This is a genomic window from Wolbachia endosymbiont (group A) of Pogonocherus hispidulus, from assembly GCF_964028195.1.
GTDB lineage: Bacteria > Pseudomonadota > Alphaproteobacteria > Rickettsiales > Anaplasmataceae > Wolbachia.
Map to the genome: position 1 here is coordinate 1 of NZ_OZ034750.1, position 57,671 is coordinate 57,671.

Below are 57,671 nucleotides of genomic sequence, written 5' to 3' on the forward strand. Positions count from 1 at the left end.
TGGAAAGCGGCAAAACAACAATAGTAGAAGTTATCAAACAAAATGAGCCAGGTGAAAGAGTGCCTATTTGGCTAATGCGTCAGGCTGGCAGGTCTCTTCCTGAGTACCGCAAAGCAGTGGAAAATATGAATAATTTTATGGAGATATGCTACAACACAGATTTAGTGACAGAATTGACGTTACAGCCGGTGACAAGATTTGACGTGGATGCGGCGATAATTTTTTCAGACATTTTAATAATAGCTGATGTTTTGGGTTGTGACGTGAATTTCCTGCGCAATGTGGGCCCGAGAATAAAACCTATAAAGAATCCTAAAGAATTGAGAAGTCCACAAGACATTGAAGCTAAAATTTTACCAATTCTAAACGCTATAAAGAAAGTCAGAAGTCAGCTATCAAAAAAAAAGCCTCTTATAGGATTTGCTGGTGGCCCATGGACAGTAGCTTCATATATCATAGAAGGTGGAAGCAGCAAAACTTTTTCCAAAGTATTAAATTTTTACCCTTCGTATTTGAAGGAAGTAATTGAACGAATAACGGAAGCAACGATTATTTATCTAATTAAACAGATAGAATTTGGAGCAGATGTTATTCAGCTATTTGACAGTAATGCTGGTGCATTATCGGAACCATTGTTTAAAGAATATGTTATCGAACCAACAAAGAGAATTACCTTGGCAATAAAGGATAGATTTTCTGATTTTCCAATAATAGGATTTCCAAGGTCTGCTGGAAATCTTTATAAGGATTACTGCGAACAAACAGGTGTATCTGCAGTAAGTATAGATTATAATGTTCCAATAGAATGGGCGAAAGCGAATCTAAAAATCCCTCTACAAGGAAATCTTGATCCTAATCTTTTAGCCTATAATAAAACGGAAGCAATAAAAGAAGCAAAACGTATAATAGATTGCTTTAGAGATTCACCCTTCATATTTAATCTCGGACATGGAGTACTCCCTGATACTCCAGTTGAAAATATCACTGCGTTGGTGAATTTGGTAAAAAGCTACTAATACAATACACAAAATTCCTAGCTTTTTTGCTGTACAGGGTTTATCATTTGAATTTAGCTTCAGTAAGATATGTCAGACCTTGCAAAAAGAATGTCCCTAATAAAACCATCACCTACGATTGCTGTAACTGATAAGGCAAATAAGTTGAAAAATGAAGGAAAAAAAATCTGTGTTTTAGCTGCAGGAGAACCGGATTTTGATACTCCAGATCATATAAAAAAAGCAGCTATTCAAGCAATAAGTGAAGGTAAAACTAAGTATACTGCTGTTGATGGAACGCGTGAGCTGAAAGAAGCAATAATTAATAAGTTAAGAGGGGATAATAACCTCGAGTACACGTTTAACCAAATCTGTGCTGGTACTGGCGCTAAGCAGGTGTTATTCAATTTGTTTATGGCAACAATTAACTCTGGAGATGAAGTTATTATTCCAGCTCCTTATTGGGTTTCATATGTTGATATGGTAAATCTTTTTGGGGGCTTACCAGTTGTAGTGGAATGCAAACAAAATTTTAAACTGACAGCGGAATTATTGAAAAGCAGGATAACTAAAAAAACTAAATGGTTAATTCTTAACTCACCGAACAATCCTGCAGGAGTTGTGTACACATATGATGAATTGAAAGACATAGCACAAATATTGCTTGAATATCCACATGTGAATGTCGTTACAGATGATATTTATGAGCATATAATATACGACGAAAAGTTTTTTACTATCGCTCAGGTTGAGCCAAAGCTTTACAACAGAGTTTTTGTAGTCAATGGAGTGTCAAAAGCCTATGCAATGACAGGCTGGAGAATAGGGTATATTGCAGGTAGAAGTGATGTAGTAAAAGCTATCTCTACGCTGCAGTCTCAGAGCACTTCTAACCCAAATTCGATAGCGCAAGCAGCAGCAGCAGCAGCATTAAACGGTGACCATAGTTTTTTGAAAGAAAGAACAAGGATTTTTAAGAGTCGTAGAGATTTTATGGTGAAAAAGCTAAATTCTGCTCCGGGATTATCAGCATCCATTCCGCAAGGCGCATTTTATTTATTTGTCTCGTGTGAAGGATTGCTCAGTAAGAGTACAAAAAGTGGTAAAGTAATAAATAATGATCTTGATTTCACTGAATACCTGCTAGAGGATCATTTAGTTGCTGTGGTTCCAGGAATTGCGTTTGGTCTAGAGAATTTTATCAGAATTTCTTATGCAACCTCTCAGGAACAATTAGAAATTGGATGTGATAGTATTACTAAAGCGTGCCAGGAGTTAAAATGAAATAGACTATCCATAAATTACCCATTTCACCGCGTCAAAAATATTCACTAAGGTTATCTTGAATGTTCTAACTTGTATTTTTCTATGGAAGGCGTTTTTATTGAGTGAGCAAGTGTCTTTCTAATATTGAATTCCTCATTTTTTTCATTTCGTTGCAGTAAGTTAATGTTATTTATTTTATTTACTAAATCTTTCCCTTTCTCCAGAGTCTTTAAATCACTTTCGTTAATGTGATGTTCATTGTAAAATTCTGCAACAATTTCTTTTCTTTTCGGGTGAGTATTTAAAAATTCCGACACCTGATGTTTAGCAACAGCTTGAATAAATTTCTTATTAAATCTTGAATCGTTATATAGATTTTCCAAACTTTTGTCATAATGTTTTGCTTCGTTTATAGTGAGTTTTATTATCTCTTCTATGCCACTTAGAAGTTCCCTATACAATTTGTCATATCTATTGCCTGACACATGTGTAGCGAATGTTTGTTCAATGTATTTTGTTATGTAATTTTGCAATGTATTATCTATTGTGCTTATGTTCATCAACCTACCTCAATGTTATATTAACTATTTTACATGTAGAAAGGTTAATATTGAGTTAATAGGGTACTTCTGAAGTCAAATTTTACTGAAAATTATGATATTTAAGATATAATTGTCAACATGAAATAAAAACATAAACAAAATGGATCTTGTAAAAAAAGTGAAGCTCAAGATAAAGATGAATAAGGGCAAAATCATAAATGTACTTATCATTTGTGGTGTAATTTTTTTCATATACCTTATTCATGAGCCAGTTGTAGATATGGTAGAAAAAATTGTAAGTAAAATAAAAAGTCTCTTTTAAAAATTGCAAAAGTAAAATAGACTTTTTACATTACCCTCTGCCATACCAATCTGGAATCTAGAAGATTTAGTTAATATGTATAGTTGCTTACGCTAGTTATCTATATTAAATTTCAATAGATCGAAATAAATATTTATAAAATTTTGATAAATATTTATTTTGTTTTTTATAACTAAAGTATCTATAATCCTAAATTTTAGCTGAGATTCATGTTGCAGAGGAATTTTTTAATCTGGTTGTTGGCGTCACTGTTTTATGCGTACCAATATATATTACGCGTAATTCCAAACATAATTGCGCCTGGATTGATAACAAAATTTAACATAAGTATTGCAGATGTTGGCCAGTTTGGCGGGTTATACTATATAGGCTATACGCTAGCTCATATACCTATTGGTCTTTTCCTCGATAGATTTGGACCAAAGTTTGTTTTGCCTATTTGTATTATCTTAACATTTACCGGAACATTACCACTTATATGCTTTGATGAGTGGTATTATTCAATACTTGGCAGAATAGTAGTTGGAATTGGGTCATCCGCTTCAGCAATTGGGCTTTTTAAAGTTGCAAGCATGTATTTTGCGCAAGAAAAATCAGCAAGAATGGCTAGTTTATCCATAATTATAGGAACTTTGGGGGGGATATGTGGCGGATTACCGTTAGACTTCTTACTCAATAAATTTGGCTGGAATTATGTTATCTATACCTTCTCAGCATTCGGATGTTTACTTGCTCTGTTACTGTTCTTAGTAACGCCTGAAAGCAATGCTCAGCAGGAAAAAGTTAGCATTAGAGACTTAAAAAACATACTTCTCAACAAGCATATTATTCTAATTAGCTTTTTTGGTGGACTCATGGTCGGTCCAATGCAAGGTTTTGCCGATGGTTGGGCGAAAGCATTCTTTTTTGAAGTATATGAAATGAATGAAGACTTGGCGTCTTCTCTCTCTTCCGTAATATTGATAGGAATGTTAACAGGATCATTCTTTTTGGCTTATTTATTGGAAAAGTATAAAAATAAGCATTATGAAGTAATAATTTCATGCTCATTTGCAATGATTGCCGGTTTTCTATTACTTTTTACTCAGATTGGTGGCTTGTATGTTGTATTACCTACGCTTTTTATTATCGGCTTTGCATCTGGATATCAGATAGTTACCATTTACAAAGCGATAAGTTATGTAAATAATAACTTAGTAGGCTTAGCTACATCTGTGTCAAACATGATAGTCATGGGTTTTGGCTATTTTTTTCACACTGGGATCGCAAAAATAATAGATTTGTGTTGGGATAAAACAGTAATACAAGGAAATCCTGTGTATGGTGCTGAATTGCTGATAAAAGCAACATCTATTATTCCTGTATGTTTGCTAATAGCTGTTTTTGGGCTCTTATGGTTAAAAAAGCAGGACAAGCAGTCTTAAAATTGCTTGTGCATCTTAAAATTAAAGCGAGGTTTGATCTATGATAAGTGTTTTAAAAAAAATCTGTGGCTCTAAAAATAATTTAAAGTCTTTTGATAACGAGGTTTATCAATCTATAGAAAAAGAATTACAACGCCAAAAATCACAATTGCAATTAATTGCATCAGAGAATTTTGCAAGCAAAGCGGTAATGGAGGCACAAGGCTCTTTTCTGACTAATAAATATGCAGAAGGTTATCCAGGCAAAAGGTATTACTGTGGTTGTGAGCATGTGGACAAAGTTGAAAGTCTGGCTATAGAAAGACTTTGTAAGTTATTTGGTGTAAAATTTGCAAACGTTCAACCTCACTCTGGTTCTCAGGCAAATCAAGCAGTGTTTGCTTCACTACTTGCTCCAGGCGATACAATACTTGGATTATCGCTTAATTGCGGTGGACATCTAACTCATGGTGCGGCACCAAGCCTTTCTGGTAAATGGTTTAAGTCAATTCAATATGCAGTTAACAAAGACACTTATCTGCTCAATATGGATGAGATAGAAAAGCTGGCGCTGGAGCATAAACCAAAATTGATCATAGCTGGTGCTTCTGCTTATCCAAGAAAAATGGACTTCAAACGTTTTCGCGAAATTGCAGATAAAGTTGGTGCTTATTTGCTTGCAGACATTGCCCACTATGCAGGGCTTATTGCAGCGGGCGAATATCCATCCCCTGCTGAATATGCACATGTTATGACTTCCACAACTCACAAAACTTTGCGTGGTCCTCGCGGTGGAGTAATAATGACGAACGATGAAGCATTGCATAAAAAAATTCAATCTGCAGTTTTTCCAGGATTGCAGGGCGGGCCACTTATGCATGTGATAGCTGCAAAAGCTGTTGCATTTAAAGAAGCATTAGCGCCAGAGTTTAAAACTTATAGCAAGAAAGTCGTGGAAAATGCGAAAGTGCTGGCTCAAGAATTGCAAAAGCATGGACTTGACATTATAACCGGTGGCACTGACTCTCATATAGTGCTAGTTGACTTAAGATCGCAGAAATTAACTGGAAAAGACGTTGTAGATAGCCTTGAGAGGGCTGGCATTACCTGCAATAAAAACTCTGTACCATTTGATACAGAGAAGCCGACCATCACTTCAGGGCTCCGTTTTGGCACCGCTGCTGAGACAACACGCGGACTTGAGGCAGAAAATTTTAAAGAGATAGCCAGCCTAGTAAATGAAGTGGTTCAGAGCGGAAATAGCTCAAGTGTCGAAAAAGCAGTAAAAACTAAAGTTGAAAGGATTTGTAGTAATTTTCCTATTTATTAATTTATGTGGCGTTATCCAAGTAGCTGGTAGAAACAAAAAAACTTCCTTGACAAGCTTCGCCAGCCCCCTTATCATGAGACTGAAGCTATTTATTTATCTTCTCTGTACAGATTAAATGACAAAAAAACTCACGTATCTGGCGTATCATGTTTAATTTTTTGCACTATGTGCACCTTATGTCTTTATAAAATTTCTACCTACATAAGCTGAAACGCGCTTATAAAGCGTTTAAAACATAAAAAAACGCCAACTTAAAAAATGGATAGTGAATAACTAGCTACCCTAGGGTTTCTTTTGCCTTTTTTTCTGTTTAGTAAATTTCTTAACGTTTATAATTTAGGTTAGTTGCATTTAAAAGCAGCTGAATCGCGGTTATTAAGTGTTTAGAATAAAAAAACGCCATACTTGAAAGTATAATGTAAGTAATTAGCCAACCACGGGGCTTCTTTTGCCTTTTTTTTCGTTTGGTAAATTTCTTAAATATTTATGGCTAAAAGAGAGGTGTCATTCCAGTACTCCTTTTTTTGTCATCCCAGTGCCCAGACACTGGGATCCAGGAATTTTATTAAGTTGGTAAGCATAAAAGTAGCCGTTTTATGTTAAAATACAACATTTTGATGATTATGAAAAGGCTGGATTCCAGCGTCACGCGCTGGAATGACATTGTAGGGTGTTATCCCAGTCCTTTTTTCCGTCATCCGAGGACCGTATGACGTCATCCAAGTAGCGTGACTACTTGCTGTATTACCAAGTCCAATTAAGTGCAGCATCATCACTTGGTGGAATTTCAAAGGATGGTTGTGATATTTCCTTTTGTACAAGTTCTTTAACCTGTTCCTTTGTTACATTAATTGTAAAACTTGGGTCAGCAATTATTTCAGCAGCTGTTGGTGTCATCCCTTTTGCGGCTAAGAAAGCCTTTGCTGTTTGATTGCTTTGAGCACCATACTTATTGTCAGTAGAGTTATCAAGGAATCCTCCTAATTTTTCCACTAAAATTGATTTGGTGCCATCTTGTGCATTAAATATAGCTTCGGCAACATCTTTCGCTGTAGCTTTTGCTGAAAGTTCTGAAGTTTTAACAACTTTGTCTGTGAGTTTGCCTAACATAGCATTTACACCAGCTTCGGTTACATTAGAACCATCAATTTTAGCGACTTGGTTAGCTGGTGCAAGTTTGCCTAGCATAGCAATTACGCCAGCTTCCTCTACATTAGAACCATCAATTTTAGCAACTTGGTCATTTCCTTTGAGTTGGCTTAAGATAGCTTTAGCACCAGCTTCGGTTACATTAGAACCATCAATTTTAGCGACTTGGTTAGCTGGTGCAAGTTTGCCTAGCATAGCAATTACGCCAGCTTCCTCTACATTAGAACCATCAATTTTAGCAACTTGGTCATTTCCTTTGAGTTGGCTTAAGATAGCTTTAGCACCAGCTTCGGTTACATTAGAACCATCAATTTTAGCGACTTGGTTAGCTGGTGCAAGTTTGCCTAGCATAGCAATTACGCCAGCTTCCTCTACATTAGAACCATCAATTTTAGCAACTTGGTTAGCTGGTGCAAGTTTGCCTAGCATAGCAATTACGCCAGCTTCCTCTACATTAGAACCATCAATTTTAGCAACTTGGTCATTTCCTTTGAGTTGGCTTAAGATAGCTTTAGCACCAGCTTCGGTTACATTAGAACCATCAACATCAGCTTTTTTTGCCAATTCATCATCTACATTTTTTTGAGTGTAAACGTCTGCAGTATTAGCTTTCTTTTTCAGCTCATCATCCACACCTTTTTTAGTATATATACCAGTAGAACCATTATCTTTTGCTAATTCTGGTACTAAAACATCCACAACAGCTTTTTCTGCAACTTTTGTTCCAAGATCTGCAGTTTTAAGAAACGCAGTATCTGCTGCTGTTTTAGTATAAACTTTCTTAGTATCATCAGTACCAACTGTTGCAAGAGCAGGAACTAAAACATCCACGACAGCTTTTTCTGCAACTTTTGTTCCAAGATCTGCAGTTTTAAGAAACGTACTCCCTGCTTCAGTTTTAGTGTAAACTTTCTTAGTATCATCAGTACCAACTGTTGCAAGAGCAGGAACTAAAACATCCACAACAGCTTTTTCTGCAACTTTTGTTCCAAGATCTACAGTTTTAACAAATGCAGTATCTGCAGCAGTTTTAGTGTAAACTTTCTTAGTATCATCAGTACCAACTGTTGCAAGAGCAGGAACTAAAACATCCACGACAGCTTTTTCTGCAACTTTTGTTCCAAGATCTGCAGTTTTAAGAAACGTACTCCCTGCTTCAGTTTTAGTGTAAACTTTCTTAGTATCATCAGTACCAACTGTTGCAAGAGCAGGAACTAAAACATCCACGACAGGTTTTTTTGCTACTTCTTCTCCAAGTTTTGAAGTTTTCAAAACTTTGTCTGTAAGTTTACCTAACATAGCATTCACGCCAGCATCAGTTGCATTGTCACCAGCAACATTAACTTTGGTAGTGAGATCAGAAACTTTAGCAACTTTCTCGTTTGCTGAGAGCTTATCTAACATAGCTTTCACACCAGCATCAGTTGCGTTGTTACCATCAGTTTTAACAAAAGCAGTATCTGCAGCAGTTTTAGTATAAACTTCATCAGTTGGAGCAGCTTTAATATATACCTTATTTGTAAAATCAGAAGAAGCAGTTATAGCATCCACAACAGGCTGTTTTACTACTTCTTCTGCAAGAACTGATTTACCAGGCGTACTACCCTCTATGGTAAGTAATTTTCCTAAAGCTGTTGCTAAACCGTTTACTGTGTACTCTACTTCAGATTTACCATTTGGTTTATATGCTACTTTAAGATCACCTGTGGTTATATCCAAAGTATATTTATTACCCGTATTATCTTCTAAAGCTATAATTTTGACCTTACTTAAATCTGTTGTTGTTGTTCCTGCAGCACTTTCAAATTTTAAACTAGCCGGCATATCACCCTCCGTTAATTACAAAAACCATGGTATGCATGAAAATGGTATAATTTTCGTTAATGCTAGATTTTACATAAGATTTATTTGAGGTTTTTACTTTAGAATTCTTCTCTTGCCATCCCAGTTCCCTCTCCTGTCATCCGAGTACTTGGATCTCATTTCGTAACTTTATAGTATAAATTATTTCAAATTGTATCTATTTGCAAGTATATAAATATAATAATTTTGCATAAAAAATTAGATCCCAGTGTCACGCACTGGGATGACAAGGGAGGGAGGCACTGGGATGACACCGAAGGGGCTACTCGCATGACAGCTAGCCTGACAACCGTCATCCCGCTACTTGTTAGCGGGATCTATGCTAAGAGATACCGCGGCGGTATGACGTAGGACTGCTGTCATTCCGCTACTTGTTAGCGGCTGAGATACCGCGAATGAATCGCGGTATGACGGTTAAGTATTCCGCTGCTTGTTAGCGGCTGAGATACCGCGAATGAATCGCGGTATGACGTAGGGAAACCTTTCTTGGGTTAGCTATAGATATAGGCCGAGTTGTGGTCGTGATAAATGTGGTCGCTTGTGTAATCAAACATTTTCACAAAGCCATTCTCTAGATAAAGATTATATTCGTGATGTTGATCTGATAATACAATATTATCTTGCTCCCCTAAATTGAAATGACTTGAATCTGACAGCAATTCGTAATTTGGATTATCTATTTTACTAATGCTGCTTATTACTTTGCCATTACCACTTGATATAGCTAAACTATAACTATCACCATCCTTCATTATCTTGATGGACACCTTATCCTCAGGTAACACTATAAGCTTCTTTGTGCCACTATCGTGGATTACGAATTTGCCTTTTTCAAAATAGTATTTGTCTTCCGGCAAAGCACCAACCTTGTATTCTGATGTGTGCAGTTTGTTCCAAAAATCTAACACAGATTGCTTTTCTGCTCCTTCCGCTCTATCATACAAGGCTTTCACATCATTATAATCTATGGTTACATTTGCCTTGTGCTTCCCTTCTGAGTCCTGCTCGCGACTCTTTTCTATTTTGAGAATTGTGTCTTTTAATACTACCTGTTCTTGCTCTTTCTCCTCCACTGAAGCTGTTCTTTTCGTTCTTGTTAAACTTTGTGATGGAATTGGCTGATCAGACTGCATTTCACTATTGTCGTTTGATACAGTTTTCTCTTCAGCAACTTGTGCAACAACATTAGTAGTACTATGAACTTCTGTCTTAGTTTCACTTACCTGCCCTTTTGGACTTTCGGTTTGTTTCTCTTTTGTGAATATTCTCTGATAGTCCGTGTAGCCTCTATTAGTATCACCGATATCGCCATCACCTTGATCGAAAGTTATTTTTTTACTTCCATTCCCCATGTCCTCAATTTCAACTTGAGGAGAAACAGATGCTAGGAAATCGTTATAACTGTAGTTGTAGTCAGCAGAAAAGAATATTTTCTCTTTGAAGTTATGGAAGTTATTAGATAACATTCCAATTTCTTCATCACCATCAAACAATTTTACTTTAGTGAAATATGTTTGATCTTTTATTCTAACTATTTCACCACTGGAGTTTCTTTGTATGTGGTAATCATTTGGGTCGTACTTTATAGCAAAAAGTTTGCCAGAGCCATATTTCTCTAAGTTTATAGGGCCCACATTTACATGTTTATGGGAATGATCTCCCTTCTCATATTCATGTGCAAATACTGGGTCAATATATTTGTATTCGTCTGGTATGCCACTGTATTCTCTTCCTTTAGAATCAGACGGTGCTAATTTATATTGTCCATCCTTTTGCACTAACTTTAGATGAGTAATACTGCTCGGTAATTGAAACCTTACGTTTGCTCCGTGGTCATGAATGAACAAGTTACTTTCATTTATAACTTCACCTCTTTCATTTTTCACCTCTTCAGTAATATAGAAGCCCATATTTTTGAATGCATGTAGATTTTCGCCTCCTTGCTTTACAACCGCTTCGTATACATCGTCGTCTGTCCTATCTGTTCCCTTATTATCCAGTAATTTTCCTTTTTCCACGATTACTCCATTTGCCTTTTGCTCATCAGAATATTGTGCATGCTTTGAATCCTGATGATTCAAAATTTTGGTACCTCTAAGGAGTAGAGAATCTAAATCTTTTTGGATGTGTCCAGTGCTAGGATGCAACAATTCATTTTCATGTAAATGCGCTTCATCAAAGTATTCATCGCGTTCAACTGTTCTGCCGTCTATTAAAGAAGCTTTGTAATGACCGTTTTCTTTTGTAACTGCCATATAAGCACCACCATCATATTGAGTATTTAAGTTGTGCAATATATCCTCAAAAACAAAAGTTTCTTTAGTTTGGCCTTCAACTTGCTTAAAAAATCCTGATTCGCTCGATAATTCTCCAAGCTTTGTATTTCCGTCATATATGGACAGCGCACCCTTATTTCCATGACCAAGAGCTTTGATAGAGAAAATCTTACCTTCTTGTAGGTCAATATGATTTGTACCTCTTATCAAGTTTAAATCGATATTGATCATTTCTTCTAACATCTTTTCTACGTCGATGTTCTGAGTTGACTTTAACTGTTTTGAACCAGTGCTTATCATCTCATCGAGCAAGGATTTTTTCAATTCTTCATATCGAGAGGAAGAATTAATGAAATTATGTTGTTCCAAAAGTTTTTCACGAGAAATCTCTTGTCTATGGTATTTTTCACCTACTTCATTGGATTCCTTGAGAATCTGCTCATCCAGGGCTTTTAATGCATTATCATAAACTTTCTTTAAATTCTCATCATAATTTGACAATGTCCTTAAAGCCTGATTTTTATACTCTAAGCTGTTTTGATATTCATTACCTTGTTGATCAGAGTAAGTTAGTTTATCCTGTCCATCAGAAGTTTTGATTACCTTTAAGAAATGATATTCCTTTGATATATCGAGGTTATCATTTGTTGCCCTATTAACAGCACGAGCATAATCATAAAACGACACATGTTCTACAGAAGAAAAACTTCCAACGTTTTCTCCATCCATTTTTTCTATATTTGCTTTATAGTAGGATACGTTTTTAATTTCTCCACCCAATATTTCCTGACCAGTTGCTATAAAATCTCCTTTTGTAACTTGCAAAGCGTTGAGATGTTCCATTGCAGTTTCTGTATCATTCTCAGCAAGCCAACTTTTGAAGTCAGCATCATGTCCTTTTATGTCTTTCAAGAAACTTTTTGACTCATCTGAGTTACCTTGACGTAAAGCATCTAGGTAGTCTCTTAATAAACTAGGATCTTTTTCCTGTAAGTACATTATCAACGCATGACCTGTTTTATAAACCAGGCTATTTGCTTCGCTGTCCTTTGAATATTCTAAACTTAAAATTTTATCTAAATCCAAATTTGCAGCTTCAGTTTTGTCGATACTTGATCCTTGAGAATTGAATTTATGATCTGAATGATGCTCAAAGTAATCTGCAATTCCTTCCATTAATACTGTAGGTAGGTGCTTACCTCCTGTAGCCAAGTAAGTTAAACCATGTGCAAATTCATGCTGAAGGTTATGAACGCCACCTTGCTGATAGACATACATTTCAGCAAAAACATCAGCTTCCCCTTTGTAGTAACATTTACCACCCTCATCTCCAAGGTAAGAACCGAAACGCTCGCTTCCGCCAAGGTGAGTGTAATCATCCTTGTCATCAAACATATAAATTTTAAATGTTTGTTCTGAGTTGCTGTGTTCTAACTTGAATGTATCTTTAAAACTAGTAGCTGTTTCTTTTATCTCACTTTCAATTGTTGCAATTTTACTTGCTCTTAAATTATGAGAATAAACTTCTACTTTAATATTTAAATCTTTAACTTCTACAACATGTGGCGAATTAAACCCTTTGCCGTTATTGTTAAAGTATTCTTCTTTAGTTATATTTTTATTTATTTGTTGATTGATTGTCATAATTCTAACCTCTAATTTATTAACTCTTCAAATATGAGGTGATCTCTACTAAAAAAGTATGAATTTTCATATTGGCATAATCTATATCTTAGTGAAGAAATATAAGTAATTAATTTAATATGAACAATATAAGATATAGCTTGACTACAAAAAAATCTAGATTCTAATGTCACATTGAATAGGGTAAGAATTTAAAAGCAAATTGACTTTCATTCCACCAAAGCACTATACTAAAACCACGATGGGTAATTAGCTCAGTTGGTAGAGCACTTGCTTGACGTGCAAGCGGTCGCTGGTTCGAACCCAGTGTTACCCACGTTTTTGTTTATGAAAAGATTTTATATGACAGCAGTGCATAACGGTAAACACTCAGCAGCACAGTCCAAGCGCTTAATCTATTCCATAATAATAGTTGCGATAACAATGTTTATGGAAATAGTAGGTGGAATAATTTCACATTCGCTTGCTCTACTATCAGATGCAGGGCATATGCTCACTGACCTCTTTGCCTTAGTTTTAAGCTGGTTAGCACACAAATTTTCAGCTAAGAAATCTGATTTGCAGAGATCATACGGGTATCATCGGTTGCAAATAATTGCAGCATTTGTTAATGGTTTAACTTTATTCTTCATTGCAGTAATTATTATAATTGAATCAATAAAGAGGTTTATTTTTCCAGTCAATGTTGAGTGGAAAGTAATGTTAATAATTGCTACACTCGGTCTTGTCTCTAACATAATAGTCTTTTTTATATTACATAGTAAATGCGAGAGCAATATAAACATAAAAAGTGCTGTACTACACGTTATAGGAGATATTTTAGGTTCTGTAGCTGCTATACTTGCATCCATAATTATCATGCTTACCGGGTGGCAAATGGTGGATCCGATTTTATCGGTATTTGTCAGTGTAATCATTTTGAATAGTGGCTACAAAATTCTAAAGAATTCTTGCCACATACTTCTTGAAGGTACACCTGAAGGGATATCTACTGAGGAAATAAAAAGTAAGATCACATCAGAATTACCTGAAGTGATAGATGTGCACCACATACATGCATGGTCACTGTCTGATAATTATTTTATAATTACCATGCATGCCAAAGTAAAGCAAGATGCACAACACACTGATATTTTGTATGAGATAAAAAAAATACTACTAAATAGGTTCGAGATAGCACACTCTACAGTCGAGATCGAATACGATGAGTGTGCGGATAATAAAATACTTAAACATTGACGTTTTAAATTATTATGCTATTACTAGAGTGTAATGATGTCAAAGGTAGGCTATGATAGGCATTTCTCAAATACAATTTCCTTCAAAGGAATCTAGCAAGCTAAAGTTTGTTAGTTATTTTGCAACTTTTGTTTCTTTAAGCATTATCACTAATCCCGTTAATGTTCTTTTTTCTCTTGGTACTATATTCTTCAGGTCTGAAATTAAAACTCTTTATATCTACAAAGAAATAAAAACGGCAAAACAGCAAAAAATGAGCAAAAGGGAATATTGGGAAATATTTTTTAAGAACAATACAATCAAGGTAGCAGCCTTCCTCTTGTTTTCTGCTTTCATAACATATCTAACTTTCACTACCACTTTCTTGCTTATTTCGTTACTGGGAACTATACCACTTACAATGCTATTAATTTTATTGCAGAGTGAACTAAGGCCAAAAGATTTTAACCCATTTACGCTGCTTAAAGCTTCTATAAATTTCTTTTTGGAAGGTATAAAAGAGAATTTACGTGGTATGGTTAATAGTTTTGATGTTAAGCTTGAACATTTACTGCCCCATCAATTAAATGATGATATCATTAAAAATATTGATAAATTAAAAGATAAGTATGGTGAAAAAGTATCCGAAGACGTTATTAATGATAGAGAATTTAAGCAATTTATTGAATATATAAATGATTTAAATGAACTTAATTATCGTCAATTTAGTGATGAGGATAAAGGAAGAGTAATTACATTTTTAAATGACTTTTGCAAAGATGATCAAAAGTATAGCTCCCGCTTTACAGGTGGACGGATTTTACTTTTAGTTCTGAAAGCCTGCAATGATGGAGACAGAGAAGCTGTAAAAAATAAAAAAGACGCGTTAATTACAAATTTGCTTGATAGCCAAACTTTCTCTAGAAAAGAGCGAATTCCTAACACTTGCTTCACCGGTATTATCTATAGAATGTTAAGCACGCTAGAGGGTATTCATCCTGATCCAGAAATTAGATTTACTCCTCCTAGGCAAATATTACTTCCAGGAGCACAAAATGAAGCACGTAAGTTCATGTTAGACAGGTTAAAAAACAAGAAAAACAATAAAGAAATTTTTAAGGCTTGGTATGACGTTCAAAATGGTTATGAAGACGATGAAAGTCAAAAAATAGTTGATGATTTTATTTCAGAAGTAAGTATTCCTTTAATGAGAAAATTATTGAGTATTACTTCTCAATATAGTGAACAAATTGTGCTGACGTTAATGAAAAATATTAGCTCTATAAAGTTAAATAAATTACAATGTTGTGAGCTGGTTCAGCACATGAGAAATAAACTGCAGGAGCATGGTTTAGGTGACCAAGAAAGTTTACTCGAAAACATCGGAAAAAAAGTATTCTTAGAGCTATTAAATCGAGATCTACTCGAGACAGATTTTTCTCTCAAGGATTCATCTTTGGATGGAGCTAAAAGAATAGCTAACAAAATAATAATAGGAGAAGTTGAGAAATTTAGGTCAGAAGCTGCTGAAAAGGCTAGGGAAGTTAACTCTATAGAAGTTCAAGTGGATGTTACATTGCGGGGTCTGTCAACCTTGCCGCGAGAAAAGAAGTGTTGCATTGCATATAGCAGACTAAGTGGCCAGTATGAAGGTGATGAGAGAGAGATAATGGAGAACATCTTACTAAAAAAATTAGAGATAACGAAAAAAGAAATGAATAAGATGCTAGAAGAGAATGATATACGTAAACTAAAATTAGCACTTGATGATGCATGTAAGAAAAGTGGAAAAAACATGGAAGAAATGATAAAAGAAGTAGAAGAAGTAGTCTCAAGTCGTTTCTCGCATGAAGTATCTGTTAGTAATATAGCAACAGAGTCAGCACACTTATAAAAATTTATTTTCCTTACCTTGCAGAAGATTCACAATATTTCTGTGGTGTTTTAGGAAGACCAGTGCTCCTATAATTAGTAATGTTAAGAACAAATTCCTCTGAAAAAAAAAGGACCATGCTACAGCCGTTGAAGTAGCACTGAGTGAAGCAAGGGAAGAGTATCTAAAGGCAAGAAAGACTATTATCCAAATTATTACGAATACTAAAGTAATATCAATGTTAAATGCTATCAGTATCCCTAGAGTGGTTGCAACGCCCTTTCCTCCACTGAATTTTAGCCAAATAGGAAACATGTGTCCTAAAACTGCTAAAATTGCAGATACATATATATAAAAATCGTTATTATCACAAAATTGTTGTGCTATATAAACGGCAATAAATCCCTTAAAGGAATCCAGAAATAATGCCAAAGCAGCAAGAAATTTATTTCCCGTCCTTGCAACGTTTGTAGCACCAATGTTTCCTGAACCTACTTCTCTTAAGTTTATCCCTTTTATTCTTGTAATAATTAAGCTAAACGGTATTGAACCGAGTATGTAGGATAGTGTAAGGACTATAACTAACACAGGTAAAATTTACTGATTAATAATCGCAAAATTTCGTCATCCCGCTGCTTGTTAGCGGGATCTATGCTGAGATACCGCGAATAAATCGCGGTATGACGTAGGGAAATCTTACTTATTATAGCTATACCTCTCCGCATATGCCAAAATTTAATTGATTTTATTATTCCTCAGCCTTTTTAGGTAGCACTGAACTTCCTCGTTAATCTGATTACTAAACAGTATAAGCGCTGTCATGTTGATAAGAGCTAAACAAGAGAATAAAGTTCCGCCAATATTAGCAATAGCCATTATGTCTTTAGAAAGGCCAGAGAAAAACGCCACAATTATTACCGCTATGCGATATATCACTATACTTTTTGCACCAAACAAATATAACCACCCCATTTCACAACAATATACAAATGAAATTACCGAAGAAAATGCAAACAAAGGTGCAGCTATGGTTAAAAGTATAGGAAACCATGGAGAAACTGTCTCAAATGCCTTTTGAGTAATTAATATCCCTTCACCAACACTAGTCTGGTATGTACCTGTTATTACTATTGTTATTCCTGTTAAACAGCAAATTAACATTGTGTCAAAGCATGGTTCTATCATAGCAACAAGCCCAGTTCTTACTGGTTCTTCATCTTTAGTTGTTGCATGAGTAATTGAAGCAGAACCAACACCCGCTTCGCTGGCAAAGATTGCCCTTTGAATTCCAGCAACAAATGCTCCTACCATCCCTCCGCCAACAGCATTAAAATCTATCATGCTGGAAAATAATATCTTAAATGTGTGACCAAGATTGTGGATATTAAATCCAATAATAACAAGGCAGCTACATATATATATGAGTGACATAATAGGCACTAGTGCAGAAGATACTCTAGCTATCCTTTTAATTCCGCCAATAATCACTAGAGCAAGCAGCGCAGAGATTATGGAAGAAAGAAACCAAGAGTGACCATCTACCCAACTTGAATAGCCAGATAATATTGAAACCATTTGGTTGGTTTGAAACGCTACACTTCCACCAAGACCTGATAATACAAAAAATACTGCATACATGGCAGCTAGCACAATACCAAGTTTTTTAAATCCAAATTCCTCCAGACCATTCCTTATATACTGAAAGGGACCACTAAATAATTGGTCCTGATCTTCTGTTCTATGTCTAAACGCCAATGTTACCTCAGCAAACTTTGCAGACATACCAAAAAAACCTGTAATCATCATCCAAGGCACCGCTCCTGGCCCTCCCATTGAAACTGCAATTGCGACTCCAGCAACAGTTCCAAGGCCTACTGTGCTTGAGAGTGCAGTTATAAACGCCTGAAAATGCGTGATGTGGCCATCATGGTGATCTGTATCATATTTTCCGAAAAGAATAGCAAATGCATGCTTAAACATTCTTATGTTAAGAAACTTAAAGCGTAAGGTTAAAAATACATAACCAAAGGATAGTAGAAGAAGTATGAACGGTATATAAAAGATTTTGAAAAACAGCACTTCATTCATGAAGTTATTTATTCCATTCAACACAGCGTCATAACTTTCGTAAAAACCTGAAGCAGCATACGCATCATTAAATAATAGGCAAAATAACACCATACAAAGTAATCTATAAATCATGTTAATATCCTTTGGAATTGTAATAAGAATCTATTGTATTCAAAACTTCCCTTCTCAGTAGATATATTGCAACAGCATTTGGAACCATAAGGCACATAAACAAACTGTCACCTAGATAAGATATAAATTCTATATCCTTTGACATACAACTGATATACACTGAAACCACTATAAGAATTTGGAACAGTATTAGTATTTTTTTATTACCAAATAAGTACAGCAAAGCAACTTCACAGTAGTAACAATAAGCTATTATTGTAGAAAATGCAAAGGAAAACATCATTAGCGGAAAAACTAACTTGCTGAACAAGGGCAAAGCTGTTGAAAATACCGAACTAATTAGTGTAATATCACCCACGTTATCAGTGCTATGCATACCAGTGATAATTATCACGATACCAGTCAAAAATGAGATTAATATTGTGTCTATAAGTGGTGCAATCATTGCAACGCATCCAACTTTAATTGGATCTTCTTCTTTTACAGCTGAATGTGCTATAGCTGCTGTTCCGGTACCTGCTTCGTTAGCAAACACTGATCTTCTCACTCCGGCTATTAATCCGCTCAATACTCCGCCTCCTATAGCCGATTTATTGAAAATGTCTTGAAATATTATAGATAAAGCATTCAGCAAATTACTTCTGTTTACATAAATTAAATATATACACATACCCACATATAGCACTATCATAATTGGTGCTAAGCTCGTTGAAACGAAAGCAATGCGCTTTATTCCTCCCAATATTACAATAAAGACAAGCAGGGATATAATGATGGACGCGTTGTATTCGAAGAGGTTATTTGATAATGCTGCTATTTGATTTGCTTGAAATGGTATACCGCCCAAAATCATTGCAATAAGTAGCATAATCGCATAAATGAAGGCAAGGAATCTGCCAGTTTTTGCAAATCCAATTTTTGCAAGCCCGTACTTCATGTAATAAAAAGCCCCGCCAGTTGCATTTTCAGAGCGATAGGTGAATGCAAGCACCACCTCGGCAAACTTTATCGACATACCAAGTATTCCGGTAATTACCATCCAAAAAACTGCACTTGGGTCCCCTATTGTGATAGCTATTGCAACTCCTGATATTGTTCCAAGGCCAACTGTTCCTGAAATTACTGTCGCAAACGCTTGAATATGAGTGATTATGCCATTGTTATTGTAATTACATTTTAGGTTGAATAGCGTTTGTATTCCATGCTTGAACAATCTAAAGTTAGTGAATTTGAATTGGATGGTACAAAAAACCCCAGTTGCAATTACCCAAATAATTATAAATGGAATGTTGAATATCCTTATGTACAGAAATGAATTTAATAGTTCACTTATTTTTACAATCATGCTGCTGTGTGTCCAGAAAAGGCGAGTATGTTCAGTGGGAGGTAGACCCACCAGGATAAGAGTCGGAGTCCTGTAGCTAGGGTAGCAATATGGAGGGAAACCAAGATATTGAAGCCTACCGACAACGTTATCGTAAGGATAATGGCGAATTATCAGGTTGTAGCGAAAGCGAACACATAGGTGGCCTCGAAAGTGTGTAAAACTAAAGGCTGAGCTCACGGCAGTTGGGTGAAAGCAACATAGATAGCTGAAATACGAATGATACAGCATATCTACTTTAGCGGGGTGGTAGTGATGACATGATAATAAGGGAATACGAGGCAACTGGAGAAGCCCTCCTCATCCCAAGGAGAAATACCTTGGAGTGGTAGGTTCTATAACTGGAAACAGGAAATGAACTGAAGATGAAAGGGTGGCGGATGGGTGTGTAGTAGTGACGAAGTGAGGTAACGCTCATGGAGCAAAGGCACCCTACTAGTAGGAATCTTTTAACAAAAGGGAGGTAAAGGTAAAAATGATAAAAATGCCAATTAAATTACAAGACCTGAGAAGGAAGATATATACCAAAGCGAAGGCAAAACCGGAATGGCGATTCTGGGGAATCTATGTTCACGTATGTAAGATGGAGACGCTAGAAGAAGCATATAAGCTGACAAAGAAGAGTAATGGGGCACCAGGAATTGATAAGGTGACGTTCGAATCGATAGAAGCAGAAGGCTTAGAGAAGCATCTTCAACAAATCAGACGTGAACTAATAACCAAGACCTATAACCCAAATAGGAACCGGAGAAAGGAAATACCAAAAGCTGGAGGAAAACTCAGAGCGTTGAACATACCCTGCATTCGGGATAGAATAGTGCAAAGCGCACTAAAGCTAATAATTGAACCAATATTCGAATCTGACTTTCAGGACGGATCATATGGATATAGACCTAAGAGAAAAGCGCATGAAGCAATAAGCAGGGTAGCGAAAGCAGCAATCAAAGGCAATACAAAAGTTATTGACGTAGACCTAAAGTCCTACTTTGATAATGTGCGACATCATATTCTTATGGAAAAGATTTCCAAAAGGGTAAACGATAAAGAAATCATGCACTTGATTAAGCTAATCCTCAAAGTAGGAGGGAAACGAGGAATAGCACAAGGATCACCACTTTCACCACTACTAAGCAATATATACCTCAATGAGGTGGATAAAATGCTAGAGAAGGCAAAAGAGGTGACTAAAGAAGGAAAATATCAACATATAGAATACGCTAGATGGGCAGACGATCTAATGATACTGATAGATGGACACCAGAAATGGGAATGGCTTGAAAAATCAGTGCACAAAAGGTTACAAGAAGAATTAGCAAAAATAGAAGTAGAAGTAAACGAAGAAAAGACAAAAGTGATTAATCTTAAAGAAAAAGGGACATTCAGCTTCCTAGGATTTGATTTTCAACAGAACATCACAAAACAAGGAAAGTGGAATGTGAGGATAACACCCAAGATGAAAGCACGAACAAACCTACTTCAAAAATTGAAGGAAGTATTCCGCTGTTATAAATCGCAACCAATAGGAAAAGTGATTCATATCATTAATCCGATATTGAGAGGGTGGACAAACTACTTTAGGATTGGAAACACAAATCGAAGCTTTAGTTACGTCAAACATTGGGTAGAGAAGAAAATAAGACGCAATCTAATGAGAGCCAGAAAAGCAAAGAAAGGATTTGGCTGGAAGAGATGGAGTAGTGAATGGATATATAAAACTCTAGATCTTTATTCAGACTATAGAATAAGGTATTACATTCAGAAAGCCTTACCAGCACAATATGTTATAAATTTTGGTAAAGAAACTACTAGGAAAGCGTAGTGCGGGAAAATCGCATGCTGCGTTTGATGAGGCGGGAGCTGGAAACGTGAATATGGGAATTTTGGATTGAGGCCCAACATGAAAATAATGGATCAGCCACCAAACCCTAAAGAGGCGCGCCAGTTCTCGACCCTACCACTACTTTTTATTACAACTTATAGCTAACGAGCTTTATACGAGTAATATATATAAAGCCCAGTGCTTACTGGAATAGTAAGTACATACACTACACCTAAAATTGGTAGCGTCATCCAGGGCTTACTGATGAAAAATATAATAAGTACTCCAAAAAATGACACAAATATATAGGATAGGCTTTTGGGAACATAAATATATTTTGCAGAGAAAGTTGGAATGTGACTTATCGAAAAAAATGAAATGGCCAGAAAGTAACAAGCTACGTTTCTTGTGTTAAAAAATCGCTCTATGAGAAGTAAGTATTCACTCTCATGAGATTGAAAGGTAATAATTATTGGTAACAAAGAAAGTAAAGCACACACTGGAGCTGGAACACCAGAAAAGAAAAATTTTTCCCAGTGTGATTGTTCTGAGTGTAGCGAAACATTAAATCTTGCAAGTCTTATTGATATGCAGATTACGTATATCATTACTAAAATCCAACCTATGACTTTGATTTCGTTTAGCTTCCAAAGATACAAAAGAAATGCAGGCGCTGCACCAAAATTTAGAAAATCTGCAAAAGAATCAAGCTGGGCTCCAAAATCGCTAGTTGATTTTAGAATTCTAGCTATTCTGCCATCCATTCCATCTATTATTGCTGCAATGATGATAAAAATTACTGAGAATTCCCATTGTTCATTAAATGTAAATTTAAGTGAAGTGAGACCAGAACATAAACCCAATAAAGTTATAAAATTTGGGAATAATTTAGTAATAGGTAAGAATCTACTGTTACTTCCATCGTTATTCATATAACGTCAAAAGTAAGCTTCTCTTGAACGTTTTCCTTATTTAAGTTTGCTATAATTGTTTCACCACCAATAACAGTTTGCCCTTCTGAAACTCTTACTTCTATATCAGCAGGAACATAAATATTCACTCTACTACCAAATCTTATAATTCCAAACCTTTCACCTGCTTTCACATTCTGGGATACTCCTAAATTGCAAACGATACGACGTGCAATTAACCCAGCTATTTGCTCCACAATAATTTCTTTTCCCTTTTCGTATTCAATCACAATAACCTGCTTTTCATTTTCATTACTAGACCTATTGCTCATTGCGGATACAAACTTGCCTTTTTTATAATTCATTTCCTTTATCGTACCAGATATTGGTATACGGTTCACATGGACGTTCAAAACACTTAAAAATATGCTAACAAGCGTGAACTTCTTCTCTTCTCCATTTTCTGCCGATAAAGGATAATTAACTTCTTCAATTTTTGAAATCACACCATCAGCAGGACTTAATATAAGATCCTTATTGTTTGGCACAGCTCTTGCTGGATCGCGAAAGAAATAAGTACACAATAATGTCGGAAACAAGCACGTAACACCAAACCCCCAAGATATAGAGAATGCTATACACGTTACTATAAAGGCAACGACTATAAATAAATAACCTTCCCTGTTTATATTAGGTAAACTAAAACACATAATCTTATTCACAATAACCTATTGTTAACAATTTATCATTTATCATGAAAAGCTTTTTTTAACTGCTTCAGCAAAGTCCTCTTGATACAAGGTAACATTACAGATTAGCACACATAGAGTTACTATCATACTGTAACAACCCATCCAACACAAACTAAGTTTAGATCAGAACACTGATTCTTCTAAAAGTTGCTCACTATCCTCGTCTATTATGATAGAATTATCATGATTTCTGAGTAAATCTCTGATTTTCGTTTCTATTTCATTTGCGACTTCTTTGTTTGTTTTTAGGTAAGTTTTTACATTCTCTCTTCCTTGTCCAAGACGTGTGTTGTTATATGAATAGTAAGCGCCTGCTTTTTCAAGCACACCAAGCTTTGCTCCCATATCTATTATTTCTCCGAGTTTTGATATACCTTCATTGTACATTATATCAAATTTCGCTTCTCTAAATGGAGGAGCAACTTTATTTTTTACAACTTTAACTCTTGTTTCATTGCCTGTAATATTTTCTTTGTCTTTTATTACACCAACTTTTCTTATGTCAAGCCTTACAGAAGTATAGAATTTTAATGCATTTCCACCCGTGGTAGTTTCAGGATTTCCATACACTACTCCTATTTTCATACGAATTTGATTAATAAATATCAATATACAGTTCGCTTTTGAAACGGCAGAGGTTAGCTTTCGTAGCCCATGACTTAAAAGCCTTGCTTGCAGCCCCATGTGCTGATCACCCATATCACCCTCAATTTCAGCTCTTGGAGTTAACGCTGCAACAGAGTCAATAACTATCACATCAACCGCACCAGAACACACTAAGTACTCAACAATATGCAACGCCTGCTCTCCAGTGTCTGGTTGCGAAATTACTAAATCATCAGTGCTTACCCCAAGTTTGCGAGCATATAAGACATCCAATGCATGTTCTGCATCGATAAATGCGCATGATCCTCCTTTTTTTTGTGCTTCAGCAATCACGTGCAAGGCAAGAGTGGTTTTACCAGAACTCTCGGGACCAAATATTTCAATTATACGCCCTTTTGGCAGACCTTCAACACCTAGAGCCGAATCAAGCGCAATTGATCCTGTGGATATTGTGTCTATTTTCTCTACAGGGTTTTGCTTCAACTTCATTATTGCACCTTTACCAAATGCTTTTTCAATCTGGCTTATTGCGTTATCTAATGCTTTTTGCTTATCATTATTTCTTTCTTCTGAGTTGTTTGCCATGGATCATTTATTAACTTGTATAACTTCCATGATAATCGAACGTGAACAACCTGCCAAGGGTTTTTTAATAACGAAGAACGTTATCGTAGAAAAATTAGCTACCTAAATTATATTAAGATAGAAAGTTAGATAGACTCTGCAGTGCGATACAAAATAACGATAGAATACAATGGTAGTAGTTTCTCTGGCTGGCAGAAGCAGCAACATTCTGCTAATTCAATCCAGGAAGCCATAGAAAATGCTATATTTAATTTTAGTGGTGAGAAAGTTACTTTGTACTGCGGTGGCAGGACTGATACAGGGGTTCATGCTTTAGGACAAATTGCTCATTTTGATATGGAAAAGGAATTTGAGCTTTATAGAATAAGAAACGCAATAAATTATCATTTAAAATCAATTCCCATAGTCGTGCTTAATGCAGAAGTTGTAGATGATGCGTTTCACGCACGGTTTTCAGCAAAAAAAAGATATTACGAATACAGAATAGTTAATCGCTATGCTCCTGCCGCTCTGGAGACAGGTTATGTATGGCAAGTGTTTAATCCACTTGATGTAAATATTATGCGTGAAGCTGCTAAACATCTACTTGGAAAACATGACTTTTCAAGTTTTCGTTCAAAAGATTGTCAAGCTGCAAATCCGATAAGAACAATTGATGATATCGATATAATACAAAACGGGAGCCATATACACATCAAAATATCTGCTATTTCCTTTTTACATAACCAAGTGAGGATTATTGTGGGTACTTTAGTTGAATTTGGAAAAAATAGAACCAATCCGCAAGAAATGCTAAATATATTAAACCAATGCAAAAGAAATGCGGCTGGAGTTACTGCACCACCTTTTGGCTTATATTTGGTAAAGATAGATTACTAATTTAATAAAAGCTAGTGAAATAAGTGTCATACCGCCACGGTATCTCCAGATTCCGCTAACAAGCAGCGAGATGACGAGTTTAAGTTCTCATTGGCATCACTACATATAATACACTTGTATCGTCTTCATCAGTGATAATTGTAGCACTATTACCATCGGCTAAGCTAAACTTACATTTATTTTTTATGCAGGATAGAACATCAAGCAAATAACGCGAGTTGAACCCTATTTCTATAGGGGCTTCATTGTAGTCCACTTCTATGGATTCAGTTGCATCACTACACTCTTGGGAGTTTGAATGCAGAGTTAGCAGCTTTTCTTGTAGTGAGAATTTAATGGATTTTACTTTATCAGATACAACAACGGAAACTCGATCTATAACATCTAAAAGTTTTTTACTTTCAATAATCATATGCTTATCTTGAGATGCTGGAATAACTGCTTTATAATTTGGAAAAGTCCCATCTATTAATTTTGATATTAGAATATATTCACCGCATGTAAACTTGATTTTTCTGTCTGAAAGTTTTATATTAACTTCATTACAATCGTCCAATATTTTTAACAGCTCCATAACAGTTTTACGTGGAATGATCACACCAAATTCATCATTGATGTTCCCAGGCTTTGGCCTCTTTATACATGATAAACGATGGCCATCAGTTGCAACGCAGTACAGAAACTGCTCATCCGTATGCAGATATATTCCATTTAAATTATACCTTGTATCATCTAGTGATACAGCAAATTTTGTTTTAGTTAATAAGTCTATCAGGTCCGTATTTAGTAGAATAAAATCATGTTTATAATTGTCTTCTTCAAGAGCAGGAAAGCTGCTTGAAACTACATTCGGTAAAGAAAAGTTTGCATTTCCGCAAGACATCAATAATTTTCCTTGGTTGTTTACTTCAAAATTGATATCCAAATCAGCGGGTAACTTCTTCACTATGTCATGTAAAGTATGCGCTGAAATTTTTACTTCTCCTTCTGTTAATACGGTTGCAGCAAGTGAGGCAAACATTGAAATGTCAAGATCAGTTGCCATTAATTTTATGCTGCCGTGTTGTGCTTTGATATTTATACACGCTAAAACATCTATTGCATTACGCCTTTCAACCACTCCACTTACTCTGGATAATGTATTTAAAAGACTTGTGCGGCTCACGCTAAAACGCATCTGCTCACACACAGAATTTTGCTTTTTGATTTCTGTATCTACACCTGCAACCTCTGACATTGCTAACTCTCAAAAATATATTTTAAATGATATCCACATCCCATATAAAGTAAAGTGCTATTTATATTTCCATTGAAAGAGTAGTCTAGTTTATACTATAGCTGGGTATTCTGTTACAATAAATTTACTTTGTATGGCATAAATCATGCATTTTTTGATACGCTTTTTGAAAACCAAGTAGGGAATAAGTATCATCAATGGTCACTGTTTTTGTTTTCCCATTCACTACCATTGATAATCCCTGCTTCATTTTTAGAATGAGATCTTGATCTATTTTTGTATGCTCTGCCCACGCAAAACTTCCCTGTATTATGGGCAGTGTATATTTAATTTTTTTATCGATATTGAGAGCTACAGGCTCCTTGTCATACTGAAAACCAGAGGTAACGCTTACCTCATCTGCTTTTTTATCAACATAACTAACCATTACATATGGCTTGCGGTTGGTTGTATAATGTTCGCTTTTTTTTTTAGGATAGGATACAATATAACATACTTTCTCTCCATCTTCCAATGCAGTATACACAAGCCAATCTTTATATTTTTCCTTCAATTGTACATCACTAACTGATGCAAAAGTGCCTATTGAAAAAAATATTAGAAATATAAAAAAACTACGCATGCAAACCAAATTTCAAACTTTCAGATTGTATATATTGTTTTACCTTAGCCATCGCCTGCTCAGCCAACTGCCTTATTCTTTCTCTTGAAACACAATACTTTTTACTAAGTTCATCTAGAGTTTGAGTGTTTTCAGACAAATATCTACTGATAAAAATGTCTCTTGCCCTTTCGTTAAGGCTCGCTAGTGCATTGTTTAAAATTGTTTCTTTTAATTCTTTTTCTTCATGATTTTGATAGGTTACTTCTTGACTGACCAAGTTACATGGGATCATATCTTGTAACTCCCTTTTAGAGTCATCACCTATTTTTATGCAATCGTTTAGCGACTGATCCTTACAAGCCAAACGGTAATTCATTTGTACAACATCTCCTTCGGATACAGAAAGCTCATTAGATATTGCTTTTATTTCTTCATTATTTAAAGTTTCTCTGTTTGTATACTGTAAAATTCTTTTTTTTATTTTACGTAAACTAAAAAATAATCTTCTTTGTGCTTGCGTTGTGCCTATTTTCACAAACGACCAAGATTTCAATATAAAGTCTTTTATTGAAGCTTCAATCCACCACACTGCATAAGTTGAAAAACGAAACCCTAAATCAGGATTAAACTTTTTTACTGCATGCATTAAACCCATATTCCCTTCCATGACCAGGTCCATCAACAATAGTCCATAATTTTTGAATTTCATTGCAATTTTCACTACCAAATTCAAATGGCTGGTAATCAATTTATGAGCAGAAGAAATATCCTTGTATTGGTTCCAATTTTTTGCTAGTTGTACTTCTTCCTCTTGAGACAGCATGGGAAATTTTCGCACCCTAGCAATATATTGCATGAGATTGGTTCTGCTATCAACACATAAGCTTGCCATTGGGGTCAACATAACAACTTAAATTAAAACTTCATGCATATAATATATTGATTTTCTAGCAAAAATTCAAGCTTTGATTTGAAAAAAGTACAAATTTTCCATCTAATTGGGATCTTAGAAACCCCAGCATCAGCTACCTGGGTGACACCATATAATATTAAATGACATCCTGCCAGCGTGTAATGATAAACATTATAGTTTAAATACATAGTAAGTGATGTTATTCCAGTGCCTTGACACTGGAATCCACATTTCCTTTTTCTAGATCCCAGTGTCATGCTACTTGGATGACAAGAAAAAACCCACTGGGATAACAAGACTGAGATAGACTAGAAATTAAACGCTACTCCAGCTTCTGCACCAACAGTGCTGTAAAGAACTGCATGTCCTCCTTTATCTTTTTTACTAGCATCGCTATCGAAATTAGCACCATAAGAACCGAAATAACGAGCTCCAGCATAAAGCTTGATTTCTGGAGTTACATCATAGCTAACACCAGCTTTTACTTGACCAGCAAAACCAAATTTACTGTTTTGATCATTTATAGCGGTTTTCAAAGGAGTGCTAATATACGCTGCACCAACACCAACACCAATGTATGGAGTGATAGGCATATCTTCAATTGCTACATCGTAATAAACGTTAACTAGTCCTGAAATTGCTGTTAAATTATCTGCAACTGTATCACCTACTACATCTGCATCTTTATTCAACCATGAGTAAAGTCCTTCAACGTCAACCCTGATGTCGTCCATTTTATAACCAAACGCACCACCGCCAGCTATAAAAGATGCTTTTAAGGGACTATTATTGTCTTTGCCTGATTTATGTGCAATACCATCAACTTTTGTGAAAAGAGGTAAAAATTCACCATTGTATTGCAAACGAACGTAGTAGCTAGTTTCTTCATCACTTATTGGACCAACAGGATCTGAAAAAGCAGAGTTTGATAAACTTAGCAACGTTGCTAAAGCGGCTGCTGAAAAAAACTTTTTATAATGCATAATTGTCCTCGTAAAAAAAATTAAAATTCCACTTTAGCAGTCTAAGTAACAACTAAAGTTAAGTCAAGTGCTAACTTAATAACACAAAATATTCTACATTTTAACTAATTTTTAGAAGAAGACAAAGATTTTATTAATGAATAAATAGAGTTACACGACTTTTGATTTTTTGGTATAGCTAACACAGGTAAGATTTACTATCGAAAGACCTCGTCATCCCGCTACTTGTTAGCGGGATCTAGAGATACCGCGGCAGTTGTAAGTTAAAAATATGTTATAAAAGAAACAAGAGGGAAGATAACTCTACTCACTATAGGAATAGCGGGCGTGTGCGACCGACGCGGCGTTGGTGTTATAAACCGTTTATATCAAGGTACACTAGCCCTCGATACGTTTGAATAGTTGCATGGGACATATGTATGCACCCGTTTACAATCTTAAATCAATAAACTATCGAGGTTATTAATATGGTTACATCTTACCAAAATTTTATTGGCATTGACATCGGAAAATTTAAAATGTTGTTGCGGTTCACACACAGAAGAGTGTTGTCGAATTTGATAATAATGCTTCTGGTTGGCAACAATTGTTTAAAAAGTTTTCAGATATCTTACCTAATTCTTTAGTAACTTTAGAAAATACAGGGAATTGGTTTATCGCATTTTCTTAGATAAAGATCTAGAGTTACAGAAGCGCCAAAAAATTCTGAGAACAGTGCCAGGCAAAGTTATCTCAAGATTTTGTGTGTCTGATGCCAGAGCTTGGCTACTTAAACAGAAAAGAAGTAGCAAGTCTTGCTGGCGCATCCAAAAGAAAGTGGAAAAGCTATTGGTTATCGAAGAATAACAGGCGGTAGAAGCAATGTTCGTACTAACGGCTGCAATGGCTGCTGCAAAGTCCAAATCGTTGTTTGATATAAAATTTTTCTATGATAAATTAGGGTGTTTATTGTCAAAAATGCATTTTCTAATTGAATAAAAATACAAAATTATAAACAAGAGTTGTAATAAAACTAAATTCAAAAAATTTAAAAAAAACATAGTTGATATGACGTGTTAGCTATAAAACCCTATTTTTCATACCACTCATTTATAAGTTTATTGATATCAGAATCTATAAAATCCTTTAGTGGCTGCCTGGTTTTTATCTCAACATTTTTAGGGATGCACCTATCTTTACATATCGCATAATTTATATGGAAGTTAAGGTCAATATACCCTTGATTTGAAAACACATTCATCTTAAAGGGAAATAATACCATATCCTCATATACGTTACTGATAAATATCTCTTTTCCTACTTTATCTCTATGTTCCTTTGGAGTAGGCCAATAAATATCTATGTTTAATGTGTTACCCTTACAATCAAAAGAAGTGGGAAGACCGAAATCTCCAGGATCTTTATAATATATGTGCCAGCCTGGTTCTACTGTAACCTTTATTGCACCTTTAAGAGTGAGGCTTGCTTCATTTATCTCGCCAATAAGTAAATCAAATTTTGCAATTTCCTCGTCAGCATATAGTTGAGTGCAAGAAAAAAATAAAAACAATATTAAATATATATGTATTTTCATTAAGGCAAATTTCTCCTTTTATAGAGAAAGTAATTTGGATTTTAATTATTATATTTAATAGCATTATATAGATTATTTATTAATATAGCATTATGCTATAGCTAAACTGACTTAGATTTACCGACAATCTGAAAAACGACAAATTCGTCATTCCGCTACTTGTTAGCGGAATCTATGCCGAGATATCGCGGCGGTATGACGTGTTGCTTGGGTCAGCTATAGTATAAGTATACTAGGGGTTATAGTTTTCTTATGCTGCCTTTTTGTTATTAGACAACCACAATATAAAGGAGTGAAACGGATGCAAACAGTAGTGCATTTCTGCACCAAACGTATTACCTTTAACGAATAGTAAAATGTGAGATTTTTTGGAACTACCGTGGAGCAATTGCTCCACGGTTTCACTCTACTCAGAATCCACCCATGCCGCCCATTTCTCCTGCGCCCATAGGAGATGAAGCATTTTCTTTGCTTGGTACATCAACTATCATAGATTCAGTAGTAATCAGCACACTCGCAACAGATATCGCTGTTTCAAAAGCAACACGCACCACTTTTGCTGGATCAATCACACCAGCTGTAAATGCATTAGCGTAATTCATAGCCTCAACGTTGTATATAAGCTCTTTATCATTCTGCTTAATCAAATAGTCAATTATAACAGCAGATTCAAGACCAGCATTTTTAACTAACCTTCTAATTGGAGCACTGAGAACTTTCTTGATAATGTTTATGCCTATTTGCTCTTCGTCACTTGCACCTTTTAATTTGTCGAGAACAGATGAAGCATAAAGAAGTGCAACTCCACCACCTGGAACTATGCCTTCTTCAATTGCAGCTCTTGTTGCATGCAGCGCATCTTCAACTCTATCTCTACGTTCTTTAACTTCCACTTCAGTTGCTCCACCAACTTTTAGCACAGCAACACCACCTGATAATTTCGCTAAACGTTCTCTTAGCTTTTCTTTATCATAATCAGAAGTTGAAGTTTCAATTTGAGATTTGATCTGCTCGATTCTAGCTTTCACGCTGTCAGAATCGCTATTTTCGCTGACAACTGTGGTATTATCTTTAGTAATTTTAACATTTTTAGCAGTACCAAGATCATCAAGTGTCAGATCTTCCATCTTGATTCCAAGTTCATCTTTTATGACGTACTTAGCACCAGTCAAAGTTGCTATGTCTTCGAGCATCTCCTTTCTTCTGTCACCAAAACCTGGAGCTTTTACTGCAGCAACTTTTAAACCACCACGCAATTTATTGATAACTAAAGTGCTTAATGCTTCACCTTCGATATCCTCTGCAATAATAACCAAAGGTTTACCAGATTTAACAACAGCTTCAAGAATAGGAAGTAAAGGTTGAATAATATTTAATTTTTTCTCTGTAATTAATAGATAAGGATTATCAAGCTCCACGATCATTTTTTCATTATTTGTAATAAAATACGGAGAAAGATAACCGCGATCAAATTGCATGCCAGTAGTCAGCTCAACTTCTAACTCTTTTGAACCTTTACTTTCTTCAACAGTTATTACACCCTCTTTTCCAACTTTTTTCACGGAATCAGCAATACTGTTACCTATATCCTTATCACCATTTGCAGAAATTATTGCAACTTGTGCCACTTCGTCTATTTTCTCTAGAGAAATTGTACGAGACATTGACGTAATTTCCTTTAATATTACATCTTTTGCCTTCTGTATTCCGTTTTTAATACCAACACGATCGTTTCCAGCAGCAATTGATTTTGAAGCTTCCATTATCATGTTGCTAGTTAATATTGAGCACGTTGTTGTACCATCACCAACTTTGTCGTTACATTGAGAACAACTTTGGGCAAAGATGCTTGCTATTGCAGCATTTAGTGGTTTTTCAGGCTTGATACCCTTCATCACCTTATAACCATCTTTTGTAATTTCTGGTGCTCCATAGGGCTTATTAATCCCTACTGTTTTTCCTCTAGGTCCCGCAGTTATTGCTACCGTTGAATCCACTATTGCTGCGACTTCACGAAAGGCTTCTTGCAACTGCTCACCTGATACTACTACATTAGTCATTTTTATCACCTCTTGTTAATAAAAAATTTAGAAAACTATGATAAAACCATTTACAATGCGCTATGTTGCGCTTTGTTTCAGTTTAGTAAAATAAAGACTGCTATTTAATGACAGCAAGTATATCGGACTCTTTCATCACGATAAGCTTTTCATCATTATGTTCTATTTCTGTACCAGCCCATTGACGATAGAACACTTTATCACCAGCCTTTACAGTTAAAGCTACACGTTCGCCATTTGAGTTGCGTGAACCTTCACCAGTTGCTACAATTTCACCTTTAGTAGGTTTCTTTTCAGCACTTGATGGAAGCATAATTCCACCTTGCTTTTCCTCGCTAATAGGCTTGATCAGCACGCTATCATCCAATACATTTAAACTTATACTTGACATTTGCTTTTCCTCTCAACAAATTAACCTATAGCTTTATATATATACTCGTAAGTTAGATTTCAAGGGCTGGAGCTTGTAAAATATGCATGCCATTATAAAATATGCACGCCAAAAGCAGTTTCTAAAAGAGCCTAATGTTATATAATAAAATTTAGATTTATTTATAGAGATTTCATGAGTTATATACCATTCTTAAGTCGTGGTGTGATAGTGCTATATGGGCCTGATACTAGAGATTTTCTGCAGGGCATTATAACCAATGATATTAATAAATTGGATAGCCAAAAAGCCATTTACTCTTTATTACTTAGCCCTCAAGGAAAATATCTATATGATTTTTTTCTTATTGAATATGGTAAATACACCCTCTTGGAGTGCGAAAATGTGCACTTACAGCAAATAATCGAGAAACTAGATTTACTTAAAACTTATTTGAGGGTGAAGATTAAAGACATTAGTGCACTATATAAGGTTGGAGTTTTGTTTGATACTAAGTTGGCGGAGTGTAGTAGTAAGTCACAAGTTATTTTTCAAGATCCAAGGCACAAGCTGCTAGGAATGAGGATCATACATAAAGATGAAATGAAAGAGCCGGTTGGGGATTTTACTCAGTATGAAAAAGTTAGAATTCAAAATCTCGTTCCAGATGGAGCAAAAGATATGGTACAAAATTCATCGTTCCCACTGCAATATTTAATCGATAAGGCAAACGGTATAAGCTTTAATAAGGGGTGTTATGTAGGTCAGGAAGTCGTAAATCGAATGAGCAGACAAGAAATATTCAGAAGAAAACTTTATCTTGTTGAGGGGGATAACGCACTTCCAGATATTGGCACTAAAGTGACAAATGAAAATAATGAGGAAATAGGGGAACTGCGCTCTAGTGTAGACAACATTGGACTTGCATTGCTTAATACTCAAAAAAGTCATGCAAATTTATATGTCGATGGGGTTAAGTGCGTTAAGACGTTGAAGTCTTAAGGTAGCGCATATAGAAACGAAAAACTTATTTTATGGCCTAGCGTCACGCACTGGAATAACATCATTTACGATGTAACATTTATTACTTTTGCAGACACAATTTACATGCTATAATTGAATCTTCATAGTTGGTAAATTGGAGTGCAAAGAAGTAAAATTAAAGTAGAAATAAAAAGATTATCACACGGAGAAGACTTGTCTCTTCCATGTTATGCAACTACGCAGAGTGCTGGTATGGATCTTTACGCTGCATTGAATGACTCTGCTGTTTTAAATCCACTTGAAAGATTACTTGTTCCAACTGGAATTGTGATTGCAATACCAAACGGTTTTGAGGGGCAAATCCGCCCACGTTCTGGTCTTGCTGCAAAACATGGAATCACTGTCTTAAACTCTCCTGGCACTATAGACTCTGATTATCGAGGTGAGGTTAAAATTTGCCTAATTAATTTAAGTAATCAGTCGTATGAGATAAAAAGAGGGGATAGAATCGCACAAATCCTTATTTCTCCTGTATCTCAGGTAATTTGGGATGACAGAGAAGAATTCTGCACAGAAGAAACCGGTCGCAATGCAGGGGGCTTTGGCTCAAGTGGTAGGTAACTTACAAAAAAGCTTAACTATGACAGTTTTTTTATACACAATTCAAGCATATTAATATTTTATTAAACGAGGTCGTTTATGCTAACTTTCAAAAATCATCGTGGTCAGTTCCACAAAACAAACACTGCACTTGTTGCACTTACTTCTTTGTATGTCATAGGCGCAGCAGTAGCACTTTCAGCACCATATTGGGTGTCTTCAACTTCCATGCTTGCTCCACTTGCAGCTTTTGCAGCTACACCACTTGGAATCGGTGTATTAGCATTTGTTGCTGTTGCACTGGTTAGTTTAGCAATATATTCCATCAACAAAAACAATGAAATATCTGAGTTGAAAGCTCCGAATATTGTTACTAGTAGTAATAAAATAATGTTACAATTAACAAAAGAAATGCATGAAGATATAAAAGCAAACAACCAAAACAAGAATGAAAAAGGTGAGGTTATAAAAGATGAATATCGTATAAACTTCAGCTTAGAAGGCAAAGATTACTATGTTACTGGTAAAATTGGTGACAGTGAAATGGAGTTTTATAATATTGTGTTCTTAGATATAGATTCACTAGCAATGAAAAATGATAAGGGTGAGTTTAAGCTAATAGCAGATCAAAGTAAGAAATTGAAAGAATTAGGTTTAAACAAAGAGGAGAATAAAGGGGTTAACACTTATTTAGGCTCACTTATTGTTGAACAAGTTGCTTCTGAAGAAAAAGCAAAAAGCTAGACAGCTAAAATAAAAGAGGCAGGCTAAGTCTGCCTCTTTATTTTTTTAGTGTCGGTTACTCAAATGACATCATTCATTATGGGAATTACCTTAAAAAATAAACTGTATCCGTTCAGGGGAGCGGCAAAATAGGTAGACAAGGTGATCTAAAAAGATAATCATAGAGCAAAAATGAGGTAATGTGGTAAACCTTTTAGAACTTTGCAAAAATTTACAGCAAAAAATAGAAAAGTTAGAAGCAAAAATAGAAAGGCTGGAAAGAGAGAATGAAAGTTTAAAAGCAGAGAACAAGGCTTTAAAGATAGAGAACGCTGAGTTGAAAGAGAGGCTTGGTTTAAACTCGAAAAATTCATCTCTGCCAAGCTCTAAAGAATTATACAAAATAAAGAAGGACAAGCCAAAAAGCGAAAGGAATATTGGCGTTCAGGTTGGGCACAATGGGCACTAAAATGGGCGCAGATGAAGTGGTAAAAGTAGAGTTGTCATCTACTTGCGAATGCGGAGGAGAGATTGCAATATGTGGGAAACCTTACATTCATCAAAAAGTTGATCTTCCGGAAATCAAGCCTTATGTAGTAGAATATCAATTAGAGCATGGTCGTTGTCGGAAATGCGGAAAAAGAAGAAGTAGCAAGTTACCAGAAAGTGTTACGCCAGAAACCAAGAGTTAAATCAGTAGTTGCAGCGTTAAGTGGGTTTTACAAGAATTCAAAGCGCGAAGTGGCTAGCATAATAAATGATATTTTTAATCTGAACATAAGTGTTGGTAGCGTATCAAATAGTGAATACAGAGTTGGATCAAAATGTAAAAAAATATATGAACAAGTAGCACAAGAGGTAAGGAGTAGTGATGTTTTGCATATCGACGAAACCAGCCATTACAACAGAGGTAAACTTGGTTGGTGTTGGATATTTGCTAGTGATCAAGCGAGTTTTGTTAAGTTGACAGAGTCAAGGGGAATGAAAGTTTTAAAAAATAGCGTGTTTTTTAATTATAAAAGCTTGGTAGTAACCGACAGGTATGCAGCGTACAATTATTTTGCTGATGAAAAAAGGCAAATCTGTTGGGCACATTTATCAAGGGATTTTGAAACATAGTTGGAATATTGAAGTCAAAGTTCTCGGCTGTTACTTAAGAAATGTAGCTACTGAATTATTTGCACTAAAAAAAGCTTTACTAAAAAGTGAAATAGATGTTTTAAGATTTACCAGACGTGCCAGAAAGTTGCGAAAACGTACAAGGTATTACTTGAAGCCGTTTACCTGAAGCAATTGGAGCTTCTCGAGTTGCAAAAAATATTTTGAAATCTGAAAGAATGATGTGGAATTTTTTAGATGATTTAGAAAATATTCCGCTGACAAATAACCACGCTGAACGGCAAATTCGGCATTATGTCGTTTATCGCAAAAATTCATATTTTACCCAATCGGAGCGAGGAACTTGAGCGGATAATTTCATTATACTTAACATGGAAACAAAAGGGGCTAAACCCTTTTCACAATCTCCTATCTATCGTTTCTTAAACCACTCTGCTGAACGGATACGATAAGAGATTGTGAAAAGGGTTGTATCCGTTCAGCGGAGCGGCAGAAAGTGGTTGAGAGATAAGCGAAAGGACTTCAAATGATCCATTTTTCACCTCAAATTGTGTAAAGTGTAAAAAAATCAACCACATTACACCGTATTTGGCCCGTTTTATTCTAACGATTTTGTTTGTTCAGCCATTTTCTGCCGCTCCGCTGAACAGATACAAAGGGTTTAGCTTTTGGCCTATGATCTCTTTAAATGACAGAATTTCACTACAAAACTTAACTTTCTTCTATGCAGTTAGCTAAGTCAAGAAAGGTGAATCTATCTCTTGTTGCAAACGCAAGATCGACCACTTTACAATATTGTTCTTTATTCCAACTGAGGTGCTCTGGTAAGTGTGGAATTGATAGATCTTCAAATATTTTTTGCAGGTGTTTTGCAGGTAGTAAATTTTGCTTAATTAAACTGGAAATATTAGTCCATTCTTTACAAATAATCTCTTGGATTTTTTGCTGCATAATTTGCTTCTGTTCAAAAGTTCTTACAAATTCGATATTATCAAAGCACTGAGTTATATGTTTTACATCTAAAGTGGTCGGTTTGATAATCGGGTTTTGTATTGATAATATCTTTTCCTGCAAATTAGCCATAGTAATCGTCGTAACAGCAATTTTTTCGCCATGTAGTGAGGAATGATCTCTTGTTACCGTTTCCATTGCGTGAGCTATCATATGCTCTCCTTGGCTTGCAGAATAGCTGCCCTTTGATATCACCATTCCAAGTCCTGAAATTAGTAGAACTTCCATAAGTAATAGGACCACTTTTCTACTTCTTTTAGTAAGCGCCGTATACTCTCTTAGCAAAATTTGCTCCAAATCGCGAACAAGTGTAAAAGGTAATTCATTGTATTCTGTGCCAAGCAACAAATGAGATAGTAGCCAGTCAGCCTGAACTGTCGAACGGCAAATGAAATCTGCAAATCCGCTTAATGTGAGGCGCAGTGGTGCATTGGTAAGTATGTCTATATCTATATATATCGCTCTTGGAAGATGTGCTTTGAACGATTTTTTGTATCCATTTACTAATATTGAAGCATTTGCGGATGTATATCCATTCATGGAAGCGGCTGTTGGGAACGATATATAATCTTTTTTCTCGAGGTAGCTTGCATATTTGCAGATGTCGTTAACGGTGCCGCTACCAAATGCAACTATTAAGTCACTGTCTTTTGCTTTGTTTCTAACTAGATTTATGGTTTCAAGAGAGGCAGCTCTGCTTGGTGTCATGCAAGTAGCTGACACTGGAATCCAGTTTTTTGATCGAAAATGTTGTATAGTGCGCTTGTTTACAATCAATTTTCCTGGATCCAAGTAGTCTGGGCTACTTGGATGACAGGAGAAGGGGCTACTTGGATGACACCCTTCTGGTAGACAATGTTCGTACAGCTGTGTGTCACGCGCTGAAATGACATCTTTGCTGTTAGGAATAATTAAGTGAGAAATTTTATTAAATACGTTTTTGTTTAAAAGTTTTGCTGTATTTTCATCTGCAACTAGAAAGATGTCATTTCCGTGTCGTGTGCATATTTCATAGATATCATCAGCAAGATGGTAATCTGTTATTACTTCCCTTAGAAAAGTTTGTTCGGTTTGATGTAATATTTGTTTTAAATAGTGCATAGAGTGTTTACAATATAGCAATATAATTATTTTAAAGTTAACATGAAAATTGACCCTGTAGAGCTAACTAAGAAATTGATCTCTTTTGAGAGTATAACACCAAGGGACGGCGGGGCAATAGAGCATATAGCAACAATCTTCAAGAAAAGTGGCTTTGACTGTGAGATTTTAGAATTTGGTGATAATGGAACTAAAGTTAAAAACCTCTATGCGAAATATATAAATGGAATGCCGAATTTATGTTTTGCTGGGCATGTTGATGTTGTGCCACCTGGTCAGTTAAAAGACTGGACATTTGGTCCGTTTAATCCAGAAGTTAGAGATGGAATGTTATATGGAAGAGGTGCCGCTGATATGAAAAGCGGAGTAGCTGCGTTTATTGCTGCTATGGTAAATTTGATTGCAGAGAAGTTTCAATTCAATGGTTCAATAAGTGCATTGATTACCAGTGCTGAAGAAAGCACGGAAGAATATGGAACAAAAGCAGTTTTGGAATGGATGAAAAGTAAGCAGAAAAAGATAGATTTTTGTGTGGTTGGCGAACCAACCAGTAGTGAGAAATTAGGTGATACCATAAAAATAGGCAGAAGAGGTTCTGTAACATTTGAATTAATTTGCCATGGAAAACAAGGGCACGTTGCCTACCCAGACTTAGCGGATAATCCAATATATAAGATGGTATCGATATTGAGTAAGATAAAAAATAATACTTTTGATCATGGTAATAAATATTTTCAGCCTTCAAATTGCGAAGTTACTACTATCGATGTTGGAAATAATACTAGCAATCTAATACCTGGTTCAGCAACTACACGTTTTAACATTCGATATAACAATGAACAAACACCGGGTGGCTTATATAAGCTGATTGATGAAATATGCTCCAGTGTAACCAAAGATTATAAACTCTCTATGCATGGCAGCGGGGACGTTTTCCTCTCTACTCCCGATAGAAATACTGATATTATGCTTGATGCGATAAGTAAAGTTACTAATATTGATGCTGTACTGAACACAAGTGGTGGCACATCTGACGCTGCATTTATCAAAGATGTTTGTCCAGTGATTGAATTTGGTATAATCGGCAAAACCGCACATCAGACAAACGAATGCGTATTAGTAAACGATATACACAAGTTAACAGCTATATATAAGGAATTTATAGAAAATTATTTCAATCCCACTAATAAAATATTGAATCAGGTCAACGTAATTAGTAATATATCTGGTGGTCCATTGTTAGCTTAGATGTAATCAGATCTCTTGCATAACTGTTGTTTGAGTAACAACTGGTATCATTCCAGCGTGTGACGTTAGAATCCAAAAACCATGAGAGCTACAAAAACTTCCTTGACAAACTCCGCCAGTCCCCTTATCATGAAACTGAAGGTATTCATTTATCTTCAATCTGTGCAGATTAAACGACAACAGTATTACGTAATTGGCGTCTTATTTTTAATTTTTTGCACTATGAGCACCTTATGTCTTCACAACATTTCTGGGTTTTTACCTATATAAGCTGAAACGCGCTTATAAAGCGTTTAAGACAGTAGAGAACGCCAATTTGCAGGATTAGAGAGTGACAACTAGCTAACGCGGGGTTTCTTTTGCCTTTTTTTCTGCTTAGTAAATTTCTTAAACATTTGCAGCGTAGGTTAGTTGCATTTAAAAGCAGCTAAATTGCAGTGTTTAAGACTTAAAAAACGCCAATACTGAAAATAGACAATGGCTAGGGCTTCTTTTGCCTTTTTTTTCGTTCGGTAAATTTCTTAAATATTTATGGCTAACATGAACTGGGCAGTGCGTCAAGATGATGTCATTCCAGTCTGGAATCTAGTTCTTATTGTACATTTACTTGGTGTAGAGTTAAGTTTCCTGGATCCCAGTGTTGGCTACTAGGATGACATCATAGGGGCGCTGGGATGACACCCTGACAACCGTCATCCCGCTACGTGTTAGCGGGATCTGCTGAGATCCCGTGGCGGCATGACGCAGAGCTCGCGTTAGCTATACTTTTATACTCACCAACTCAGTATCCAATCTGGATCCCAGTGTCAGCTACTAGGATGACACCGTCTTGGATGGAAGCCAGTGTCAGCTACTTGCATGACACCCTCATGGTAGACGATGTTCGTATAGTTGTAGCAGTATAGTTTAGATAAGACACAAAGTCTAATGGAAAAAACTGCGAACGCCAGTGAAAAGCATAGCAATTTTATTTTCATTTGCAGCTTTTATCACATCTTGATCTTTCAGCGAGCCACCTGGCTGAATTATAGCTGTAATCCCATGTTTTGCACTTTCTACTATGCTATCTGGGAATGGAAAAAATGCATCTGAAGCAAGCACCGCACCTTTACATTTTTCACCTGCTTTTTTCACTGCAATGTTAACACTATCTATTCTGCTTGTTTGCCCTGCGCCGATGCCAATAGCACAACCATCTTTTGCTATAACTATTGCGTTGGATTTCACATGTTTACATATTTTCCAGGCAAAAATAAGATCTTTTTTTTCTTTTTCTGTTGCAGTGCATTCTGTTACTTGTTCTGCTTTTATCTTGTGATCATTATTTTCTTGCACCAAAAACCCACCAACAACATTTTTAGTTTGGTATTTCACATTTTGTTGGAAAGATTTATGAATAATCACTCTTAAATTTTTCTTTCTTTGCAAAATTTTTAGTGCTTCATTGCTGACTGAAGGTGCTATCACTACTTCCAAAAATATCTCGTTTAATTTTTCTGCTAGCTTTAAATCTATCTCCCGATTTAAAGCTACTATACCACCAAAACTGCTTACTTCATCACACGATAGGGCCTTTTCATATGCCTCCAAAGCATTATCACCAACAGCAGTGCCACATGGGTTATTGTGCTTTATTATCACTGCTGCAGGCTCTTTAAACTCAGAAATTATGTTAAGTGCGGACTCTATATCTACTATATTATTATAACTCAACTCTTTCCCATGTATTTTTTCTAGCGGATATTTGGTAAATTGATTACTATAAAATGCAGCTTTTTGATGGGGATTTTCACCATACCTGAGTTCTTGTACTTTATGTCCATATAGTGCAAAAAACTCTGGCAACTCATTATTTTTACTCTGGGATAAAAACCAACTGTGAATATTAGAATCATAGTGTGCAGTGAGAGCAAATGCTTTGGTTGCTAAATGTTTTCTATATTCCAATGTTGTTTCATTGTTATTTTTTATCATCTCAGCTTTTAGTGCTTCGTAGTCTTGAATGCTAGAAATAACTGAAGTAAAACAAAAGTTTTTTGCTGCAGCTCTAATTAACGCCACTCCGCCGATATCAATTTGTTCTATAATTTGATCTTCATTTGAGCCGCTACTTACTGTCTCCCAAAATGGGTATAGGTTAGTTATAAGCAGGTCTATTGGCTCAACACCTAGATTTTGTATTTCCGTTTTGTGCTTTTCTCTATTGCAAAGTATTCCTCCATGAATTTTAGGGTGTAAAGTTTTTACTCTACCACCCAGTATCTCTGGAAATTGTGTGTAATCTGAGACCTCTTGTGTTTTTATTCCGGCATCAGATAGTGCTTTATAAGTATTTCCCGTTGAGAGAATTTCTATTTGTTGCTGCATTAAAAACGATGCAAGATCAATTATATTCGTTTTGTCGTATACTGATATTAAAGCTCTTTTTATTTTCATTTTTGTACAGAAAGTTTTTTAAGATTATATCTAAGAAAAAGGAATTTGTCTATATATAGCTACTACGTCATACCGCCGCGGTATCCACAACTGTACGAACATTGTGATACAAGAGACCAAGAAAGAGGAGAGTAGACCGGCGGAACTTCCCCACCAGTCTCTCGCAGAACTGCACGGAAACCTCTCGGCTTATACAGCTCCCATTATTTAGCCTTTTGATCCTAACCCAAGTGTCCAATGATAGAAAATACTTGGAGACCTCTTTCTCACTTTTCCTAGAAATTGCTTTGCTAGTCTTCCGTGATCACGAAGTTTCTTATATTTTGTCCTGACCCATCTTATGAGGTATCTCTCTATATTTCTGAGAGATGGATACATCTCTGATTTATAAAACCTGCCATAGTACTGAAACCAGCCTCTGACTATTGGATCTATTTTCTTCGATATTTCCTCTAGTGTGGTCCATGTAATCCGATGTATTCTCCATGACTTTATGGTTTTCTTGATCTTCTTCTTGGCTTTGTTACTAATTGCAGGTAGAAATGAGATGAAATAATTCCTCATCTTATTCTTTGCTACTCTAGGTCTAAAAGTATAACCTAGAAAATCAAAGCTTTGTTTAGGAAATTGTTCTTTTCTATCATCATCCTTACTGTACACAATCTGTGTCTTTTCAGGATGTAACTTCAATTTACACTTAGCCAATCTTTCTTCAATCATTACTTTCATAAATCCTGCCTGTCTTTTAGTTCTGCAGTGCACTATCGCATCATCTACATATCTTTCAAATGGTACTGTTGGATAATTTTGTTTCATCCACATATCAAACGCATGGTGCATAAATATGCTTGAAATGATTGGGCTTATTGAACCTCCTTGCGGAACTCCTTTATCCCTTGTTACCCTACTGCCATCTGCTTGCTGAATGGGGGCTTTCATCCACCTCTCAACATACAGTATGACCCATTTGCAGTCTGTGTGTTTCTTGATAGCCTGCAGTGCTAAATCGTGGTCCAGATTGTCGAAAAATCCAGATATATCAAGATCTACCGTCCAATCATTTTTCCAACATCTCTTCCGTGCTGTGTATACCGCATCCAGCGCAGACTTATTTGGTCTATAACCATATGAATCTTCGTGAAATTTCGGTTCTACTAACGGCTCAAGATACATTGTAGCTGCTGTTTGCGCTATCCTGTCGAATACTGAAGGCACACATAAAATTCTTTGCCCTCCTGTATCTTTTGGTATCGCAACAGCTTTTACCGGCTCTGGAAAATAACTTCCGGATGACATCCGATTCCATAATTTGTATAGATTATCCTTTAGATTTTCTTCAAACTTTGTTATCGAGACCTCATCTACACCTGCTGCACCTTTATTTTTCGATACTTGTTTATAAGCTCTCCAAATAAGTTGCTTTGGTATATCAAAAGACTTTGTTTCATTCATTAACTCCTCCCTTTCGGTTGATAAATAATTAAAACTAAATAACTTAGCCCCTTCACTCCATTTCCATTACAGAAACTTCTTCGCTACTACGAGCTAATCCGCCCCTGTTTTTCGCATCGGTACTCTCATCCTCAGAGATCAGCTCTTTGGACTTCTCCCTTTTCATCGAAACGACAGGTTCCCGTAGTTCCATGCAATAGCCTAAAATAGATTCACGCCACTTTTATGCCGGACGCCACCTACCCAGTAAACAAGCTCCCTGTAGATTCATCCCAGGTTAACGACTACCCCCTGGTTTTGACGTCGTCTCTACGCTTTCGACACTTCATCAGTGGTTCACTTGCGTTCGTCTCTCTATTTCATACATGACACATAATTGTGCCTTTTCCATAACGCTCACTACCTTAGCTCTTTACCAAAGCAGCTTATGGCTGTTTGAAGCCTGCTCTTGCAAACCGGCTCCGAGGGGCCCTCCCTCATCTACTGCACAGCTTCAACACTTTCCGTGTTTCTACGGCGCACTGTCATCCCAGTGCCCAGACACTGGGATCCAGAAAACTTCACTTTAAATGAGCACACCAGGTGGCTGTACAATAGAAACTGGATTCCAGTGTCAAGCACTGGAATGACACCATCTACTACTCAAATTACCTGCAAATTGCAATGTTCGTACACCAAAACGCGGTATCTTGTTGTAGATTCCGCTAACAAGCAGCGGAATACCAAATTGTAGAAGTTGCTTTAGCCCTCCTAACCTTCCCTTCAAAGCAGTCTATTCTATAAATTTTTTTACCATGCTTGATTTCAAGCCACGAATAAAATCTTCAATACTGCAAGGATTTCTCCCTTCCATTTGTACAACTTTAGGAATTAAAGTGCCACCTTTTAAACTTATGTGCATATTATCGTTAACAATCTCACCTTGTTCTGAAGCGAGAGCTTCAAAGTCAGCATCAAGTATCCTGATACGTTTATTCTCTATCTTGATGAACGCTTTTGGGTAAAACGCTTTAACCTTTCTATAAGCAACCTCACAAGCATCACTTGCATAAATTTTATAGTCTTCCACTTTGTCAGCGTAACATGCATCATTATCGTTCTGTTTTAAGGGAACCTGTTTTTCAATTTCGTTTAGCACTTCCAACAGTAAATCACTGCCTAGCTTAGATAATTTATCATGCAATGTCTTGTAGTTATCGTTCTTTTCGATAAGAAATTTTTCCTGTTTTAAAATAGGGCCGGAATCTAATCCTTCATCCAATTGCATAATGCTAACCCCGGTTTCTTGATCTCCTGCTAAAATTGTGTGCTGTATCGGGGCTGCACCACGCCACCTTGGTAGTAATGAAGGATGAATATTAATACAACCATATTTTGGAATATTCAAAATTTCTCTTGGAAGTATCAATCCATACGCGGCAACAACTGCAACGTCTGGTTTGAAATTTCTAAATTTTTCTTGCTCTGCCAAAAACTTTAGAGAGATAGGAATACATACCTCTATGTTACTTTCTTCAGCGATAACATGTACTGGAGATTTCGTTGGCTTCTGTCCACGTCCTGAAGGTTTTGGAGCCTTGGTGTATACTGCTACCACTTCGCTCTTTGATTTCAGTAACAAGCTCAGAGAATTAACAGCAAATCCTGGTGACCCCATGAAAATAATTCTCACAGTGTTTTTGCTTTAAGAATTCTCCGCTAGTTTACCACTTACAGCTTCTGCTAATTTGGCAAAATCATCCTTATAATTAACGGCCATCTCAGCAAGAATTTTTCTATTTAAATCAATGCCGGCAAGTGTAAGACCATGCATAAACCTACCATAAGTAAGCCCATGCTCTCTTGCTGCTGCATTAATACGTATTATCCATAAGCTACGGAAATCACGTTTACGGGTTCTTCTGTCTCTGTAAGCATATTGCAGTGCTTTTTCAACTCTTTGTAATGCAATTCTATAACAATTTTTTGCGCGCCCTCTATAACCCTTTGCCAGTTTTAATATTTTTTTATGACGAGCGTGAGTAGTGACTCCACGTTTTACCCGAGCCATTTTATTTTACCTCCATTTTGTTAAATACCATAAGGCATATAAAGCTTAACTATACGCGAGTCAGATTTACCAAGAATCGTTGTACCGCGCTGATTACGAATATTAGATTTACTTCTCTTTACCATGCCATGCCTTTTGCCTGACTGAGTAGAAATGACTTTACCCTTAGCTGTAAGGTGAAAGCGCTTTTTAACAGAAGATTTGGTTTTTAATTTTATTTTCTTCATATTCCAAATAAATTTACAAGCACTACTATTGAGTTCTTTAATAGTAATTAAGCATTATTATAAATAATTTTATTAAAGAATCAAATTAAAATTGTATATTAAAGGAGTTTAAAAGTAATTACGCCCAATATATGTGTTATACCTTCTTTATCCCCAAGTGGCAACAATACTTGCCTCATTTTAACACTTTCGCTTTCTTCCTCTTCGTTGATTGGACATTTACTCTCTATTACAGTATCAAGTTTATCAATGACTGCATCTATTTTATATAGTCGCAGAAATGGTGCATCAATTGCATACTTATTATCAATGCGCGTCTTTTTCTCAAAACCATAGAATTCAACAGCCTTTTCTCCTGCATTTTCACAAATATAACCTTGATCCTTGACTTCAATGATAAAACAATGCTGCCATGACTCCATTATTTCTGCAGTGTCTATTTCGTGCCTTTCTGGCCAATCTCTGTCTGATCCTTTTATGTCACTCCAGTGTTGAGTCACCACATTTGCTATTCTTTTTTCTTTGCCTACATAAATTTCCATTCTAATTTCCACATATAAAACATAGATATGAGGTAAATTTATCGTGAATATATTGATTTTTTCTTACCACAAGGTGCATGTCACTAGAAGTTCTGAGATCTAGAGAGTGGTGGTATTGTAATTGATTTTATTTCCATTGCAGCTTATTATTCATAGATACTCTCAATAAAAATAATGAAGCTAAACGAAATCAGAGAAAGATTTATAAAATTTTTTATAAGTAATGGCCATGAGCAGGTTTCTTCTTCTCCTTTGATTCCAGAACATGACCCAACGCTCATGTTCACAAATGCTGGTATGGTGCAGTTTAAAAATATTTTTACTGGTGTTCAAAAAACTGAAATGAAACGTGCTGTCTCAAGTCAAAAGTGCCTAAGAGCAGGCGGTAAACATAACGATCTTGAAAATGTTGGCTATACAACTCGGCATCACACATTTTTTGAAATGCTCGGAAATTTTAGCTTCGGTGATTACTTTAAGGAAACTGCGATAGAATTTGCGTGGAAATTTATCACTAAGGAGTTATCTCTTGATAAAAACAGACTATCCATAACCGTCTACCATACTGATGATGAGGCGTACGAGATTTGGCGTAAGATAAGTGGCTTTTCAAGTGATAAAATCATAAGAATTACAACGGATGATAACTTTTGGAGTATGGGAAGCACTGGTCCGTGCGGTCCATGTTCTGAAATTTTTTATGACCATGGGAGTCCTAATTTACAAGAGGGCGATAGAATTGTTGAAATCTGGAATCTGGTATTCATGGAGTTTAATAAAGATGAAGAAGGTAATTTACACAAATTGCCAAAAAAATGCATCGATACTGGAATGGGCCTTGAAAGAATAGCGGCTGTTATGCAAAACGTCCATGATAACTATGATATTGATCTATTTTCTGCTCTGATAAGTAAATCACAAGAGTACTGTGGAAGAACGGAAAATAAAATAGCGCATAAGATCGTAGCAGATCATCTTCGCGCGGCTGCATTTCTCATCGCAGAAGGAGTGCTTCCTGGAAATGAGGGCAGGAATTACGTATTACGCAGATTAATTAGGAGAGCCGCGCGTTATATCCACCTGCTTGGATATAATGATTCTCTACTCCATCGCATTTTTCCGGCGCTGATAGATAGCACGAGTTCGGCTTATATGGGAGATGTTTATCCTGAATTAGTCAGAGCCAAAAGCTTAATAGAAACGACGTTAAAATCAGAGGAAGAAAACTTTAAAGACACTTTGATGAAAGGTATCAATCTTCTGGAGAAATTCACTACAGATTTAAAATCGGGCGATACTTTACCTGGAGAATCAGCATTTAAGCTATATGACACCTATGGGTTTCCTTTGGATATTACACTTGATGTTTTAAAAGAGAAAAAAATAAATTTTGACCAGAAGGGTTTTGATGATGCAATGGGAGAACAAAAAGAGAGAGCACGTACTAAATGGGCTGGATCTGGTGAAAAATCTGTTGAGCAAGTATGGTTTGATTTGATCAATAAATTTGGCAAAACAGAGTTTGTTGGTTATGAGCTTGGTGAGATAAAGGATGCAAAGGTCCTAGCCGTAATTTCTTTCCAAAATGAAGTAATTGATTCTGCAAAGGAGGGAGAAAAGATAACCGTTATACTTGATAAAACACCATTTTATGGTGAGTCAGGTGGACAGGTGGGGGATACTGGAAGTTTCATTGTCCCTTCTGTCATCCAAGTAGCGGACACTGGGATCCAGAAAGAAGAAAACACGTGGTCACGCGCTGGAATGACGACAGATTGCATTGCTGGAAGTATGGTTATAGTGGAAAATACCAATAAGGTTAATGACCTATATTTGCACAGATGCATAGTTAAATCTGGCTCAATGTGTAAAGGTGATACAGTTGCAGCAAGCATTGACAAGGAAAGAAGGCAAACCTTAAGAAGAAATCATTCAGCTACACATCTTCTGCACTTTACACTCAGAAAAATTCTAGGTGATCATGTCACTCAAAAAGGTTCCCTAGTTGCACCAGATAGACTGAGATTCGACTTTAGTCATAACACTCAAGTCGCTCAGGATCAGTTGTTTTGGGTAGAGGATATGGTAAACTCTCTAATCAGAGAAAATCTTTCTGCATCTACAAAAATTCAAAGCATGAATCAGGCAATAGACGAAGGAGCTATGGCGTTGTTTGGTGAGAAATATGGTGATCAGGTTAGAGTTGTAAATATTGGAGATTCGAAAGAGCTATGTGGTGGCACGCACGTTGAACATACTGGAGAAATCGGTTTATTTAAGATAGTAACAGAAAGTTCTGTTGCTTTTGGAGTGAGGAGAATTGAAGCTTTAACTGGTCAGGAAGCAATTAATTATGTACGTGATAATGAAATTAACTTAAAAAAAGTTGCAGAATTCGTAAAAGTGCCAGTAAGTGAAATAACAAGCAGATTAGGTGTTTTAAGTCAAGAACACAAAAAATCCGAAACCAAAATAAGAAACCTATATAAAAAGCTTGTGAGTGCAGAGAATATAAAAAGCACTGAAATAAATGGAATAAATTTTATAAGCCACACTTTCACTGATATTCCAGCAAATGTAATAAGAGAGTTTGTTTTGCAGCAACAAAAACCAAAAACGGTAATAGCTTTCACGGCAACAGAAAAAGATAAAACAGTTTTGATTATTAAAGTAAGTAAAGACTTAATCAATAAGATTAGCGCAAAGGAACTAATATCAATAGCAGTTGAAAAGAACTGTGGTGGGAATGCTGAACTTGCACAAACAGGCTGTGATAGCAATAAAATAGATGATGCCATTACAGCCATTTATAGCAAAATAACAGCTTCTAAGCACTCTACGTCATACCACCACGAACCGTCATACCGCCGTGGCGCTAACAAGCAGCGGGATACTTAACCATCGTCTACACCGTCATACCGCGATTCATTCGCGGTATCTCCCAGCATAGATCCCGCTAACAAGTAGCGGTATGACGAATTACTTAACCGTCATACCGCCACGAACCGTCATTCCGCCGCAGACCGTCATACCGCCGCGGTATCTCATCCGCTAACACGCAGCGGGATACTTGACCTTTACAGGGATGACGGTTGTCGTTTAGCTACAAATATTAAGAAATTTACCAAACGAAAAAAAAGGCAAAAGAAGCCCCGTGGTTGGCTAATTACTTACATTATACTTTCAAGTATGGCGTTTTTTTATTCTAAACGTTTAATAACCGCGATTTAGCTGCTTTTAAGCCGCAACTAATCTAAATTATAAACGTTAAGAAATTTACTAAACAGAAAAAAAGGCAAAAGAAACCCTAGGGTAGCTAGTTATTCACTATCCATTTTTTAAGTTGGCGTTTTTTTATGTTTTAAACGCTTTATAAGCGCGTTTCAGCTTATGTAGGTAGAAATTTTATAAAGACATAAGGTGCACATAGTGCAAAAAATTAAACATGATACGCCAGATACGTGAGTTTTTTTGTCATTTAATCTGTACAGAGAAGATAAATAAATAGCTTCAGTTTCATGATAAGGGAGCTGGCGAAGCTTGTCAAGTAGTTTTTAGCCCCGTTTCTGTGAGCTACCTGATGACACCATTGCTGCAACTAAAAACTTTCATTTTAGCAGTTAAACAAGGCCAAATTTAATAGAGAGAGGATTTTTTTATTTTCTCATTCTTCTCATTTTCCTCTCTAACAATTTTTTTTCCGCTTAATATGTCCTTTATTTCATCTCCTGTTAAAGTTTCAAACTCCAGTAGATTTTCGGCAATGAGATCTAAGCCTTTCTTATGCTTGGTCAAAATGTCTTTCGCTTTTTCATAGCAAGAAGACACAACTTTCTTCACTTCTTCATCTATAAGTTTTAACGTATCTTCAGAAATTATCTCAGAACCATGCATAGTTTGTTCGTGATTGTGATAGATCGGACCTATTTTGTCGCTCATTCCCCATTTTGTTACCATAGAACGTGATAAATCTGATGCTAGTTTTATATCTGAAGATGCGCCGCTTGTGACTTTATCATAGCCAAAAATTAGCTCTTCTGCCACACGTCCACCCATTGCAACAGTTATATCTGCTAGCATCTTTTCTCTTGTGAGGGACACTCTATCTGTTTCTGGTAGTCTCATAACTAAACCGAGTGCCCTACCGCGTGGAATAATTGTTGCCTTGTGTATAGGATCAGAAGCAGGCATATTAACAGCAATCATCGCATGGCCAGCTTCATGGTATGCAGTCAGTCTCTTTTCCTCTTCTGTCATAATGAGAGATCGCCTTTCCACACCCATCATCACTTTATCACGTGCATATTCGAAATCATCCATGGTAACAATCTTCTTGTTTCTTCTTGCAGCAATAAGCGCAGATTCGTTCACTAAATTTGCTAAATCAGCCCCTGAAAAACCCGGTGTTCCTCTTGCAACTGTTTTCACATTTACATCAGGGGCCATTGATATTTTCTTTATATGCGTATTTAATATTTTCTCGCGCCCATTTATATCGGGTAAAGAAATAGTAATCTGTCGGTCAAAACGACCAGGTCTAAGCAGTGCTGGATCTAGGACATCCGGACGGTTAGTCGCAGCAATTATTATTACGCCTTCATTAGACTCAAAGCCATCCATCTCAACTAATAACTGATTTAATGTTTGCTCTCTTTCGTCGTTGCCGCCACCAAGACCAATGCCACGATGTCTACCCACCGCATCTATTTCATCTATAAAAATTATACAAGGAGCATTTTTCTTGCCTTGATCAAACATATCACGAACACGACTTGCACCAACACCGACAAACATTTCAACAAAATCAGATCCAGAAATGCTAAAAAATGGTACATTAGCTTCACCTGCAATTGCACGAGCAAGTAAAGTTTTACCAGTTCCAGGAGAGCCAATTAAAAGGCACCCTTTTGGTATTTTTCCACCTAATATTTGAAATTTTTGCCTTTGTTTAAGGAAATCAACGATTTCTACTAGCTCTTCTTTTGCTTCATCAATTCCGGCAACATCATCAAATGTTACTTTTTTTCCACTAGTCATGAGTCTAGCCCTTGACTTGCCAAAGCTTATAGTTCTGTTGCCTCCCGCTTGTGTTTGTTTAAAAAAGAATAGCAATAAGCCAATAAAGATAAATGTTGGGACCCATGAGATAAGTAATCCACCAATTACGCTCATGGCAGAATCTCCAGTTGAAAAGGAGAATCTCACTTTTCTATCATGTAAATTTTTTATTAGGTCGCTATATATAACACCGCTTGAGTTGAAACTTGAACCATCCCTAAACTTGCCCTCAATGCTCTGGTTTTTTATGACAATATTTTCTACATCATTGTCTTCTAGTTTAGTTAAAAATTCCGAAAAAGGTATAATTGTTTTACTTCTACCTACATTTCCGCTGAACTGAATATAAGCAACTGAAATAAGAACAATAATTACTAACCAGATCAATAAGCCTTCTAAAAATTTTTTCATTTTTATTTCTAACTAAATACCCATCAAGCTTACCAAATTTTGTTTTATTGTGCTATTAATAATGCATTGAACCTTATCGTCATTGGTATTTTTTCCGTTATAATTTACATCAGGATAAGCAAGCACCTTTCTATCTTTTAGCACTACAGGCAAAGAATAGAAAACTTCAGGGCAGCAGTTGTAATCCTTCAGAAATTCAGGAACTTTTTGTGTTTTTTTTAATGGAGCGATGATAACTGAACACTCTTGATTTCCGAGTATTGTGCAGCTAAATCTGTTATCCCATTCAATAGGTTCATTTAAAGGTAGATTTACGGTAATTTCTTGTATCCTTGACGATTCTCTAATTATTAAGATATTTTCTCCATGTTTTCTTATTTTACACCCAGAAAGTGTACAGTTAACATTACTATCCTTTTGCAATATTCTATTAAATATTGCAATGAGGCTGCTGTACCTTGGTTTATAGTGTTTACTGGCAATTGCCATTATAGAGTAAAGAAGAAGCCTCAAGGCTATTTCCTCTGGCAATTGATAAAATTCACTTAGTTTAATTTCAATATAACCAAGATCATGAACATTAACACAGTCATTGAATGCAAGGCGTGTGTAGTGCATCAACGCTTTTGCAGCTCTTTTCATATGAAGGGCTGTGAGGCATATTCGCTCTGTTAAAATCTCTTGATTGTCACTTGCTTTAAGTAAGCTACGGTATAAAGTTCGCCTGTATTTTAAGTTATAGTTGCTTCTATCTTCGATCCATTTTAACCGGTGAAGCTTAGCGTACTTTTCTATTTCACTACGACTAAAATTTAACAATGGCCTAAATATATAAATACCATTTAAGAAAGATTTGTAGTCCATTGATGATAATCCATCTACGCCGCTACCTCGCTCTAATCTTAATAAGAACGTTTCTGCTTGATCATCTTTGTGATGAGCAACAAGTAAATATTTAACACTATTATTTTTACACCACTCTGCTAGTAATTTATACCGTGCTTTTCGTGCCTGTAACTGAATATTGCCTTTAATATTTTGCTTCTCCCAATTTAATATGAACGACTCCTTTGCTCCAAGTTCCTTTGCATAACTTACAACAAAATCAGCTTCTTTTTGAGACTCTGAACGTAATCCATGATTTACTGTTAATGCTATAGGAACTAAAAGCTTGTTTTTTTTTGCCCAGTTAGTCATTAAGTGCAGTAAGACTATACTATCTACACCACCTGATACTGCAACTGCAACTTGATTATTATAGAAAGCAAAGCTATTAGCTATATTTTGAAATAATGACTCTAATTCCATTATGTCTCTTGATGGCCAGATAATCTCTACGTCACACAGCGACTTATTTGCAATATATATAGATTCCACTAATAAGCAGCGGAATTGCTCTTTATCCCAGTGCTTGACACTGGGATCCAGGTTTTAATGCAAGAAACTATTTCTTTATTCCAGAAAATGAAAATTCCACTCTACGATTTTTAGCATGCTCTTTTTCATATTTAGAATTTCTAGAATCATCTTTTACATTAACCAAAGGCTCAGTTTCACCCTTAGAAGCAGTTTTTATTCTGTTTTCTATGTAGGGTGTACAACTAACCATAAATTTTTTAGCTGCATCTGCCCTTCTAGCGCCTAGCGCAAGATTATATTCATGAGAACCACGGTTGTCAGTATGACCAGTTAAAGTAACCTTTGCGTCAGGGTTATCTTGTAACACCTCCATTACGTCAAGTAATGCATCTGCACTTACTTCAGTAATACTAGATTCATCATAACCAAAGAAAACTCTTTTATCACCTATCTGCTTAACAACAGAATTCATTTTATTTGTTGTATTTGCTCCTTTTTTTGGGCAAGAACTTACACCAGTAAGTAATAAACAAAAACAGCACATTATAACCAGTCTACTCCACATTACTAAACCTCCATAAATTTTAAACAGTGCGTAACTTTAATTTCAGTAGCTAATAATCTCTCCATATTGTAATATAGTCAAGAGAAATAAAATACTAAATACTTTTTCTACACCCTTACAATTAATTTTCTTATAATATGCTGGACTCTGAGTAGAAAAATCCAATAAAGGAATAAAAAGTACAATTTTTTATTGTACTTTAAGCAAATATACTTTTAACTTTATTATTAATCTATTACGATATTAAACAGATGTTTTCTAAAATAATGAACAAATATGAAATCTTATAAATTTTTAGAGGAAGTATTATATAGGGTAAAGAATATCAAAAATACGCTAAAAGTACTAAACCAAAGCCAATTGAATATAGAGGACAAGATTGAACAAATGAGTCTTCTAGAAGAAATTAGACATGAAATTATCTCTCATGACGTAATAAAGGAATCATTAGCAGATGCTCTTGGCAACAAAAAAAGTGCAAATACTCAGCAGCTAAAGTTAATAGAGAGAATACATAAAAGCAACAGTGCTGTTCCTATCGATTTAGTAAAGTCTTTGTCCAAAGCTAAAGTTGAATGCCAAAATTTATGGAAGCTATCTCATTCTGAAACCAGTAACTTAGAAAAACTAAAAGAACGTTTTGCTGATTTAATCAAACTCATTCGTGAAGTAACTTCTATAAAATCGCAGCAATTAAAATGCTCAAAATACGACTCACTGCTTGCTGACTATGACTCTGATATCACAGAAAAGAATATAAGGGAAGTATTCCCCAAGGTAGGCAAATTTTTTAGCGAAAATGTGGATGAAATAATTGAAAAGCAGAAAAAGGATAAGGTTACTAATATACAAAGAGTTGCTACTCAGAAGCAGATTGAACTTGGCTCGTTATGTTTACAGCAAATGGGTATTGCGCTAAATGAGATTCGTACTTCTTATTACTCCCCTATAGATTATGACGAATCTGATTTTTGTTATGGTTTATTTTCACTTTTACGGCATAGTGGTTATGCAATTTATCAAAAATGTTTAGCGCAAAATTCTATAAGTAGCCCAATTACGAGACATGTTATGTATGAAACTCAAGGGTTATTCATGGAAAGGATGATTGGAACATCCAGAGAATTTATTGAGTTCATTCAACCACACATAAAAGAGAAATTTGCTATAAAAGGCAAAACTAATAGCAGTGTTGAAAATTTGTACTTGGTTTTCAATGAAATAAACCTTTCTTCTTTTTTAAAAAATGCAGATGAATTTAGTCTGTTAGCTCATATTATGTTGAGAACTAGGTTAGAACAGGATATAATAAATGGTACACTGGAAGTTAAGGATCTGCACGATGCGTGGTTGGAAGGTATGAAGCACTATAAAATTCCAGTAAAAGCTAAAAATGAGCTGGACACTTATTTTCAAGATGAATATTGGGCAAGCGGTGTTATGGGCTACTTTCCTATAAAAATTATTGCTTTAATTGCTGCTGTGCAGATTTTCTCTTTCGTTAAAAAGAATCATTACGAATCATTAAGTGCTATAATAAAAGGAGATTTTAGTTTACTTATCAGTTGGTTATCTCAAAATATATACAGTGCAAAGTGTGGCCTGGAACTGCTAAAAAAAGTAACAGGCAAGGGTTTAGACGTTGAGTGTGTTACTTACTACCTATCTGAAAAGTATAATTTGTCTCAATAAATGGTTTTCTTGAGTTATGTATGAATTTTGTTCGAAAGTTAACCGGAAAGTTTTATAGCCTTTTTACTTTCAAAGGTTTGTTTGCTAGCGATATCGCCATAGACCTTGGTACTGCAAACACTTTAGTTTATCAGAAAAATCAGGGAATAGTGCTTGATGAGCCTTCAGTTGTAGCAAGAGTAAAAGAAAAAGGAAGCTACGTTCCTTATGCTTTTGGTAAAAAAGCTAAAATGATGCTTGGAAAAACGCCTGGAGAAATAGAGGCGATAAGGCCCTTAAAGGATGGAGTTATTGCTGATTTTAAAAGTGCGGAAGAAATGCTAAAATATTTCATACGCAGTGCAAACACAAAATTCACTGTTAATAAACCTAATATTATCATATGCGTTCCATCTGGATCCACGCCAGTTGAAAGGCGTGCTATACAAGATGCAGCAGAAAGTGCTGGTGCAAATGAAGTATTTTTGATTGAAGAACCAATGGCTGCAGCAATCGGAGCTGGGCTCCCAGTTACTGAACCTGAGGGTTCTATGATCGTTGATATAGGAGGCGGTACAACTGAAGTTGCAATTATTTCTTTAGGCGGAATTGTTTATTCACGTTCTGCCAGAGTAGGTGGCGATATTATGGATGAAGCAATAAAATCGTATATTCGTGAAAATCATAAGTTATTAATCGGTGAAACAACTGCCGAAAAAATTAAGAAAAGCATAGGTTCAGCCAGTCTGCCAGGTGAAAATAACAAAGAGGGAATGATAATTAAAGGAAGGGATTTAGTGAGTGGCATGCCAAAAGAAATGCTTTTATCAGAATACCAAGTTGCAGAGAGTTTAATAGAGCCTGTGCATCAGATAATTTCTGCTATTAGGACTGCACTGGAGAGCACTCCACCTGAACTTTCTTCTGATATAGTCGATAGAGGAATAATTTTATCCGGTGGTGGTGGATTATTGCGTAACTTGGGCAAAGTTATCAGTGAAACAACAAAACTACCAGTTCGTGTTGCAGATGACCCACTTTGTTGTGTTGCTCTGGGTAGTGGAAAAGTGCTTGAAAACATGGATTATTTTGGCCATGTTTTATTTAAGCAGGATTAAATTGTTTTTGAAGGTAGTTTATCGAATTGTTTTGATGGAATTATGTAATATAAATGAGATCCCAGTGTCATGCACCAAGTAATTTGAAGGCAACTTCTAGCAGGAAAGGGTGTCATCCGAGTAGCTAACACTGGGATCCAGGAAACTTGATTACAAATAAATATGCTGTTTTAATGAATTTGTGTAATAGAAACTAGATTCCAGTGTCAGCTAGTTTCATGACATCATCTACTATGTAAGTTGCCCCCAAATCAAAACGTTTGCACAGCTGTATGTTGGAATGACACAAGATTTGCGTTTATAAATTAAGGCGATTATGCTAAAAGAATTTGAAATTGAACCTCTGCTAAAAGATAAAGCTCCGCACCAGACCAAGGCTATTGTTGCAATGTCTGGCGGAGTTGATAGCTCGGTTGCTGCAGCACTGCTACATAACCTTGGGTACGAAGTGATAGGTGTGACTCTTCAACTCTATGGCACCGATGGTAATGCTAACGCAAGAAAGGGCGCATGCTGTGCTGGACAGGATATTTACGACGCTAAGCGTGTAGCTGAAAGTGTTGGCTTTCCTCACTATATTTTAAACTACGAGGAAATATTCAAAAAGGAAGTAATAGAGGATTTTGCAAGTACCTATATGCGTGGGGAAACTCCCATACCATGCGTAAGATGTAACCAAACAGTAAAGTTTCGTGATCTATTGCAAGTTACGAAAGATCTTGGTGCTGATGTGCTAGTTACAGGACATTATGTGAGGAGATTAGAAAAAAATGGTGAGGTAAAGTTGTGCAGAAGCATTGATAAAAGTAAAGATCAAAGTTATTTTCTATTTGCTACAACTGAGGAGCAGTTAAAGCTTTTGCGATTTCCACTAGGTGGGTTCTATAAAAGTGATATAAGAAAATTAGCAAAATATTTCAGCTTACAAATTTCTGAAAAGCCGGACAGTCAAGATATATGCTTTGTTTCCGAAAGCTATAGTAAAACAATAGCTAAATTAGCTCCACAATCTGTACAGAAAGGTAAAATAGTGGATATTAATGGAAAAGTGCTAGGTGAGCACAGTGGCATAGTAAATTTTACAGTAGGGCAAAGAAAAGGCTTAGGTGTTGGATACAGTGAACCTCTTTACGTGATAAAAATCAATACAGAGAATAATGAGGTTATAGTAGGCCCGATCAACGCATTAATGCAAAAAAAAATATTGATCAAGGAGTTAAATTGGTTAGAACAACCA

The 57,671-nt window shown here is 35.9% G+C and carries 43 protein-coding genes, 1 tRNA gene and 2 pseudogenes (1 of these 46 running past the window's edge); 19 read left to right on the top strand and 27 right to left on the bottom strand.

Annotated elements, in window-relative coordinates:
* The first annotated feature begins 74 nt into the window (after window positions 1-74).
* Complete coding sequence (gene hemE, locus ABWU58_RS00005) at window positions 75-1,016, top strand: uroporphyrinogen decarboxylase (protein WP_410542056.1); 942 nt, start codon at window positions 75-77, stop codon at window positions 1,014-1,016.
* Between the two features lie 69 nt (window positions 1,017-1,085).
* Entirely contained in the window at window positions 1,086-2,279 is a 1,194-nt protein-coding gene (locus ABWU58_RS00010; RefSeq protein WP_353283195.1) for a pyridoxal phosphate-dependent aminotransferase, read from the top strand.
* 53 nt (window positions 2,280-2,332) lie between these two features.
* On the opposite strand, the gene ABWU58_RS00015 is transcribed toward ABWU58_RS00010, so the two are convergent.
* Window positions 2,333-2,821 carry a hypothetical protein gene (locus ABWU58_RS00015; RefSeq protein WP_253307381.1) on the bottom strand — a complete coding sequence of 163 codons (489 nt, stop codon included), beginning with the start codon at window positions 2,819-2,821 and terminating at the stop codon, window positions 2,333-2,335.
* Between the two features lie 513 nt (window positions 2,822-3,334).
* On the opposite strand from ABWU58_RS00015, the gene ABWU58_RS00020 reads away from it, so the two are divergent.
* Both ABWU58_RS00020 and glyA read left to right on the top strand, forming a co-directional pair.
* Window positions 3,335-4,549: an MFS transporter gene (locus ABWU58_RS00020; protein ID WP_353283196.1), complete on the top strand. Its 1,215-nt coding sequence runs from the start codon at window positions 3,335-3,337 to the stop codon at window positions 4,547-4,549.
* 40 nt (window positions 4,550-4,589) lie between these two features.
* On the top strand, window positions 4,590-5,858 hold the full coding sequence (gene glyA, locus ABWU58_RS00025) for a serine hydroxymethyltransferase (RefSeq protein WP_353283197.1): 1,269 nt from the start codon (window positions 4,590-4,592) through the stop codon (window positions 5,856-5,858).
* 744 nt (window positions 5,859-6,602) lie between these two features.
* On the opposite strand, the gene ABWU58_RS00030 is transcribed toward glyA, so the two are convergent.
* A complete protein-coding gene (locus tag ABWU58_RS00030; RefSeq protein ID WP_353283198.1) occupies window positions 6,603-8,831 on the bottom strand; it encodes a hypothetical protein in 2,229 nt (742 codons plus the stop codon).
* 530 nt (window positions 8,832-9,361) lie between these two features.
* Window positions 9,362-12,790 carry a peptidase M2 gene (locus ABWU58_RS00035; protein ID WP_353283199.1) on the bottom strand — a complete coding sequence of 1,143 codons (3,429 nt, stop codon included), beginning with the start codon at window positions 12,788-12,790 and terminating at the stop codon, window positions 9,362-9,364.
* Window positions 12,791-13,033: 243 nt separating this feature from the next.
* Here ABWU58_RS00035 and ABWU58_RS00040 point away from each other — a divergent pair.
* The 3 genes from ABWU58_RS00040 (at window position 13,034) to ABWU58_RS00050 (ending at window position 15,902) form a co-directional block, all read left to right on the top strand.
* Window positions 13,034-13,106, top strand: a tRNA-Val gene (locus ABWU58_RS00040).
* Window positions 13,107-13,117: 11 nt separating this feature from the next.
* Window positions 13,118-14,029 (top strand): cation diffusion facilitator family transporter, encoded by a 912-nt coding sequence (locus ABWU58_RS00045; RefSeq protein ID WP_353283200.1) that lies wholly within the window; start codon window positions 13,118-13,120, stop codon window positions 14,027-14,029.
* A gap of 52 nt (window positions 14,030-14,081) precedes the next feature.
* Window positions 14,082-15,902 carry a hypothetical protein gene (locus ABWU58_RS00050; protein WP_264707369.1) on the top strand — a complete coding sequence of 607 codons (1,821 nt, stop codon included), beginning with the start codon at window positions 14,082-14,084 and terminating at the stop codon, window positions 15,900-15,902.
* Here the strand turns inward: ABWU58_RS00050 and plsY are convergent.
* From plsY to ABWU58_RS00065, 3 genes are all read right to left on the bottom strand, one after another.
* Window positions 15,897-16,469, bottom strand: coding sequence for a glycerol-3-phosphate 1-O-acyltransferase PlsY (gene plsY, locus ABWU58_RS00055; RefSeq protein WP_007548744.1), 573 nt, complete (start codon window positions 16,467-16,469; stop codon window positions 15,897-15,899). The two genes, ABWU58_RS00050 and plsY, sit on opposite strands and share 6 nt — an antisense overlap.
* Window positions 16,470-16,616: 147 nt before the next feature.
* A complete protein-coding gene (locus tag ABWU58_RS00060; protein ID WP_353283201.1) occupies window positions 16,617-18,083 on the bottom strand; it encodes an alanine/glycine:cation symporter family protein in 1,467 nt (488 codons plus the stop codon).
* Between the two features lies 1 nt (window position 18,084).
* Window positions 18,085-19,428 (bottom strand): alanine/glycine:cation symporter family protein, encoded by a 1,344-nt coding sequence (locus ABWU58_RS00065; protein WP_353283202.1) that lies wholly within the window; start codon window positions 19,426-19,428, stop codon window positions 18,085-18,087.
* A gap of 514 nt (window positions 19,429-19,942) precedes the next feature.
* Here ABWU58_RS00065 and ltrA (ABWU58_RS00070) point away from each other — a divergent pair.
* Window positions 19,943-21,286, top strand: a complete 1,344-nt coding sequence (gene ltrA, locus ABWU58_RS00070) for a group II intron reverse transcriptase/maturase (RefSeq protein WP_253308914.1) — start codon at window positions 19,943-19,945, stop codon at window positions 21,284-21,286.
* Window positions 21,287-21,447: 161 nt separating this feature from the next.
* On the opposite strand, the gene ABWU58_RS00075 is transcribed toward ltrA (ABWU58_RS00070), so the two are convergent.
* The 3 genes from ABWU58_RS00075 to recA all read right to left on the bottom strand — a co-directional run bounded on the left by ABWU58_RS00075 (window position 21,448) and on the right by recA (window position 24,140).
* Window positions 21,448-22,218, bottom strand: coding sequence for a CDP-alcohol phosphatidyltransferase family protein (locus ABWU58_RS00075; RefSeq protein WP_353283203.1), 771 nt, complete (start codon window positions 22,216-22,218; stop codon window positions 21,448-21,450).
* Window positions 22,215-22,907, bottom strand: coding sequence for a phosphatidylserine decarboxylase (locus ABWU58_RS00080; RefSeq protein WP_353283748.1), 693 nt, complete (start codon window positions 22,905-22,907; stop codon window positions 22,215-22,217). The genes ABWU58_RS00075 and ABWU58_RS00080 overlap by 4 nt, the downstream gene beginning before the upstream one ends.
* 165 nt (window positions 22,908-23,072) lie before the next feature.
* The gene (recA, locus tag ABWU58_RS00085) at window positions 23,073-24,140 is read right to left on the bottom strand and encodes a recombinase RecA (RefSeq protein WP_353283204.1); all 1,068 of its coding nucleotides are present in this window, start codon (window positions 24,138-24,140) and stop codon (window positions 23,073-23,075) included.
* Between the two features lie 141 nt (window positions 24,141-24,281).
* Here recA and truA point away from each other — a divergent pair, with 141 nt between their 5' ends.
* The gene (gene truA / locus ABWU58_RS00090; RefSeq protein ID WP_353283205.1) at window positions 24,282-25,019 is read left to right on the top strand and encodes a tRNA pseudouridine(38-40) synthase TruA; all 738 of its coding nucleotides are present in this window, start codon (window positions 24,282-24,284) and stop codon (window positions 25,017-25,019) included.
* Between the two features lie 79 nt (window positions 25,020-25,098).
* Here the strand turns inward: truA and dnaN are convergent, their stop codons facing one another.
* The 4 genes from dnaN to ABWU58_RS00110 all read right to left on the bottom strand — a co-directional run bounded on the left by dnaN (window position 25,099) and on the right by ABWU58_RS00110 (window position 28,756).
* Window positions 25,099-26,256 carry a DNA polymerase III subunit beta gene (gene dnaN / locus ABWU58_RS00095; RefSeq protein WP_353283206.1) on the bottom strand — a complete coding sequence of 386 codons (1,158 nt, stop codon included), beginning with the start codon at window positions 26,254-26,256 and terminating at the stop codon, window positions 25,099-25,101.
* 124 nt (window positions 26,257-26,380) lie between these two features.
* Window positions 26,381-26,878 carry an invasion associated locus B family protein gene (locus tag ABWU58_RS00100; protein ID WP_065094506.1) on the bottom strand — a complete coding sequence of 166 codons (498 nt, stop codon included), beginning with the start codon at window positions 26,876-26,878 and terminating at the stop codon, window positions 26,381-26,383.
* Window positions 26,871-27,764 (bottom strand): RNA polymerase factor sigma-32, encoded by an 894-nt coding sequence (locus ABWU58_RS00105; protein WP_353283207.1) that lies wholly within the window; start codon window positions 27,762-27,764, stop codon window positions 26,871-26,873. Before ABWU58_RS00105 ends, ABWU58_RS00100 begins: the two co-directional genes overlap by 8 nt.
* Window positions 27,765-28,081: 317 nt before the next feature.
* Window positions 28,082-28,756, bottom strand: coding sequence for an acyloxyacyl hydrolase (locus ABWU58_RS00110; protein ID WP_353283208.1), 675 nt, complete (start codon window positions 28,754-28,756; stop codon window positions 28,082-28,084).
* A gap of 467 nt (window positions 28,757-29,223) precedes the next feature.
* Here ABWU58_RS00110 and ABWU58_RS00115 point away from each other — a divergent pair.
* Window positions 29,224-29,695 (top strand): annotated as a pseudogene (locus ABWU58_RS00115) (IS110 family transposase); the annotation flags it as partial.
* Between the two features lie 130 nt (window positions 29,696-29,825).
* Here ABWU58_RS00115 and ABWU58_RS00120 read toward each other — a convergent pair.
* From ABWU58_RS00120 to ABWU58_RS00130, 3 genes are all read right to left on the bottom strand, one after another.
* On the bottom strand, window positions 29,826-30,329 hold the full coding sequence (locus ABWU58_RS00120; protein ID WP_353283209.1) for a protein-disulfide reductase DsbD domain-containing protein: 504 nt from the start codon (window positions 30,327-30,329) through the stop codon (window positions 29,826-29,828).
* 410 nt (window positions 30,330-30,739) lie between these two features.
* The gene (groL, locus tag ABWU58_RS00125) at window positions 30,740-32,389 is read right to left on the bottom strand and encodes a chaperonin GroEL (protein ID WP_353283210.1); all 1,650 of its coding nucleotides are present in this window, start codon (window positions 32,387-32,389) and stop codon (window positions 30,740-30,742) included.
* 100 nt (window positions 32,390-32,489) lie between these two features.
* Entirely contained in the window at window positions 32,490-32,780 is a 291-nt protein-coding gene (locus ABWU58_RS00130; RefSeq protein ID WP_096641452.1) for a co-chaperone GroES, read from the bottom strand.
* A 174-nt stretch (window positions 32,781-32,954) separates the two neighbouring features.
* On the opposite strand from ABWU58_RS00130, the gene ABWU58_RS00135 reads away from it, so the two are divergent.
* The 4 genes and pseudogenes from ABWU58_RS00135 to tnpC all read left to right on the top strand — a co-directional run bounded on the left by ABWU58_RS00135 (window position 32,955) and on the right by tnpC (window position 36,611).
* Entirely contained in the window at window positions 32,955-33,761 is an 807-nt protein-coding gene (locus ABWU58_RS00135; RefSeq protein ID WP_353283211.1) for a YgfZ/GcvT domain-containing protein, read from the top strand.
* A gap of 141 nt (window positions 33,762-33,902) precedes the next feature.
* On the top strand, window positions 33,903-34,364 hold the full coding sequence (gene dut, locus ABWU58_RS00140; protein ID WP_264688252.1) for a dUTP diphosphatase: 462 nt from the start codon (window positions 33,903-33,905) through the stop codon (window positions 34,362-34,364).
* Window positions 34,365-34,442: 78 nt separating this feature from the next.
* Window positions 34,443-35,087 (top strand): hypothetical protein, encoded by a 645-nt coding sequence (locus tag ABWU58_RS00145; protein ID WP_353283212.1) that lies wholly within the window; start codon window positions 34,443-34,445, stop codon window positions 35,085-35,087.
* 181 nt (window positions 35,088-35,268) lie between these two features.
* A pseudogene (gene tnpC, locus ABWU58_RS00150) lies at window positions 35,269-36,611 on the top strand (IS66 family transposase).
* Window positions 36,612-36,896: 285 nt separating this feature from the next.
* Here tnpC and ABWU58_RS00155 read toward each other — a convergent pair.
* Complete coding sequence (locus ABWU58_RS00155; RefSeq protein WP_353283213.1) at window positions 36,897-38,297, bottom strand: iron-containing alcohol dehydrogenase; 1,401 nt, start codon at window positions 38,295-38,297, stop codon at window positions 36,897-36,899.
* 42 nt (window positions 38,298-38,339) lie between these two features.
* Here ABWU58_RS00155 and dapE point away from each other — a divergent pair, with 42 nt between their 5' ends.
* Window positions 38,340-39,545: a succinyl-diaminopimelate desuccinylase gene (dapE, locus tag ABWU58_RS00160; RefSeq protein ID WP_353283214.1), complete on the top strand. Its 1,206-nt coding sequence runs from the start codon at window positions 38,340-38,342 to the stop codon at window positions 39,543-39,545.
* 924 nt (window positions 39,546-40,469) lie between these two features.
* On the opposite strand, the gene purH is transcribed toward dapE, so the two are convergent.
* The 7 genes from purH to ABWU58_RS00200 form a co-directional block, all read right to left on the bottom strand.
* The gene (gene purH, locus ABWU58_RS00165) at window positions 40,470-41,981 is read right to left on the bottom strand and encodes a bifunctional phosphoribosylaminoimidazolecarboxamide formyltransferase/IMP cyclohydrolase (protein ID WP_353283215.1); all 1,512 of its coding nucleotides are present in this window, start codon (window positions 41,979-41,981) and stop codon (window positions 40,470-40,472) included.
* Between the two features lie 207 nt (window positions 41,982-42,188).
* Window positions 42,189-43,433, bottom strand: coding sequence for a group II intron reverse transcriptase/maturase (ltrA, locus tag ABWU58_RS00170; protein ID WP_353276809.1), 1,245 nt, complete (start codon window positions 43,431-43,433; stop codon window positions 42,189-42,191).
* Between the two features lie 52 nt (window positions 43,434-43,485).
* A complete protein-coding gene (locus tag ABWU58_RS00175) occupies window positions 43,486-43,626 on the bottom strand; it encodes a hypothetical protein (RefSeq protein WP_019078704.1) in 141 nt (46 codons plus the stop codon).
* Window positions 43,627-44,205: 579 nt separating this feature from the next.
* Window positions 44,206-45,105, bottom strand: coding sequence for a methionyl-tRNA formyltransferase (fmt, locus tag ABWU58_RS00185; protein ID WP_353283216.1), 900 nt, complete (start codon window positions 45,103-45,105; stop codon window positions 44,206-44,208).
* Window positions 45,106-45,117: 12 nt separating this feature from the next.
* Entirely contained in the window at window positions 45,118-45,483 is a 366-nt protein-coding gene (gene rplT, locus ABWU58_RS00190) for a 50S ribosomal protein L20 (protein ID WP_353283217.1), read from the bottom strand.
* Between the two features lie 20 nt (window positions 45,484-45,503).
* Window positions 45,504-45,710 carry a 50S ribosomal protein L35 gene (rpmI, locus tag ABWU58_RS00195; RefSeq protein ID WP_015589253.1) on the bottom strand — a complete coding sequence of 69 codons (207 nt, stop codon included), beginning with the start codon at window positions 45,708-45,710 and terminating at the stop codon, window positions 45,504-45,506.
* Window positions 45,711-45,808: 98 nt separating this feature from the next.
* Window positions 45,809-46,252, bottom strand: a complete 444-nt coding sequence (locus tag ABWU58_RS00200) for a PAS domain-containing protein (RefSeq protein ID WP_353283218.1) — start codon at window positions 46,250-46,252, stop codon at window positions 45,809-45,811.
* A 174-nt stretch (window positions 46,253-46,426) separates the two neighbouring features.
* Here ABWU58_RS00200 and alaS point away from each other — a divergent pair, with 174 nt between their 5' ends.
* Complete coding sequence (gene alaS / locus ABWU58_RS00205) at window positions 46,427-49,150, top strand: alanine--tRNA ligase (RefSeq protein ID WP_353283219.1); 2,724 nt, start codon at window positions 46,427-46,429, stop codon at window positions 49,148-49,150.
* Window positions 49,151-49,888: 738 nt separating this feature from the next.
* Here the strand turns inward: alaS and ftsH are convergent.
* From ftsH to ABWU58_RS00220, 3 genes are all read right to left on the bottom strand, one after another.
* On the bottom strand, window positions 49,889-51,721 hold the full coding sequence (ftsH, locus tag ABWU58_RS00210; RefSeq protein WP_353283220.1) for an ATP-dependent zinc metalloprotease FtsH: 1,833 nt from the start codon (window positions 51,719-51,721) through the stop codon (window positions 49,889-49,891).
* A gap of 12 nt (window positions 51,722-51,733) precedes the next feature.
* On the bottom strand, window positions 51,734-53,029 hold the full coding sequence (gene tilS / locus ABWU58_RS00215) for a tRNA lysidine(34) synthetase TilS (protein ID WP_353283221.1): 1,296 nt from the start codon (window positions 53,027-53,029) through the stop codon (window positions 51,734-51,736).
* A gap of 136 nt (window positions 53,030-53,165) precedes the next feature.
* Window positions 53,166-53,645: an OmpA family protein gene (locus ABWU58_RS00220; protein ID WP_182183727.1), complete on the bottom strand. Its 480-nt coding sequence runs from the start codon at window positions 53,643-53,645 to the stop codon at window positions 53,166-53,168.
* 276 nt (window positions 53,646-53,921) lie between these two features.
* On the opposite strand from ABWU58_RS00220, the gene ABWU58_RS00225 reads away from it, so the two are divergent.
* From ABWU58_RS00225 to mnmA, 3 genes are all read left to right on the top strand, one after another.
* Window positions 53,922-55,337 (top strand): carboxypeptidase, encoded by a 1,416-nt coding sequence (locus ABWU58_RS00225; RefSeq protein WP_353283222.1) that lies wholly within the window; start codon window positions 53,922-53,924, stop codon window positions 55,335-55,337.
* A gap of 20 nt (window positions 55,338-55,357) precedes the next feature.
* Complete coding sequence (locus ABWU58_RS00230; RefSeq protein WP_353283223.1) at window positions 55,358-56,434, top strand: rod shape-determining protein; 1,077 nt, start codon at window positions 55,358-55,360, stop codon at window positions 56,432-56,434.
* 316 nt (window positions 56,435-56,750) lie between these two features.
* On the top strand, window positions 56,751-57,671 hold the 5' portion of the coding sequence (gene mnmA / locus ABWU58_RS00235) for a tRNA 2-thiouridine(34) synthase MnmA (RefSeq protein ID WP_353283224.1). It continues 192 nt past the right edge of the window; 921 of the gene's 1,113 nt are visible here — the first part of the coding sequence; the start codon lies at window positions 56,751-56,753; the stop codon falls past the right edge of the window.

Excerpts from the sequence above, each read along its gene's own strand:
- ltrA (WP_353276809.1), bottom strand. The coding sequence starts at position 43,433 with ATGAATGAAACAAAGTCTTTTGATATACCAAAGCAACTTATTTGGAGA.
- ABWU58_RS00080 (WP_353283748.1), bottom strand. The coding sequence starts at position 22,907 with ATGTGTTTTAGTTTACCTAATATAAACAGGGAAGGTTATTTATTTATA.
- rpmI (WP_015589253.1), bottom strand. The coding sequence starts at position 45,710 with ATGAAGAAAATAAAATTAAAAACCAAATCTTCTGTTAAAAAGCGCTTT.
- hemE (WP_410542056.1), top strand. The coding sequence starts at position 75 with ATGCGTCAGGCTGGCAGGTCTCTTCCTGAGTACCGCAAAGCAGTGGAA.
- ABWU58_RS00065 (WP_353283202.1), bottom strand. The coding sequence starts at position 19,428 with ATGATTGTAAAAATAAGTGAACTATTAAATTCATTTCTGTACATAAGG.
- ABWU58_RS00130 (WP_096641452.1), bottom strand. The coding sequence starts at position 32,780 with ATGTCAAGTATAAGTTTAAATGTATTGGATGATAGCGTGCTGATCAAG.
- ABWU58_RS00075 (WP_353283203.1), bottom strand. The coding sequence starts at position 22,218 with ATGAATAACGATGGAAGTAACAGTAGATTCTTACCTATTACTAAATTA.
- recA (WP_353283204.1), bottom strand. The coding sequence starts at position 24,140 with ATGGCAAACAACTCAGAAGAAAGAAATAATGATAAGCAAAAAGCATTA.
- glyA (WP_353283197.1), top strand. The coding sequence starts at position 4,590 with ATGATAAGTGTTTTAAAAAAAATCTGTGGCTCTAAAAATAATTTAAAG.
- ABWU58_RS00030 (WP_353283198.1), bottom strand. The coding sequence starts at position 8,831 with ATGCCGGCTAGTTTAAAATTTGAAAGTGCTGCAGGAACAACAACAACA.
- ABWU58_RS00110 (WP_353283208.1), bottom strand. The coding sequence starts at position 28,756 with ATGCATTATAAAAAGTTTTTTTCAGCAGCCGCTTTAGCAACGTTGCTA.
- purH (WP_353283215.1), bottom strand. The coding sequence starts at position 41,981 with ATGAAAATAAAAAGAGCTTTAATATCAGTATACGACAAAACGAATATA.
- ltrA (WP_253308914.1), top strand. The coding sequence starts at position 19,943 with ATGATAAAAATGCCAATTAAATTACAAGACCTGAGAAGGAAGATATAT.
- ABWU58_RS00050 (WP_264707369.1), top strand. The coding sequence starts at position 14,082 with ATGATAGGCATTTCTCAAATACAATTTCCTTCAAAGGAATCTAGCAAG.
- ABWU58_RS00225 (WP_353283222.1), top strand. The coding sequence starts at position 53,922 with ATGAAATCTTATAAATTTTTAGAGGAAGTATTATATAGGGTAAAGAAT.
- ftsH (WP_353283220.1), bottom strand. The coding sequence starts at position 51,721 with ATGAAAAAATTTTTAGAAGGCTTATTGATCTGGTTAGTAATTATTGTT.
- alaS (WP_353283219.1), top strand. The coding sequence starts at position 46,427 with ATGAAGCTAAACGAAATCAGAGAAAGATTTATAAAATTTTTTATAAGT.
- ABWU58_RS00230 (WP_353283223.1), top strand. The coding sequence starts at position 55,358 with ATGAATTTTGTTCGAAAGTTAACCGGAAAGTTTTATAGCCTTTTTACT.
- groL (WP_353283210.1), bottom strand. The coding sequence starts at position 32,389 with ATGACTAATGTAGTAGTATCAGGTGAGCAGTTGCAAGAAGCCTTTCGT.
- dapE (WP_353283214.1), top strand. The coding sequence starts at position 38,340 with ATGAAAATTGACCCTGTAGAGCTAACTAAGAAATTGATCTCTTTTGAG.
- ABWU58_RS00200 (WP_353283218.1), bottom strand. The coding sequence starts at position 46,252 with ATGGAAATTTATGTAGGCAAAGAAAAAAGAATAGCAAATGTGGTGACT.
- ABWU58_RS00015 (WP_253307381.1), bottom strand. The coding sequence starts at position 2,821 with ATGAACATAAGCACAATAGATAATACATTGCAAAATTACATAACAAAA.
- ABWU58_RS00100 (WP_065094506.1), bottom strand. The coding sequence starts at position 26,878 with ATGCGTAGTTTTTTTATATTTCTAATATTTTTTTCAATAGGCACTTTT.
- ABWU58_RS00175 (WP_019078704.1), bottom strand. The coding sequence starts at position 43,626 with ATGGAACTACGGGAACCTGTCGTTTCGATGAAAAGGGAGAAGTCCAAA.
- ABWU58_RS00060 (WP_353283201.1), bottom strand. The coding sequence starts at position 18,083 with ATGATTTATAGATTACTTTGTATGGTGTTATTTTGCCTATTATTTAAT.
- ABWU58_RS00045 (WP_353283200.1), top strand. The coding sequence starts at position 13,118 with ATGAAAAGATTTTATATGACAGCAGTGCATAACGGTAAACACTCAGCA.
- ABWU58_RS00120 (WP_353283209.1), bottom strand. The coding sequence starts at position 30,329 with ATGAAAATACATATATATTTAATATTGTTTTTATTTTTTTCTTGCACT.
- tilS (WP_353283221.1), bottom strand. The coding sequence starts at position 53,029 with ATGGAATTAGAGTCATTATTTCAAAATATAGCTAATAGCTTTGCTTTC.
- ABWU58_RS00020 (WP_353283196.1), top strand. The coding sequence starts at position 3,335 with ATGTTGCAGAGGAATTTTTTAATCTGGTTGTTGGCGTCACTGTTTTAT.
- ABWU58_RS00220 (WP_182183727.1), bottom strand. The coding sequence starts at position 53,645 with ATGTGGAGTAGACTGGTTATAATGTGCTGTTTTTGTTTATTACTTACT.
- ABWU58_RS00135 (WP_353283211.1), top strand. The coding sequence starts at position 32,955 with ATGAGTTATATACCATTCTTAAGTCGTGGTGTGATAGTGCTATATGGG.
- ABWU58_RS00035 (WP_353283199.1), bottom strand. The coding sequence starts at position 12,790 with ATGACAATCAATCAACAAATAAATAAAAATATAACTAAAGAAGAATAC.
- dnaN (WP_353283206.1), bottom strand. The coding sequence starts at position 26,256 with ATGTCAGAGGTTGCAGGTGTAGATACAGAAATCAAAAAGCAAAATTCT.
- rplT (WP_353283217.1), bottom strand. The coding sequence starts at position 45,483 with ATGGCTCGGGTAAAACGTGGAGTCACTACTCACGCTCGTCATAAAAAA.
- ABWU58_RS00010 (WP_353283195.1), top strand. The coding sequence starts at position 1,086 with ATGTCAGACCTTGCAAAAAGAATGTCCCTAATAAAACCATCACCTACG.
- ABWU58_RS00155 (WP_353283213.1), bottom strand. The coding sequence starts at position 38,297 with ATGCACTATTTAAAACAAATATTACATCAAACCGAACAAACTTTTCTA.
- ABWU58_RS00145 (WP_353283212.1), top strand. The coding sequence starts at position 34,443 with ATGCTAACTTTCAAAAATCATCGTGGTCAGTTCCACAAAACAAACACT.
- ABWU58_RS00105 (WP_353283207.1), bottom strand. The coding sequence starts at position 27,764 with ATGTTGACCCCAATGGCAAGCTTATGTGTTGATAGCAGAACCAATCTC.